Source organism: Blautia sp. Marseille-P2398, assembly GCF_964240315.1.
In the GTDB taxonomy this organism is placed as follows: Bacteria; Bacillota; Clostridia; order Lachnospirales; family Lachnospiraceae; genus Blautia_A; species Blautia_A wexlerae.
Genome location: NZ_CAXSTD010000002.1, coordinates 1 through 57,671, shown reverse-complemented (window position 1 = coordinate 57,671; position 57,671 = coordinate 1). Strand labels below are relative to the sequence as shown.

The 57,671-nt window shown below is 38.5% G+C and carries 55 protein-coding genes (1 of these 55 running past the window's edge); 48 read left to right on the top strand and 7 right to left on the bottom strand.

Annotation, left to right across the window (positions count from 1 at the left end; genetic code table 11):
* From ACESZG_RS02915 to ACESZG_RS02750, 34 genes are all read left to right on the top strand, one after another.
* Window positions 1–181, top strand: the 3' portion of a protein-coding gene (locus ACESZG_RS02915; protein ID WP_055052912.1) for a hypothetical protein. The gene continues 92 nt to the left of window position 1, outside the view; only the last 181 of its 273 coding nucleotides appear in the window; its start codon lies beyond the left edge, outside the window; it ends in the stop codon at window positions 179–181.
* Window positions 174–395 carry a hypothetical protein gene (locus tag ACESZG_RS02910; protein ID WP_081016990.1) on the top strand — a complete coding sequence of 74 codons (222 nt, stop codon included), beginning with the start codon at window positions 174–176 and terminating at the stop codon, window positions 393–395. The genes ACESZG_RS02915 and ACESZG_RS02910 overlap by 8 nt, the downstream gene beginning before the upstream one ends.
* A 1-nt stretch (window position 396) precedes the next feature.
* Window positions 397–681 (top strand): DUF4160 domain-containing protein, encoded by a 285-nt coding sequence (locus tag ACESZG_RS02905; protein WP_055052910.1) that lies wholly within the window; start codon window positions 397–399, stop codon window positions 679–681.
* Between the two features lie 687 nt (window positions 682–1,368).
* Window positions 1,369–2,520, top strand: a complete 1,152-nt coding sequence (locus ACESZG_RS02900) for a site-specific integrase (RefSeq protein ID WP_055058515.1) — start codon at window positions 1,369–1,371, stop codon at window positions 2,518–2,520.
* A 107-nt stretch (window positions 2,521–2,627) separates the two neighbouring features.
* Window positions 2,628–3,140 carry a hypothetical protein gene (locus ACESZG_RS02895; RefSeq protein WP_173741929.1) on the top strand — a complete coding sequence of 171 codons (513 nt, stop codon included), beginning with the start codon at window positions 2,628–2,630 and terminating at the stop codon, window positions 3,138–3,140.
* 164 nt (window positions 3,141–3,304) lie between these two features.
* A complete protein-coding gene (locus tag ACESZG_RS02890; RefSeq protein ID WP_173680975.1) occupies window positions 3,305–4,759 on the top strand; it encodes a sugar transferase in 1,455 nt (484 codons plus the stop codon).
* 184 nt (window positions 4,760–4,943) lie between these two features.
* The gene (locus tag ACESZG_RS02885) at window positions 4,944–6,074 is read left to right on the top strand and encodes a glycosyltransferase family 4 protein (protein ID WP_373217509.1); all 1,131 of its coding nucleotides are present in this window, start codon (window positions 4,944–4,946) and stop codon (window positions 6,072–6,074) included.
* Between the two features lie 292 nt (window positions 6,075–6,366).
* On the top strand, window positions 6,367–7,566 hold the full coding sequence (locus tag ACESZG_RS02880; RefSeq protein WP_173741932.1) for a glycosyltransferase: 1,200 nt from the start codon (window positions 6,367–6,369) through the stop codon (window positions 7,564–7,566).
* Between the two features lie 9 nt (window positions 7,567–7,575).
* Window positions 7,576–8,835, top strand: coding sequence for a Coenzyme F420 hydrogenase/dehydrogenase, beta subunit C-terminal domain (locus tag ACESZG_RS02875; RefSeq protein ID WP_173741933.1), 1,260 nt, complete (start codon window positions 7,576–7,578; stop codon window positions 8,833–8,835).
* A gap of 5 nt (window positions 8,836–8,840) precedes the next feature.
* Window positions 8,841–9,917, top strand: coding sequence for a polysaccharide pyruvyl transferase family protein (locus tag ACESZG_RS02870; protein WP_173741934.1), 1,077 nt, complete (start codon window positions 8,841–8,843; stop codon window positions 9,915–9,917).
* Between the two features lie 303 nt (window positions 9,918–10,220).
* On the top strand, window positions 10,221–11,399 hold the full coding sequence (locus tag ACESZG_RS02865) for a radical SAM protein (protein ID WP_173741935.1): 1,179 nt from the start codon (window positions 10,221–10,223) through the stop codon (window positions 11,397–11,399).
* Between the two features lie 12 nt (window positions 11,400–11,411).
* Window positions 11,412–12,566 carry a glycosyltransferase family 4 protein gene (locus ACESZG_RS02860; RefSeq protein WP_211133445.1) on the top strand — a complete coding sequence of 385 codons (1,155 nt, stop codon included), beginning with the start codon at window positions 11,412–11,414 and terminating at the stop codon, window positions 12,564–12,566.
* Window positions 12,563–13,708 (top strand): polysaccharide pyruvyl transferase family protein, encoded by a 1,146-nt coding sequence (locus tag ACESZG_RS02855; RefSeq protein ID WP_211133444.1) that lies wholly within the window; start codon window positions 12,563–12,565, stop codon window positions 13,706–13,708. The genes ACESZG_RS02860 and ACESZG_RS02855 overlap by 4 nt, the downstream gene beginning before the upstream one ends.
* A 55-nt stretch (window positions 13,709–13,763) precedes the next feature.
* Window positions 13,764–14,903 (top strand): glycosyltransferase, encoded by a 1,140-nt coding sequence (locus tag ACESZG_RS02850; RefSeq protein ID WP_211133443.1) that lies wholly within the window; start codon window positions 13,764–13,766, stop codon window positions 14,901–14,903.
* Window positions 14,904–14,918: 15 nt separating this feature from the next.
* The gene (locus tag ACESZG_RS02845) at window positions 14,919–16,124 is read left to right on the top strand and encodes a Coenzyme F420 hydrogenase/dehydrogenase, beta subunit C-terminal domain (protein WP_368210970.1); all 1,206 of its coding nucleotides are present in this window, start codon (window positions 14,919–14,921) and stop codon (window positions 16,122–16,124) included.
* Window positions 16,125–16,146: 22 nt separating this feature from the next.
* A complete protein-coding gene (locus ACESZG_RS02840; RefSeq protein ID WP_173741940.1) occupies window positions 16,147–17,337 on the top strand; it encodes a glycosyltransferase in 1,191 nt (396 codons plus the stop codon).
* Between the two features lie 15 nt (window positions 17,338–17,352).
* Window positions 17,353–18,396, top strand: coding sequence for a glycosyltransferase (locus ACESZG_RS02835; protein ID WP_211133441.1), 1,044 nt, complete (start codon window positions 17,353–17,355; stop codon window positions 18,394–18,396).
* A 34-nt stretch (window positions 18,397–18,430) separates the two neighbouring features.
* Window positions 18,431–19,591, top strand: coding sequence for an O-antigen ligase family protein (locus ACESZG_RS02830; RefSeq protein ID WP_368210971.1), 1,161 nt, complete (start codon window positions 18,431–18,433; stop codon window positions 19,589–19,591).
* 17 nt (window positions 19,592–19,608) lie between these two features.
* Window positions 19,609–20,151, top strand: coding sequence for a serine O-acetyltransferase (locus tag ACESZG_RS02825; protein WP_368210972.1), 543 nt, complete (start codon window positions 19,609–19,611; stop codon window positions 20,149–20,151).
* A 31-nt stretch (window positions 20,152–20,182) separates the two neighbouring features.
* The gene (locus tag ACESZG_RS02820) at window positions 20,183–21,730 is read left to right on the top strand and encodes an oligosaccharide flippase family protein (protein WP_173901771.1); all 1,548 of its coding nucleotides are present in this window, start codon (window positions 20,183–20,185) and stop codon (window positions 21,728–21,730) included.
* 428 nt (window positions 21,731–22,158) lie between these two features.
* Window positions 22,159–23,115, top strand: coding sequence for an alpha/beta hydrolase (locus tag ACESZG_RS02815; RefSeq protein ID WP_368210973.1), 957 nt, complete (start codon window positions 22,159–22,161; stop codon window positions 23,113–23,115).
* Between the two features lies 1 nt (window position 23,116).
* The gene (locus tag ACESZG_RS02810; protein WP_368210974.1) at window positions 23,117–24,019 is read left to right on the top strand and encodes a sugar phosphate nucleotidyltransferase; all 903 of its coding nucleotides are present in this window, start codon (window positions 23,117–23,119) and stop codon (window positions 24,017–24,019) included.
* Window positions 24,020–24,025: 6 nt separating this feature from the next.
* Window positions 24,026–24,637: a VanZ family protein gene (locus ACESZG_RS02805; RefSeq protein ID WP_173741947.1), complete on the top strand. Its 612-nt coding sequence runs from the start codon at window positions 24,026–24,028 to the stop codon at window positions 24,635–24,637.
* Window positions 24,638–24,805: 168 nt separating this feature from the next.
* The gene (locus ACESZG_RS02800; RefSeq protein ID WP_118610515.1) at window positions 24,806–25,150 is read left to right on the top strand and encodes a hypothetical protein; all 345 of its coding nucleotides are present in this window, start codon (window positions 24,806–24,808) and stop codon (window positions 25,148–25,150) included.
* A 63-nt stretch (window positions 25,151–25,213) separates the two neighbouring features.
* Complete coding sequence (locus ACESZG_RS02795; protein WP_173741948.1) at window positions 25,214–25,543, top strand: hypothetical protein; 330 nt, start codon at window positions 25,214–25,216, stop codon at window positions 25,541–25,543.
* A gap of 106 nt (window positions 25,544–25,649) precedes the next feature.
* Complete coding sequence (locus ACESZG_RS02790; protein ID WP_173741949.1) at window positions 25,650–26,033, top strand: VOC family protein; 384 nt, start codon at window positions 25,650–25,652, stop codon at window positions 26,031–26,033.
* Window position 26,034: 1 nt separating this feature from the next.
* Complete coding sequence (locus ACESZG_RS02785) at window positions 26,035–26,808, top strand: hypothetical protein (RefSeq protein ID WP_243872340.1); 774 nt, start codon at window positions 26,035–26,037, stop codon at window positions 26,806–26,808.
* A gap of 111 nt (window positions 26,809–26,919) precedes the next feature.
* Window positions 26,920–27,102, top strand: a complete 183-nt coding sequence (locus ACESZG_RS02780; protein WP_173741950.1) for a hypothetical protein — start codon at window positions 26,920–26,922, stop codon at window positions 27,100–27,102.
* Window positions 27,103–27,655: 553 nt separating this feature from the next.
* Window positions 27,656–28,618, top strand: coding sequence for a hypothetical protein (locus tag ACESZG_RS02775; protein WP_368210976.1), 963 nt, complete (start codon window positions 27,656–27,658; stop codon window positions 28,616–28,618).
* Between the two features lie 1,508 nt (window positions 28,619–30,126).
* Window positions 30,127–31,605, top strand: coding sequence for a VPA1262 family N-terminal domain-containing protein (locus tag ACESZG_RS02770; protein ID WP_055058990.1), 1,479 nt, complete (start codon window positions 30,127–30,129; stop codon window positions 31,603–31,605).
* Window positions 31,602–32,711: a hypothetical protein gene (locus ACESZG_RS02765; RefSeq protein WP_055058989.1), complete on the top strand. Its 1,110-nt coding sequence runs from the start codon at window positions 31,602–31,604 to the stop codon at window positions 32,709–32,711. The genes ACESZG_RS02770 and ACESZG_RS02765 overlap by 4 nt, the downstream gene beginning before the upstream one ends.
* Before the next feature lie 37 nt (window positions 32,712–32,748).
* Window positions 32,749–34,002, top strand: coding sequence for an AbiH family protein (locus tag ACESZG_RS02760; RefSeq protein ID WP_368210977.1), 1,254 nt, complete (start codon window positions 32,749–32,751; stop codon window positions 34,000–34,002).
* 288 nt (window positions 34,003–34,290) lie between these two features.
* Window positions 34,291–36,408 (top strand): DEAD/DEAH box helicase, encoded by a 2,118-nt coding sequence (locus ACESZG_RS02755; protein WP_008704369.1) that lies wholly within the window; start codon window positions 34,291–34,293, stop codon window positions 36,406–36,408.
* The gene (locus ACESZG_RS02750; protein ID WP_008704368.1) at window positions 36,405–37,058 is read left to right on the top strand and encodes a DUF2290 domain-containing protein; all 654 of its coding nucleotides are present in this window, start codon (window positions 36,405–36,407) and stop codon (window positions 37,056–37,058) included. The genes ACESZG_RS02755 and ACESZG_RS02750 overlap by 4 nt, the downstream gene beginning before the upstream one ends.
* A gap of 594 nt (window positions 37,059–37,652) precedes the next feature.
* On the opposite strand, the gene ACESZG_RS02745 is transcribed toward ACESZG_RS02750, so the two are convergent.
* Window positions 37,653–37,862, bottom strand: a complete 210-nt coding sequence (locus tag ACESZG_RS02745) for a DUF6219 family protein (RefSeq protein ID WP_008704367.1) — start codon at window positions 37,860–37,862, stop codon at window positions 37,653–37,655.
* Window positions 37,863–38,887: 1,025 nt separating this feature from the next.
* Between ACESZG_RS02745 and panD the strand changes: the two genes are divergently transcribed.
* From panD to ACESZG_RS02730, 3 genes are all read left to right on the top strand, one after another.
* Window positions 38,888–39,280 (top strand): aspartate 1-decarboxylase, encoded by a 393-nt coding sequence (gene panD / locus ACESZG_RS02740; RefSeq protein ID WP_008704365.1) that lies wholly within the window; start codon window positions 38,888–38,890, stop codon window positions 39,278–39,280.
* Window positions 39,281–39,389: 109 nt separating this feature from the next.
* Entirely contained in the window at window positions 39,390–40,229 is an 840-nt protein-coding gene (gene panC / locus ACESZG_RS02735) for a pantoate--beta-alanine ligase (protein ID WP_008704364.1), read from the top strand.
* A gap of 3 nt (window positions 40,230–40,232) precedes the next feature.
* Window positions 40,233–41,216: a bile acid:sodium symporter family protein gene (locus tag ACESZG_RS02730; protein ID WP_008704363.1), complete on the top strand. Its 984-nt coding sequence runs from the start codon at window positions 40,233–40,235 to the stop codon at window positions 41,214–41,216.
* 169 nt (window positions 41,217–41,385) lie between these two features.
* On the opposite strand, the gene ACESZG_RS02725 is transcribed toward ACESZG_RS02730, so the two are convergent.
* The 4 genes from ACESZG_RS02725 to ACESZG_RS02710 form a co-directional block, all read right to left on the bottom strand.
* Window positions 41,386–41,751, bottom strand: coding sequence for a flavodoxin family protein (locus ACESZG_RS02725; protein WP_242859432.1), 366 nt, complete (start codon window positions 41,749–41,751; stop codon window positions 41,386–41,388).
* Between the two features lies 1 nt (window position 41,752).
* On the bottom strand, window positions 41,753–41,956 hold the full coding sequence (locus ACESZG_RS02720; protein ID WP_226839703.1) for a hypothetical protein: 204 nt from the start codon (window positions 41,954–41,956) through the stop codon (window positions 41,753–41,755).
* Window positions 41,957–42,042: 86 nt separating this feature from the next.
* Window positions 42,043–42,816: a NifB/NifX family molybdenum-iron cluster-binding protein gene (locus ACESZG_RS02715; RefSeq protein ID WP_025580427.1), complete on the bottom strand. Its 774-nt coding sequence runs from the start codon at window positions 42,814–42,816 to the stop codon at window positions 42,043–42,045.
* Window positions 42,817–43,122: 306 nt separating this feature from the next.
* Entirely contained in the window at window positions 43,123–44,691 is a 1,569-nt protein-coding gene (locus ACESZG_RS02710) for a CdaR family transcriptional regulator (protein WP_022381269.1), read from the bottom strand.
* A 184-nt stretch (window positions 44,692–44,875) separates the two neighbouring features.
* Here ACESZG_RS02710 and ACESZG_RS02705 point away from each other — a divergent pair, with 184 nt between their 5' ends.
* From ACESZG_RS02705 to ACESZG_RS02690, 4 genes are all read left to right on the top strand, one after another.
* Complete coding sequence (locus tag ACESZG_RS02705) at window positions 44,876–47,686, top strand: acetoacetate decarboxylase family protein (protein ID WP_022381268.1); 2,811 nt, start codon at window positions 44,876–44,878, stop codon at window positions 47,684–47,686.
* A 13-nt stretch (window positions 47,687–47,699) separates the two neighbouring features.
* The gene (locus ACESZG_RS02700; RefSeq protein WP_055058919.1) at window positions 47,700–48,455 is read left to right on the top strand and encodes an SDR family NAD(P)-dependent oxidoreductase; all 756 of its coding nucleotides are present in this window, start codon (window positions 47,700–47,702) and stop codon (window positions 48,453–48,455) included.
* Window positions 48,456–48,611: 156 nt separating this feature from the next.
* Window positions 48,612–49,025, top strand: a complete 414-nt coding sequence (locus ACESZG_RS02695) for an SOS response-associated peptidase family protein (RefSeq protein ID WP_081018931.1) — start codon at window positions 48,612–48,614, stop codon at window positions 49,023–49,025.
* Window positions 49,026–49,156: 131 nt separating this feature from the next.
* Complete coding sequence (locus ACESZG_RS02690) at window positions 49,157–49,636, top strand: hypothetical protein (RefSeq protein ID WP_055058916.1); 480 nt, start codon at window positions 49,157–49,159, stop codon at window positions 49,634–49,636.
* 412 nt (window positions 49,637–50,048) lie between these two features.
* Here ACESZG_RS02690 and ACESZG_RS02685 read toward each other — a convergent pair whose 3' ends face one another.
* Window positions 50,049–50,231, bottom strand: a complete 183-nt coding sequence (locus ACESZG_RS02685; RefSeq protein ID WP_226839704.1) for a transposase domain-containing protein — start codon at window positions 50,229–50,231, stop codon at window positions 50,049–50,051.
* Window positions 50,232–50,446: 215 nt separating this feature from the next.
* On the opposite strand from ACESZG_RS02685, the gene ACESZG_RS02680 reads away from it, so the two are divergent.
* Entirely contained in the window at window positions 50,447–51,349 is a 903-nt protein-coding gene (locus ACESZG_RS02680) for a macro domain-containing protein (protein ID WP_070100675.1), read from the top strand.
* A 224-nt stretch (window positions 51,350–51,573) separates the two neighbouring features.
* On the opposite strand, the gene ACESZG_RS02675 is transcribed toward ACESZG_RS02680, so the two are convergent.
* A complete protein-coding gene (locus tag ACESZG_RS02675; protein ID WP_055201402.1) occupies window positions 51,574–52,854 on the bottom strand; it encodes an IS4 family transposase in 1,281 nt (426 codons plus the stop codon).
* A 703-nt stretch (window positions 52,855–53,557) separates the two neighbouring features.
* On the opposite strand from ACESZG_RS02675, the gene ltrA reads away from it, so the two are divergent.
* From ltrA to ACESZG_RS02645, 6 genes are all read left to right on the top strand, one after another.
* The gene (ltrA, locus tag ACESZG_RS02670; RefSeq protein WP_373217497.1) at window positions 53,558–54,856 is read left to right on the top strand and encodes a group II intron reverse transcriptase/maturase; all 1,299 of its coding nucleotides are present in this window, start codon (window positions 53,558–53,560) and stop codon (window positions 54,854–54,856) included.
* Between the two features lie 142 nt (window positions 54,857–54,998).
* The gene (locus tag ACESZG_RS02665; protein ID WP_334298503.1) at window positions 54,999–55,172 is read left to right on the top strand and encodes a VanZ family protein; all 174 of its coding nucleotides are present in this window, start codon (window positions 54,999–55,001) and stop codon (window positions 55,170–55,172) included.
* Between the two features lie 31 nt (window positions 55,173–55,203).
* The gene (locus ACESZG_RS02660; protein ID WP_373217495.1) at window positions 55,204–55,710 is read left to right on the top strand and encodes an Rpn family recombination-promoting nuclease/putative transposase; all 507 of its coding nucleotides are present in this window, start codon (window positions 55,204–55,206) and stop codon (window positions 55,708–55,710) included.
* Window positions 55,710–55,880, top strand: coding sequence for a hypothetical protein (locus ACESZG_RS02655; protein ID WP_243262360.1), 171 nt, complete (start codon window positions 55,710–55,712; stop codon window positions 55,878–55,880). Before ACESZG_RS02660 ends, ACESZG_RS02655 begins: the two co-directional genes overlap by 1 nt.
* A 390-nt stretch (window positions 55,881–56,270) precedes the next feature.
* Complete coding sequence (locus tag ACESZG_RS02650) at window positions 56,271–57,014, top strand: hypothetical protein (RefSeq protein WP_368211405.1); 744 nt, start codon at window positions 56,271–56,273, stop codon at window positions 57,012–57,014.
* A gap of 34 nt (window positions 57,015–57,048) precedes the next feature.
* Window positions 57,049–57,603 (top strand): hypothetical protein, encoded by a 555-nt coding sequence (locus tag ACESZG_RS02645; protein WP_368211406.1) that lies wholly within the window; start codon window positions 57,049–57,051, stop codon window positions 57,601–57,603.
* The last annotated feature ends 68 nt before the right edge of the window (window positions 57,604–57,671 follow it).

Genomic DNA, 57,671 nt, shown 5'->3' with positions numbered 1-57,671 from the left:
GGAGCATTACACGGAAGTGAAAGAGTGGGATAACGGCTACTTGGTAGTGATGGCGAAGTATAAGCAGAATGCTGAACCGGAAGAAGAATACATTGATCTTGTACCGATTCTTCAAAATCTTTATTTTGATGCTGATAAATTTCTAGAACCAATAAAAGGAGTGAAGGTTGCAAATGGCTGATATTAAACAGGTCGCGGATGCGGCGGACATGATTGTGAACGGCTATGCGTTCACACGATGCACAGAGGGCTATCGCGTGTTGAATCTGAATCGCCCAGATCGTGCGGCAGTGTTTTCAAAAGATGGTAAGGTACTTGAAACAAGCATGGATGACATTGAAGTGCGTATTGCTGGAGATTATCTGGAGAAGAACCGTAAGTTTATGGAGGATTAAGATGCCGAAGTATTATGAATATAAAATTGCAGGATACTATTTGTACTTCACATCTTACTGTGTGATTGAGTGTATGCACGTTCATGCGAGTGACCGTAAATTAACCGAGGCAGGTTCGGCAAAGTTTTTTGTAAAAGACAACGGCGATACTGTGCTGCAGAATCGTGGTATTCTCAATGATAGAGAAATCAGAAAGATACAGGAGTTTATCAAACAGAACTATCAGGAAATGTACTTGAAGTGGTCAGAGTATAGCCATGAAGGCTACTATGGAAAAAACAATTAAGTATCGCAACATTGGCATCTTTTATATCTCCTTTCCTTATCATACTTATATTGCAATACGTATTTATACGTATGTCAATTGCTTCGTATGTTTCTCGTATTGTATATTGTGGTCTGATGGGAAGGCAATATGTGGTGTGCTTTGTTTACGACGGGCTATCTGACACAGACAGGAAAGAAAAGCCAGTATGTCAGGAGAAGGATAGTATTAACCCTGCCGGTTTCAAACTGACAGGGTATTTTTTTGTCCATTTTCAGAACAAAAACCTTGAAAAAGAATAAAAAATCTGTTAAAATAAGAACAATAAGTTCTGTAAATTAAAAATACGAATAAATCAATACAAACAGGGAATAATAATCATAGACGTATTCCTTTATTTTTTACATCGGAAAAGCCCAAAACGTTCTTCCTGAAATCGTAGATTATCACACTCTGCGAACTAATTATTTCGGATTCAATAATTTTCGACTACGGATAATTTTACATAATGTGACACATCTTGTCAATATTAATAAAGAAATTTGCTAAATTCTATGCTGTTTTACCAAAGCATACTTATATTATCATTCGTTTTTATGAAAGTTTTAATGAGGTTCATCCTTTAATTCGCCATATGGAGCTAAATGGCTTAGCTTATTCACCGTAAACAAAACCGTCACACGGAAATTGAAAGGAGAACCAGAAATTATGCCACGAAAAGGTGAAAACATTTACAAACGAAAAGATGGACGCTGGGAAGGAAGATATATTAAAGCACGATCACAGACCGGGAAAGCTGTTTATGGATATGTATATGCTCCCACCTATAAGGAAGCAAAAAGAAAGCGCAGTCAGGCTGTTCTTAATATAGAAGCGAACCCGACTGTTCCCCGCAAAGCTCCCGAAAATACAATACCACCATGCTTTATCAGAAAACTGGCAGATGACTGGATGAATTCCATACAGTCTCAGATCAAGAAGTCCTCTTACGTCAAATACTACAACATACTTCATTCTTATATTCTTCCGGAATTTGATAATGTTCCATTAAGTGAACTCACTTCATCCCGGATCCAAAAATTCTGTGATGACCTTCTTACACATGGCAGCTCATCCGGAGAGGGACTCTCACCAAAGACGGTTCTAGACATTCTGTCTCTGATGAGAAGTCTGCTCAGATATGCCCAGATTCATGGACATCAGCCACCAAGTACCGGAAAGGAGATCATCATCCGCCAGACTGCACCGGATACAGTCGTAATCCCACGTTCCTCACAGGAAGTTCTCTGTCGATATCTCTATGCTAATATGTCAGAACGCAATCTTGGGATTTTGTTGTGTCTTTTTACAGGAATGCGTGTAGGCGAGATCTGCGCACTGAAATGGGAGGATTTTTCATTTCAGGAAAAATCTGTTCATGTCCACAACACAATGCAGCGGCTGCAGATTCCGGATTCTACTGCACAGAAAACCCGTATCATGGTCACATCACCCAAAAGCAAATGTTCTATCCGTACAATTCCAATTCCAGACAGTCTGATCCAGCTCATTCAGAAGGAATTTCCCAACAGACAGGGATATGTCCTTGCCGCTGTAAATGAAAAATACATCGAACCCCGCACCATGCAGAAATATTTCCATTATGTACAGAAACAGTGTGGTCTGGTTCCTGTGAATTTCCATGCACTGAGACACACATTTGCCACACGCTGTATTGAACTCGGCTTTGATGTCAAGAGCCTGAGCGAGATTCTTGGACACGCCACTGTAAACATCACCCTGAACCGATACGTACATCCCTCCATGGAACTCAAACAACAAAATATGCAAAAGCTTTCCAGCCTTTTAGCAGTCATATAATCTGGTCAAAAACCCCGAAGCTCCTGTAATAACATGAGTTTCGGGGTTTTTGACTCCCAGAGTGTGATACTCTGCGGCTTCAGTTGGAAAATGAGGTGACCTCCGCCATGTTATTCGTGTACGAATGTACGGGAAATATTATCACAGACTTTAAGAAATTTTACGACACCCAATTGTCAGAACAGGATAAGAAAAAAATTTTCATCCCCACCTATGACTGCATGAAGAGATACCAGGGTTCCTGGCATGTAGAGCAGAAACCACTGTTTACAGACTGCTTCTTCATAGAATGCAGGAACAAAGAGGAACTGAAAACCACACTGAGCAGACAGCACTGCTCAGACTCTCTGGCAGAAGCTGTCATGTCCGGCATAACACCCTTACGTCCGGAACAGGAAGAATTCCTGAAAGCACTGATGCAGCCGGATACAAAGACAATCTCAATGTCAACAGGCTACATCAAAGACGGCACAACCCATGTGACACAGGGACCCCTTCAGGGAAGAGAGAAATTTATCCGCAGAATTGACAGACATAAACGCCTTGCGTGGCTGGTACTCCCGGCGGGAGATGGACAGCAGGAACTGCGCACAGGTCTGGAAATTATTTCAAAAGGGTGATGCACAAATATGAAGATGAGAAAGAGAAATATGACAAATATAAATAAAGAATAAAAAAGCCGGAACATAAAAGACTGCGGCTTATTTGGTTTGTCCGAAGATATCAGACCAGATTGAAGATGCTTTAAAAAAAGAAAAAAGAAGGAGAAGATGAGGAAGAGCGTATGTATAGGAAAAAGTCAAGAGGATGGTATAAACACAAGGATTTCATACTTATAGATTTAATATGCTTATTCTTGTCCTTACTAATTGCACATCTGATTCGAAATGGTTCTGTTCAGAGTCTGTTCAGAGCGGGAATTTACCGCAATATGATAAGCTTCGTAATATTGGCGGATTTATTTCTAATCATTATTTTTGAATCTTACAAAGGAGTTCTGAGAAGGGGGCATTATCAGGAATTACATTCTGTTATCCGGCAGATGATTCTGCTGGAACTGGCAAGTGGTCTGTATCTGTTCACTGTCAGTGATGGACATAGTTTCTCAAGAACTGTTCTGTATCTAATGGGAGTATTTTATGTATTCCTTTCCTATGGCACAAGAATAGCATGGAAGAAACATCTGATCCATAAAATGGCAGAAGGTGGAGAGCATTCGTTATACATTGTAACGAACTATGATCAGGCAGCAAAAGTAATCCAGAATGTAAAAGAACACAATTACAATCGATATAACATCAATGGTCTGATAATCGTTGATAAAAATGCAGTCGGCAGGAAGATTTCAGGAATTCCTGTAGTAGCAGAACTGGAGAATGCAGCATCCTATATCTGCCAGCAATGGGTAGACGAAGTCTTTGTAAATATAGATGAATCTTACTCATATCCGGATGAACTGATACAGGAATTGCTGGAGATGGGAATGGTAGTTCATGTAAATCTGGCAAAAGTGAAAAGTACTTCGGGACAGAAACAGTTTGTAGAAACAGTAGGCGGATATACGGTTCTGACAACCACTATGAACTATGCTACAGACAGACAGGCATTTGCCAAAAGAGCACTGGATATTCTGGGAGGACTTGTAGGATGTTTCCTTACAGGAATTATTTTTATTTTTGTAGCACCGGCTATTTACATCAGTTCGCCAGGTCCGATCTTCTTTTCACAGACACGAATTGGTCAGAATGGAAAACCATTTAAGATGTATAAATTTCGAAGCATGTACATGGATGCCGAAGAACGCAAAGCAGAACTTATGGCACAGAATAAAATGAGCGACGGGCGTATGTTCAAGCTTGACTTTGACCCACGTGTGATTGGAAACAAAATCCTTCCGGACGGAAGCAGAAAAACAGGAATAGGAGAATTTATCAGAAAAACATCCCTCGATGAATTCCCACAGTTCTGGAATGTATTAAATGGAACCATGAGCCTGGTAGGTACCAGACCGATATTACAGGACGAATTACTGAAATATGAACTGCATCACAGAGCCAGAATCGCCATCAAACCAGGAATTACCGGTATGTGGCAGGTAAGCGGTCGAAGTGATATCACAGATTTTGAAGAAGTCGTGCGACTGGATACAGAATATATCAGCAACTGGAATTTTGGATTGGATATAAAGATTTTGTTTAAGACAGTGATGACGGTTCTGAAGAGGGAAGGGTCGGTGTAGGAGGATTCAACGGATGTTTTATGAAGTAGAAAACATGACTGCTGGGTTAGTTGGATACGACATCATAAGAAAACACTTGGCCGTGTAAGCGGCAAGAGGAATTAGAAAGAAAAACTATCTGTGAAGAGCAGATGTGTACATAGATATAAAGGAGCAGAGGGGACAATATTGGTTGGAGAATATTATGAAAGATAGATTTGCAGTGTCCATGTTCGGACAAAAACGACTGTCCCGAGAGGGTGGGATAGAGATTGTTGTAAAAGAACTGTGCACCAGAATGGCACGAGATGGATGTCAGGTTACCTGTTACAACAGATCTGGTCATCACGTGAGTGGTGCAGAGTATGACAATAAAATTGAATATGATGGAATCCGACAGAAATTTGTTCCAACCATTGAAAGAAAAGGTCTTGCAGCGGTGAGTTCCTCTTTCTTTGCGGCTTTGTACAGTGCTTTTGGAAAATATGATGTGGTTCATATCCATGCAGAAGGTCCGGCTTTTTTCTCATGGCTACCTAAGATGTTTGGAAAGAGGGTTGTGGTTACCATTCATGGTATAGACTGGCAACGGGAAAAATGGAAGTCAGGATTTGGCTCTAAATTCATCCGGCAGGGTGAAAAGAATGCTGTAAAGTATGCAGATGAAATCATTGTTCTGAGTAAAGGTGTTCAGGATTATTTCAGAGATACCTATGGCAGGGAGACACATTTCATTCCGAATGGTGTGAACAGACCAAAAACCAGAGAAGCTGGTTTAATAACAGAAAAATTTGGACTGACGAAAGATTCCTACATATTATTTCTTGGTCGACTGGTACCGGAAAAAGGTATCCGGTATTTGGTTGAAGCGTTCAAGGATGTCAAAACAGATAAAAAATTGGTTATTGCTGGTGGCTCTAGTGATACGGATTCTTTTATGATGGAACTGAAAGAGCTGGCAAAGGATGATAATAGAATCATTTTTACCGGATTTGTTCAGGGGCAGATGCTTGATGAATTATATAGCAATGCGTATATCTACACATTACCTTCTGATCTGGAGGGAATGCCGTTGAGCCTGCTAGAAGCTATGAGTTATGGCAATTGCTGTTTGGTTTCTGATATTCCAGAGTGCGCTGAGGTTGTGGAAGATAAGGCATTGATTTTCAAAAAATCGGATGTGGATGAACTTAGAGAAAAGTTACAACATGCCTGTGATTATCCAGAAAAAGTTAAGGAGATGAAAGCGCAGGCAGCTGACTTTATCTGCAAAAAATACAACTGGGATGCTGTTATAAATGAAACGATGAAACTGTATAGGAAAAATGATAAATGAGAGTATTGATAATAAATAATCTCCTCTAACCGAACGCAGGTAGTGAGATGTACATAGTGAAAACGTTGTGAAAATAGCGTATTTACGGAACTTTTTGAGAGATGAGTAGAGCTGCGAGAGCAGTTTTAATCTCGCTACCTCAGTTCAGTAACAGCAGATGATTTTATCATAAGAACTTTCAGTATCACTACCTGCGTTTGTATGGAGCACTCTGGTTTATGAACAACACATTGGAAGTGTTTCATCTGAACAGAGGCAGTGAAATAGAACATAGAATAAGGAGAAATACAACGTGAGGACGCTGATTTTGAATAAATTTCTGCACCGAAACGGCGGAAGTGAGACGTATATATTCAAATTGGGTGAGGCACTGGAGCAGCATGGACACGAGGTTCAGTACTTCGGTATGGAACACGAAGGCCGCTGCGTGGGCAACCGTGTCAATGCTTATACATCTGATATGGACTTCCACGGCGGCAGCAAACTGAGCAAGCTGACTTACCCGATCAAGACCATCTACAGCAAAGAAGCAAGAGTGCAGCTGCGGAAAGTTCTGGACGACTTCAAGCCGGATGTCTGTCACCTGAACAACTTTAACTACCAGCTGACACCTTCCATCATTCTGGAAATCGTGAAGTGGCGCAAGGAGACCGGAAGAGATTGTAAGATCATCTTCACGGCACATGACTACCAGCTGGTCTGCCCGAACCACATGCTGAACAATCCGAATACTCACCAGAACTGTGAGAAGTGCCTCGGCGGCCATTTCGTGAACTGCATGAAAGACAAGTGCATTCACGGTTCCACGGCGAAATCTGCCATCGGTATGATGGAGGCTGAGTTCTGGAAGTGGAAGGGCACCTACAAGTACATTGACACCATGATCTGCTGCTCGGAGTTCATGAAGAGCAAGATGGACAGCAATCCTCTGTTTGCAACAAAGACCGTGGCAATGCACAACTTTATCGATAAGGTGGAGTGGAAAGAGACTCCGAAGAAGGATTACGTCCTCTACTTCGGCCGCTTCTCGGAGGAAAAGGGCATCGGCACACTTATTAAGGTCTGTAAGGAACTGCCGGATGTGCAATTCATCTTTGCCGGTACTGGCCCGCTGGAAGAGACAGTAAATGGTATTAAGAACATCAAGAACGTTGGCTTCCAGAAAGGTGAGGCACTGGAGAAGCTGATCCGAGAGGCACGGTTCTCCATTTATCCTTCTGAGTGGTACGAGAACTGCCCGTTCTCCGTGATGGAATCCCAGATGTATGGCACACCGGTGCTGGGAGCTGAGATAGGTGGTATCCCGGAGTTGATTCAGGTTGGCAAGACCGGCGAACTGTTTGAGAGCGGTAATGCCAAAGATCTGAAGAAGAAGATCGAGAAGCTCTGGGGTGATAAGAAGCTGTGTGCGGAGTACAGTGCGAACTGCAAGGACATTAGCTTCGATACCATTGATGAGTATTACGAGAAAATTATGAAGGTTTATAGGTAGGAGAAAAAAGTGAAAGGCACTATTTGTTGTGAGGAAAAGTGTACGGCGTGTATGGCCTGTGCAAATGCATGTCCTAAAAACGCTATTGGTATTGGCGTAAATAAATATGGATATGAAAAAGTAGTCATTAACGATGACAAATGTGTCGATTGTGGCTTATGTACCAAAGTGTGTGCTAGGAGAATGCAAATAGAACGGCACAGTCCAATCAAATGCTATGCAGGGCAATCAAGGGATGCTGAAAAACTGAAACGTTCAGCTTCAGGAGCAGCATTTCAAATGTTGGCAGAAATTGTTCTTGAAACAGGTGGAGTTTGCTATGGCTGTGCCGGAGAAATGATAAATGGCGAGTATAGAGCAAATCATATTCGGGTGACAAACGTAGATGAACTTCAATCTATCCTGAATTCAAAATATATTCTTAGCCATATAGGAACAACATATCAGCAAATCAAAAAAGATTTAGAAAATGGCAAACTGGTTCTCTTTGGTGGGACTCCCTGCCAAGCATTAGGACTGAAGTCTTTTTTGAACCACGAATATGAAAATCTGATTATTGCAGATGTAATATGCCACGGAGTAACATCAAAAACAATATTCAATGACTATTTAAGAGAAATTGAAAAAGAACAGAATATTATAATAACAGATTATATATTCCGAGATAAAAAAGCTGGCTGGGGAAGCAATTTCTGTTATTCCTACTATGAAAATGGCGATAAGAATAAAATCAAAATCAAGCGTTTTCCAAAAGAAGGAGGCTCACATGAAATACACTATTTGAGAGGAGATATTTCGCGTGAGAATTGCTTCAGCTGTGAAATGTCAAATACTAACAGAGTGAGCGATTTTACATTTGGCGATTACTGGGCTATAGAAATAGAACATCCGGAATTTATAGTAAGAAATGCCCCCGCACTTTCAATCCGAAAAGGCATTAACTGCATGATGGTTAATACTGAGAAGGGAATGCAGTATTTGTCTAAATTGCAGGAAAAGATGGTTATGTATGAAGTAGATCTGGCTTCTATAACACGACATAACTCGAATCTTTTAAAGCCATCAAAACGTGGTAAAGCGCGTGATGCTGTATTAGAAAACTACTATATGGAGGGATACAAAAAAATAGAAGAAAACTATAACGATACAGTTGGAAAGAAAAGAACGGTCTATGCGGCGAAGAATATGATTAAGACGCATATTCCAGATAAGCTGAGAGTTCAGATTTATCGAATGAAATTTTTAAGAAAACTGTTATCGGGAGAGTGATTAAAATGAAAATATCAATTAATTCCACATATAGTTATATTCGGACAAATATCAATTACGGATCAACCCTACAGTGTTATGCATTACAGAAGTATTTGAAAAAAAGGGGACATGATCCAGAACATTTAAGGGACTATCGTGCCAATCCGGTTTTGATTCTGAAAAGGCTGAAAAACATTAAATGGTTTAAGCCTTTCTGTGCCAAGGCAGTTGCACAGTTTGAAATGGGACGATTTATTAAGGACAATATTGCTGTATCCACGAAGGGTTATATTTCGGAAAAGGCAATGTATAAAAATTGTCCGAAGGCAGACTGCTTTATTGCGGGGAGTGATCAAATCTGGAGAAATCCAACGGGAAGTAGATTCTTGAATTATGCTCCAGATGAGGCAATCAAACTTTCATACGCTGCAAGCTTTGGCAGAACCTCTTTACCAAAAGAAATAGCTGAAAAAATCAAGCCGTGGCTGAACAGATTCGATGGTATTAGTGTGCGAGAAAAGACCGCAGTTAATATGGTCGAGTCAATCGTGGATAAAGAAGTAGTTCAAGTTCTTGATCCAACGCTTTTGCTTGATATGGATGAATATCCATATGCAAACATTGAAGAAAAAAATTATTGCTATTGTTATTTCTTGAATCTTGGAGATAAAAAGAATGTTTCATTTGATGAAATAAAGAGATATGCAGCGGATGAAAATATGAAGTTAATAGTAACTTCTCCGTCTAATTACACATTGTTTTTGAATGAAAATCCGATTTTTCCAACTGTTGAGAAATGGCTTGGCCTTTATAAAAATGCTAACTGTATCTTTACAAATACATATCATGGAATGCTGTTTTGCATCATTTTTAAAAAGCAATTTTTGTTCTTTGTGCAGAAGGGATCGGGTGCTGCTGAAAATGATCGATTCTATTCATTGATGTCGATGTTGCACTTGGAAGATCGGATGGTCACATCAGGGGATGCCGCGTGTATTTCTGAAAAGATGAAGAGACCCATTGACTACGAAAAAGTATATAGTGTAATTCGATCGGAACGGTTACGGACGGATGCTTTTTTTGAAAAATATGGAATGTAGTATAAAAAACTGTGAGAATCAAAGACACATATGAGTGAATCGTTGAAATGAGAACATGTGATATTACTGGTAATGCTTGGATACATGTCGTTTAAAACGAAAAAGATGAATGAGGAGGATTTGTGTTTGAACGGTTGATACCATCTTTCACAAACCTCGTTTTCCTTTTTATGCGGAGTATACATATTTACAGTTGTTATGGTTATCTACACTGTCTGATTTTATTACTAACATGTGCTGAGAGGTCCTTAAATAAAATCTGAACATTCATAAAAGAGAGAGTAAATAATAGGAGAGTTAATTATGTCTGAAGAAAAGAAGTTAAATGGTACGGTCATCGTCACTTATCGTTGCAATGCTCGTTGCTCTATGTGCAACCGTTATAAGGCACCTTCTAAACCGGAAGAGGAAATCAGCATCGAGACCATTAAGAAGCTACCGAAGATGTACTTCACAAACATCACCGGCGGCGAGCCGTTCATCCGTACTGACCTGAAAGATATCGTGCGTGAACTGTACAAGAAGTCTGACCGTATCGTTATTTCCACGAACGGTTTCTTCACAGATCGTATCGTTGATTTGTGTAAGGAGTTCCCGCAGATCGGTATTCGTATCTCTATCGAGGGTCTGGAGCAGACCAATAATGAGATTCGTGGCCTGCAGAACGGCTACCAGCGTGGTTACGGCACACTGAAGAAGCTGCGTGAAATGGGCATGAAGGATGTCGGTTTTGGTATGACCGTTCAGGACAAGAATGCTCCTGACCTGGTTCCTCTGTACAAGATTTCCGATGAGATGGGCATGGAGTTTGCTACGGCTTCTCTGCATAACAGCTTCTACTTTGTTGAAGCAAAGAACATCATCCACGACCGTCCGATGGTCGCAAAGAACTTTGAAAATCTGGTCAACGAACTGCTCCGCAGCAATAGCCCGAAGAAGTGGTTCCGTGCATACTTTAATCACGGCCTGATCAACTACATCTACGGCCAGAAGCGTCTGTTGCCTTGCGATATGAGTTTCGATACCTTCTTCATCGATCCGTATGGCGATGTTATGCCTTGCAATGGCACCAAGGACAAAGAGGTCATGGGCAACCTGAACAACCAGACTTGGGACGAGCTGTGGAACAGCCCGGAAGCAGAGAAGGTTCGTGCAAAGGTTCGCTGCTGCGACCGTGATTGCTGGATGATTGGTAGTGTAAGTCCTGCTATGCACAAGTACATTTGGAAGCCTGCTACCTGGGTTCTGGTTCATAAGTTCAAAGCTCTGTTCACCAAACATCCGTACAGCATGTATGAACTGAAGATTTGCCGTGACTATCGTGATGGCAAAGTCACCAAAGAGGAACTCGATAAGTGCAGCACCTGCGACATGAACTGTGTGATCAATAACGGTCTGAGTGAAGCAAGTAAAGAGCAGCTGAAACATAAGACCGGCGAGGAAATTGTGGATGCCGATATCGCACAGCAGATGGAAAAGTAAAAGGAGAGAGAGATGAAACGAGCACTAATAGTAGCGGCAACAGGTGGATTTCTAAACGGATTTTTGATTCCGGATATGAAGCTGTTGCAAGAAATGGGATATGAAGTACATTGTGCAGCAAACGGAAATTCAGTTTCTACTTTTGTACCTAAAGAGCGATTTGCATCTATTGGAGTTACGTTTCATCAGATCGATTTTTCATCAACATCTCCAGTAAGCAAAGAAAGTCTTACAGCATATAAACAGTATAAAGAATTACTGAATAGATATCATTTTGATTTTGTTCATGTCCACACGCCTATTCCGGGAGCAATTGTTAGAATTGCTACAAGACGCAAGAGAAAAGAAGGATGTGTAGTAGTTTATACTACGCATGGATTAACTTTTCCGAAGGGGTCTTCATTAAAGACAAAAATCGTCTATGGCGGTGTAGAGTGGTTTTGTTCATGGATGACGGATGGGATTATAACAATTAATAAAGAAGATTATACTCAAATGAAAAAGATGGCATGTAAAAATGTCTATCATATCAATGGCGTTGGAGTAGATACGTCAAGATACCATGAATGTCAAATAGACAGAGATAGGTATCGAGAGTCACTGGGGCTTTCAGAAAGTGATATTGCAATTCTGGAAGTTGGGGAATTGTCTACTCGAAAAAACCATAAAGTTATCATTGAAGCCTTGTCAAAAATTAATGACAAACACTATGTATTTTTGATTTGTGGGAAGGCTATGAGTAATTCGGGAACATATGATTTTCTGAAAAAATATGCAGAAGAAAAAAATGTGAGAGTAATCTTCTTGGGATTCAGAAAAGATATTCCAGAAATAAATAGATGTGCAGACATCGCAGTTCTTCCGTCATTGCGTGAAGGCCTTGGATTAGCTGGAATTGAGGCTTTGGCATCTGGAGTGCCTGTGGTTGGGAGCAACGTACAGGGAATTAAAGACTACGTTATAGATGGCCAAACTGGATACCTGTGCTCTCCTAGGGATGCGGATGCCTTTGCAGATAAAATCCAGTTACTTAGTGATAAAGAAGCAAGGTTTTCGATGCGGAAGGCATGCGTAGAAAAAGCAGAAGAATTTAGACTGGATATTTCTCATCAGCAGATGAAAAACATCTATAAGAATTTGCTGCGTGAACAGGAGAGAGTTAAATGATAGGTGTGTGTATTAAGTACTTTCATGAGAATTATGGTGGAATGCTACAAGCATTCGCAACAGTTAAAATGCTTGAATCTCGTGGAATTGATTATGAATTAATAAGATATAAGAAGAAACTTACAATAACGGAAAAGATAAGATCTGTTCCACGGTTATTGAATGGAGTACTTCTGAATGATAAATATGAAGCTTTTTTGAAAAAGCAGGGAATGAAAAAACATCCGGAATTTGCAAAGAATGATGCAGTTCGGATGAAGGCTTTTGAACAATTTAAGAATAAAGCTTTTACAAAATTATCTCCGGAGTTTTGTGGATATAAAGGTCTGTGTGAAGGGGCAAAACGATATGATGCAGTTGTAACCGGAAGTGATCAGCTTTGGTCACCAGCGGGATTGCCTACAAATTTTTATAATTTGATGTTTGTTCCTAATCATATTAGGAAAATCTCGTATGCTTCAAGTTTTGGTGTTGGTCAAATTCCATGGTATCAGAAAAAAAGAACAGCAGATTTTCTAAAACGGTTAGACTATATCAGCATGAGAGAAAACCGTGGAAGCGAAATAGTAAAAGAACTAACAGGATTGGATGCCCCGGTGATTTTGGACCCTGTTTTTAACTTTGATAAAGAGCAGTGGGAAAAGCTGATTCCAATAAAAAAGGAAATGGATGAGCCATATATTTTTGCGTATTTTTTGGGTGCGAATCCAGAATACAGAAAACAGGTTCGGAAATTAGCGGAATCAACAGGCCTTAAAATAGTGGCTTTGCGTCATATGGATCAGTATGTTGAGGATGATGAGAGCTTTGGTGATTATGCGCCATACGATGTTGCACCGGATCGCTTTCTGAATTTGTTACGTGGTGCAGAGTACGTCTGTACGGATTCCTTTCACGGAACGTGTTTCTCTATCATCAATGAAAAGAGATTTATGATTTTTAATCGTTATGCAAACACAAGTGCAACATCGAAAAACTCCAGAATAGATTCTCTCTGTCAAAATCTTGGTGTTAGTGATAGAAGATTTTCAGGAGATATTTCAACTATTCAGAAAAATATTGATTACGAAAAAGTTTATTGTAAATTGGCGAAATTGAAACAAAAAACAGATCAGTATATTAATGCAGCATTCATGGGCTGAGTATAATTGAATAAATGCTGCCATAAAACAGAGGAAAATTGCGGGAGGATAAATCGTGAACCAAGCAAAACATATTTTAGTTACAGCTCCTTTGGGGGTTGGTGGCATTACATCAATGATGATCAACATTCAAAAAAATATAGATAGAGAGAAAATTAATTTTGATTATCTTGTTTTACATGATCGACATGAGGATTTGGAAGATGTCGTTATCAAAATGGGGTCTCAAAAATTAATTGCATCTGCGGATGAGATAAGCAATAAATGGCATAGAGGTTTTGTTCGATGGTATAGATTATACCGGGTTTTTAAAGACAATGACATAAAGGTATTACATTTAAATGGTGGTCCCGCTTCGGATATGACAACGGTCTTTATTGCAAAATTGGCGGGAGTAAAGCATGTTACATTTCATAGTCATAATGCAGGAAACGCTGTATATCGAAATAAAATCTCAGTGGCGATGTCAAAAATATTCAAACTATTTATGCCCGTTTTTGTTGATGAATTTTGGGCGTGTTCATCGTTGGCAGCACAGTTTTCATTCCCGAAGAGTATTGTAAAAAATCAGAAGTATAAGTTTATTCCTAATGGTATAGCACTGGAAAAATTTTCTTATAATGTATCTCTCAGGAAAGAAATGAGAAAGAAATTAGGTGTGGAAGACAAATTTGTAATTGGACATGCCGGGAGATTTAATATACAGAAGAATCATGAGTATTTAATAGAAATGTTTTCTGCACTTCATAGTAAATGCCCGGATACAGTTCTATTGCTCTTTGGAGATGGCGAATTGTATAAGAAAATTCAGGACAAAGTTAAAAAAATGAATCTAGAAGACAGTGTCCGGTTTATGGGAACAACGGATGAAATGCCTAAAATGTATCAAGCAATCGACGTTTTTGTAATGCCATCATTCTGTGAAGGGCTGCCAGTGGCTGGTGTCGAAGCACAAGCTTCAGGATTGCCTGTAATTCTTGCTGATACAATTACAAAGGAAGTTGGTGTCACAAACTGTGTAAAATACCTTCCTCTTTCAGATGATAAGGCAGAATGGGTTCGGGAAATCCTGAATTTCCGCGGATTTAAAAGATATTCTCGCTGTGAAGAATTAAAGCGGGCAGGATTTGACGAAAAAGATGTTGCAAGATACTTTCAAAACTACTATTTAAAGGTATTGGAAAATTTGAAATAAGGGAGATGAGGACAGGTGATTACAATTAAAGATAAAAAAGATTGTTGTGGTTGTACGGCTTGCTATAACGCATGTCCTAAAAAAGCAATTGCAATGCAAGCAGATCAAGAAGGCTTTCTATATCCTGTGATTGATCAGAAAAAATGTGTGGATTGCGGAATATGTGATGCAACTTGTCCTATTATTAATAAAGTAGAAAAGAATCCTGAACAGACGAAAGGATTTATTCTGAGAATCAAAAACAATAATGTTCTTTTTGAAAGTACATCCGGGGGTGGGTTCACAGCTCTGGCAGAATATGTGCTGCATAATGGCGGCGTAGTTTATGGAACAGGCTACGATGAAATGATGAATGTCATTTGTAAAAGAGCAACAACGACTGCTCAGCTTCAGGAAATGAGAGGGTCAAAGTTTGTTCAATCTACGCTTGGAAATACGTTTGAAAGAATAAAAAAAGAATTGCTAGATGGAGCGTATGTGATGTTCACAGGATCTCCATGTCAAATTGCCGGACTTTTGCATTACTTAAAGAAAAAACCTGAGAACCTACTATGTGTAGATTTTGTCTGTCGTGGTGTTCCTTCACCAGGATTGTGGAGAAACTATGTGAATTTTATGGAAGAAAAATTCAACAGCAAAATGGTAGGAGCACGGTTCAAACATAAAACGTATGGATATCATACGACAACGATGAAAATTGATTTTGATAATGGAAAGACCTACTATGGCTCAGGGCGAGTGGATCCTTACATGAAGTCCTTTGTCAGTGAATTGGCTTCGAGACCATCGTGTGCGTATTGTGCATTTAAAGAATTGGAACGTCCGAGCGATATCACAATTTTTGATTGTTATGAATACGCAAAATTGACCGGAAGGGAAGACGATGATAAGGGATACTCTTCAATTTTTGTGCATTCTGAAAAAGGTAAGAAAGTTATGGAAGGGATTGCATCAAAAGTTGAATGTTTTTCTATAGATGCAGAAGAACTGGTTCAATATAATGGAATCATGGTTAGAAACAGTGCAAAAGCAAATGAAAAGCGGGATGAGTTTTATAGCTTAGCAGCAGAAATGCCAATTAATAAAGCACTTAATCAGGTTGCACCAATTACGATTAAAGATTATGCAATTGAGAAAGCAAAGAAATTTTTGTATTCGACAGGTACAATAAAATATATCAGGAAACTTAAGAAAAAGCACACGATAGCGGTAACAAAATGACATAAGTAGATAGGAGAAAAAAATGAAAGATGTATTGATTGTTTGTTATGGAATGGGATGTGGAGGTGCGGAAAAGAGCCTTATCTCTTTTTTGAATCGATTACCAAAAGATAGATGGAATGTCGATTTAATTGTCGCAAATCCTAACGGAATGTACATGAAGCAGATTCCAAGCACAGTCCATTTTTTAAACAATCAGTACGAACTGGAAAACTTTGCCACGCCCATGAGCTTGCGTAGAAAGAAAGTGTGTAATGGCCGAGACTTGATAAATCAAGCAAGTTGGCAAATAAAATCAAGATTTTTATGCAAAAATCTAAGTTGGAACGAGAAAAGATGGGAATTATGGGGAAAGCATCTGCCAAAGCTCAAAAAAAGATATGACTTGGCAATTTCTTACATGAATGGCCCGACAAACTATTATGTGATTGATAAGGTTACGGCTAAAAAGAAGATTCTTTGGATTCATAATGAATTTGAAAAGTTGGATGTAAACTATGATTATGAGAGAAATTATTATGAAAAAGCGGATCGAGTTGTAACCATTTCTCAGGATTGCGTTGATAGTTTTGCCAGAGTTTATCCGGATCTTAGAAAAAAGGCTCTTGTGCTTGAAAATATTTCTTCACCAGAAACAATTCGGAATGCTGCAAAGTTGGTCCCAGAGGATGACTTTTTCCAGTATGAGGGACTAAAGATTGTATCTATTGGAAGACTAGCTCCACAAAAAGGATATGAAATTGCAATTGATGCAGCCGCAAAAATAAAGAAGCAGGGAATAGAGTTTGTTTGGTATATACTGGGGGAAGGAGAACTAAGAGCGGAATTAGAAAGACTAATCAAGACAAATGAACTTGTAAAAGAGGTAAAACTTGTCGGTATAAAGGAAAATCCCTATCCATATATTGCTGGTTGCGATATTTTCGCACAGACATCCCGATACGAAGGAAAATCAATTGCATTAGATGAAGCAAAAATACTCAATAAGCCTATTTTAGTAACAAATTATGCAACGGTTGGGGCTTCAATCAATAATGGAGAAAACGGACTAATTGTATCGATGAACGGAGAAAGTGTTGCAGAGGGCCTAATGCAACTTAGTGAAAATCAGCAATTAAGAAATCAGCTTGTTGAGAATTTGAAAAAAGAAAAAACAGGAAATGAAGAAGAAATTAATAAATATATTCAGCTGATTGAAGAAAATTTAAATTAAAGGGGGAAAGATATAATGACACCATTTTTCTCAGTTATTTTGCCTTCTTATAATGTTGAAAAATATCTCGATAGATGTGTTAAATCCTTTCTGGCACAAAGTTTCACAGATTACGAAATAATTATTGTGGATGATGGTTCTACAGATCGTACTGGTGAAATAGCGGATTTTTATGTTGGAAAATACGATTTTATAAAGTGTATTCATAAAGCGAATGGTGGATTATCCAGTGCAAGAAACGCAGGAATAGCAGAAGCAAAAGGTCAGTTTATTCATATGTGTGATGCTGATGACTGGGTTACCCCTACGTTTCTTGAAGTAATAGCGACGAAAGCAATTGGCGATATTGGGAGAGCGTCTCAAGTACCAGATATTGTTAAGTTTAACTATTATCGTCATGTGGATGGAAAAACAACATTATGTAAGAATATTCTTCAGGAGGGTTCCTACGATTCCGTGGAGGATATTGATTTATTAATGAAAGAGGCACTTAAATCGGTAAATTCATATGTGCTTTCAGCTTGGTCACATATTTATAGAAGAGATTTTCTAATAGAGAATAATTTAACTTTTGTTTCTGAACGTAAAGTGGGAAGTGAAGACTTTTTATTTAATCTGGAAGCACTTTCTTTTGCAAAGAAAGTGTATGCTGTAAATGACGCTTGCTATTATTATGATTTGCGATTTGGAAGTCTTACCCAAAAGTATCGTGAATCGCTTCCAAAGCAATATGTGAGCTTATATAGATCATTTATGATATTTATTGAGAACAGTCATGTAAGGAATAAACACATAGATGAGTTTCAAAATATGTTTTTATGGCAGTTGATTTTTGGTACATGCTTTCCTAATGAATACAGGAAGACAGAAAATCACTCGGTAGCAGATGGAAGAGTAAGGGTAAAAGAAATTTGTGGTATGAACGAAGTTCAAACCATTGCAAGAAAGCAGTTGAAAACTGCTAAGAAACCCAAAAGGATTTTATATTTATTAGCATTTATTTTCAAGCAGGAATGGATTTTTTTCCGGATATTTGTTGGAAAGAAAAAGAACAGTTAAACACATAATAGTAGGTGGAGTAAGGAGGATGTGCATGGTTGTAAGAAAAAAACAACTTATCACATTTATAATGACGGTGTTGATGTTTCATCTGTCATTCATAGCATTCAAAGAGGAATATTTTGTTGGATTTTTGAAAATCCAACGTTACGCTGCGATTGCGTTAATTGGTCTTGTTTTCATTAATATAAATGCGTTTATAAAAAAAGAAAACTGTTTGATAAATATCATTTTAATTCTTTTGAGCGTTAGCGTGGGATATTCGTCATGGATGAATAGGGATTTGTCGGGATACGGTTTGATTAATATTATATTTGCTGTTGTTAAAACTGTTGCACCATTTATTGCTTTGGAATATGCCTGTGAGGTAAGAGAGGAAAAAACTGCTATACGAGTTTTGCTTGCTTGTACGCTGATTTATTGTTTTATTGCAGATGTACATGGCTTTTCTACTGGGGTTATTGGACAGGATAAAGGCAATTTGCTGTTAGGAAACAAATTCAACTTATCATATTTACATATATTTTCAGTTGCATTATATGCTAATATGCGTGAAGAGAAAGCAAAGAAAGTAAATACAACATTAATCGTTTTATGGGGGATAGCATTTTTTATTGCAATAACATCGACATGCACGACTGCTGCGGTTGCATGTGTTTTGTTTGCAGTGCTCTATTTATTTCAGGAAAAGTTTGAAAAAATAATTTTGAATCCCATTGTAGCGATTGTATTGATTCTGTTTTGCGATTCACTTTTGTTTATTAATTCAGCTATTCTAACGTGGGGACCCATAAATAGTTTTATTGTTGATTTTTTGCATGAAGATACAACACTTACTGGTAGAATGACGATATATCAAAATGTTCTAAAACTTTTGATGATGAATCCGTGGTTTGGTTTCGGAGCAGAGAATAACCATATTATGTCGTATACGGTTGCTAGGGGAGGCAATACTCAGAATGGTCTGGCTGATATTATTGTTTCATATGGAATTGTAGGATCCTTTCTAATTTTAACGATAATGTGCATTGCAATGATAAAGCAAAAGGACAGATATAGCAAATCATATATGGCGCTGTTGTATACATTTATTGTCATTTCTATGGTAGAAATAACACTTGGTAGTTATTTCTTGATTGTTTTAGCATTGTTAATGTTTATAGGGAAAAGTACAAATTATGCAGAGGATGATTAAATTAGGAGGTGACAAACTTGTATATTATCAAAAGTAGAAAAGAAATGAAAGACGCAATCGACATGGATCGCAAGTATTACGATACCCAAAATGATTTGTTTATGAAAAGAACCAATGATCATTTGGTTCAAATAAAAAAGTATATGTATTGCTTACGCCATGAACAATATTATATCTCAAAAAATAATAAGCTTGGTAGACTTTTGAGACTATATTGGGCAAGAAGAAAAAATACGATTGGAAACAGAATTGGTTTTTATATTGGAGCAACTGTTTTTGAACCAGGGATTACGATTTATCATCACGGAACAATTATCATAAATGGTAATGCTGCAATAGGTCAAGGATGCTGTCTGCATGGTAATAATTGTATTGGAAATGATGGAAAAAGTGGAGGAGCGCCAGTTATTGGTAAAAATGTTGATATTGGATTTGGTGCAGTAATAATCGGAGATATTCAAATTGCTGATAACTGTAAAATTGGTGCGGGTGCAGTTGTTGTGCATAGTTGTTTGGAAGAAGGAGCTACACTTGTAGGAGTTCCAGCAAGAAGAGTATAGAGTGGGAAGATAAGGAGCAAAGCATTTAGATATGGCGAACAGTAGAACTAGAAACGCAACAAGAAATATGATGTTTGGTACGCTTCTAAAAATTTATCAAATGATAGTTCCGTTTTTAATGAGAACTGTAATGATCTATTTCATGGGCGTTCAGTATGTTGGTTTAAATAGCTTGTTTACATCAATTCTTCAAGTGCTAAATTTGGCAGAATTGGGTGTTGGAAGTGCAATGGTGTACAGCATGTACAAGCCAATAGCAGAGGAAGATACTGCTACGATATGTGCATTGATGAGACTTTATAAAATATATTATAGAATTATAGGATGTGTCATTGCAGTAGCGGGTTTATTAGCGACGCCTCTTATCCCTTTTTTTGTAAAAGGAAGTATTCCAGAAAATCTTGACTTACATATATTATATTTATTAAATTTGGCGGCAACTGTTTTCTCGTATTGGTTGTTTGCATATAAAAACAGTTTGCTGATGGCGCATCAGAGAACCGATGTGACTAGTAAAATTTCATTGGCAATTAATACGGTTCAGTTCCTGACACAATTCCTTATGATATATGTGTTTAGAAATTATTATCTGTATTTAATTGTTGCAATTGTTAGCCAAATCACAAATAACATCATAACTTCTATAATTGTATCTAAAATGTATCCTGATTATTATCCAAAAGGAAAATTAGATGCAAATACAGTGGGCTCGATTAATGGACGTATAAAAGATTTGTTTATCGCAAAGTTCGGAGGGGTTGTTTTAAATTCGGCTGATACAATAGTTATTTCAGCGTTTTTAGGATTGACTCTTTTAGCAGTTTATCAGAATTATTATTTTGTAATGTCTTCCGTATGCGGAATAATGGAAATACTTTTAACTTCTATTACAGCAGGATTGGGAAACAGTTACATAACTGAAAGCAAGGAAAAAAATTATACAGATTTAAAGAAAATTACATTTATGTTTTTTTGGTTAACAGGAATGTGCACAAGCTGCTTTTTGGGAATATTTCAACCTTTTATGAGACTTTGGGTTGGTGAAAAGTTTTTAATGGGGTTTTCAGTTGTAGTGTGTTTATGTGTCTATTTTTATTTATATGAAACGACAAGACTGCTTAATGTTTTTAAGAATGCCGGAGGAATTTGGCATGAGGATAGATTTCGACCGTTAATTTCCGCTATAGTAAATTTGGCTTTGAACTTAATTTCTGTTAATTATATTGGAATATATGGAATTGTACTTTCTACAATTGTTGCCTTGGCAGTTATAGAAATTCCTTGGTTATTACAAAACATATTTACAGTTATGTATGATACCTCATTATTCAAGGATTATTTTAAAATGTTTGTATCGTGGATTATAGCCACAGTGTTTTCAGGTATAATCATCGCTGTACTGACCTACAAGGTGACTTTTTCTGGATGGGGTGCATTTGCCTTTTTCGTTGTAGTAAGTGTGTTAATTCCGAATATTGTTTTTCTACTTTTAATGCATAAAACGGAGGAATTCAAATTAAGTATTAGTATGGTTAATAGGATTACTCATAACAAATTGCCGATTATCAAGAACTTATAACTTGTAAAAGTAGAGGAAATGTCAAGTTAATTGATCACTATTGGATTATGCTTTATTTATGAGATTGGATAAAAGACAAACAAATATTAAGGTCAGATGAATGGCTTCAGATCAGTATGCTGGATAATATGGTTTTAGGGTACTCAAGAACAAAAGATTTGGATGAGAAAACGGTACAATCTGGAGTTGTTGTGCCGCAAAAACGTTATTTATCAAGCTTTGCAAACCCACCACGACAACAGAATAAATATATACTGTTAGATAAATCTTTACGTAAAAAAGATTTTGGACAGTTCAAACTGCTGTGTGATAGATGGAGGTATTTATAAATTGTAAATTTGCCAGAAATACCAACTTGAGTTACGAAAATAACTATTTGAACACGAAAAATGAAGCAATAATGTTATGTAAAAAGAATGAAATCAAAAGTGAAGAGAAAAAAAGTATACTTCATAACAGTTGTTATTGGATTTGCTATATGCATGGTCGGAGTTATATTTGGAAGCCGATTGGTATTTCAGCGAACCTGCGAAAGAAGAACTACTCCATGGTCAGATTTAGGTACTGCAGACGATGATGAATATAGAATTCTCATAGATGCATATAAAATAAAAAATCAATCAAATGAAACTGTTATGATACAAGCATTTGATAATACAAAACTGATAGGTCATTATTATGAAAGAGAAAAAGGTGCGCCTTTAATTGTGTTTTTTCATGGATTGTGGGGGCACAGTTATTTGGATGGCGTGCCAATATATAGAATTACACAAAAACACAATTGGAATCTTCTACTATGTGACTTACGCGCACAGGGAGATAGTGAAGGGGAATTCTCAACATTAGGAGTGCTAGAAAAATATGATTGTCTTGATTGGGTAGAATGGGCACAAAATCGCTTTGGAGATAAAAATCCTATTTTTCTTATGGGAGTTTCAATGGGAGCATCAATTGTGATGATGAGCAGTGATTTGGAGTTGCCTGATTCAGTATATGGAATTATTGATGACTGTGGTTTTACATCTACATTGGACGTGATAAAGCAGAATAATAACAAGCAAATATCAAAATACATACCCAAAAATCTATTTCCTACTATGCTTAATGTAGGAACAAAGATTTGGGGGAGTTTTGATTTATCAGACGCAGATGCGTGTAAGGCTTTAGCACATACCGATATTCCTCTTTTAATCATTCACGGTGACGAAGATATGCAGGCACCTTTATCTATGGCTTATAAACTATACGATAGTTGTAATGGTGAAAAGCAGTTATATATAGTTCATGGGGCAGATCATTCAGAAAATTATAGAAAAGACCCGGGAGGATATGAGAAAATTGTAACAAAGTTTATTGAAGAACGCATTGAAAGAAAGGATGACTAAAATGAAAACAACATTACTTATCATGGCTGCTGGTATCGGTAGCCGCTTCGGAACGGGAATTAAACAATTGGAGCCGGTGGATGATGCTGGACATATCATTATGGACTACTCAATCCATGATGCGATTGAGGCTGGCTTCAATCATGTGGTCTTTATAATCCGTAAGGATATCGAGAAGGAATTCAAAGAGGTCATCGGTGATCGCATTGCCTCCATTTGCTCTTCTCATAATGTAACTGTTGACTATGCTTTTCAGGATATTAACGATATCCCGGGAACTCTGCCAGAAGGCCGGACAAAGCCGTGGGGAACCGGTCAGGCTGTGCTTGCTGCTAAAAATGTGATTGATACCCCGTTCATTGTGATCAATGCAGACGATTACTACGGCAAGGAAGGTTTTAAGGCTGTTCATGAGTATCTGGTGAATGGCGGCAAGTCTTGCATGGCTGGCTTTGTGCTGAAGAACACACTGTCTGATAACGGTGGTGTGACCCGTGGTATCTGCAAGATGGATGAGGATAACAACTTGACTGAAGTTGTGGAGACCAAGAACATTATAAAGACTGCAAATGGAGCAGAGGCAGATGGTGTGGCTGTCGATGTAAATTCTCTGGTATCCATGAACATGTGGGGATTAACTCCTGATTTTCTGGATGTGCTGGAGGAGGGCTTCAAGGAGTTCTTCGAGAAAGAAGTCCTGTGCAATCCGCTGAAAGCAGAGTATCTGATTCCTATCTTCATTGGTGAACTGCTGGAGCAGGGAAAGATGTCTGTCAAAGTATTGAAAACAAACGATACCTGGTACGGCATGACCTATCACGAGGATGTAGCAGCAGTAAAGGATAGCTTTAAAAAGATGCTGGAGAACGGTGTGTACAAGGCTGACTTGTTCAGTGATCTGTAAACAGCGATGAAAGAAACGATTGATTTACTCGGAAAGATCCTCACAAACATCCTGACTGCTCTCTATGAGCCATTTGGATTTTCACTCCTGCTTTCCTTCCTAGCCATGTTTTTCTATCTTTATGCTTATGAACCTACCGAAGCCGGCAAAGGTTGGAAAAATGCCATAGTGACATGGTATCAGAAGTTTAAAGAGAGCGTGTTCTTCAGAAAACTATTCTTCTTGGCTTTTTTGACCTCACTTATTCTGTTCCGAACCCTGTTAAACCGTCAGCTGTGGATGAATCCTTTATCCAATGTCATGGGTGGCTGGGGCATCTGGGAGACTGTGAATGGCGAACAGAAGCTAACAACGGAGTGCATCGAGAACGTAATCATGATGGTACCGTTTTCAGCGGTAGTGATGTGGACATTCGAAGAAAAGATAGGAAACGGCTGGAAGAAGATCCTATGGCAAAGCTGGAAGATAGCATTTTGCTTTTCGATAAGCATTGAAATGCTACAATTATTGCTTCGCTTGGGTACATTTCAGCTATCAGACATCTTCTATAACACAGTCGGCGGAGTGCTCGGTGGATTGATGTATTGTGTGGTGATGAAGGCAAGAAAACGTCTATAAAACTGGATGAAATTGTGATATACTGGGAGCGGTAGCTCCCTACGCTGCTCGGATAATCACACACCTCTCCGTGGTGAGCAGCAGGCAACGATCTTACAATCGGCGAAGATGTGAGAAAAGATAGTTGAAAATGAATCATACTACCCAAAAGAATAGGGGGTGTGTATTATGGGAATCTTGTCACTCTTTCAAAGAAAACAGAAAAATACACAAGTAGTTCTAAAAAGTAATACTTCTTTGGAAAGGGCAGCAGACAGTATTCTTAGCCAAAGAGGAAAGCAAATAGTAGATGGACTAAACAAACCCACAGCAAGTACCGGAACTCCGATGGATAAATTACATGGTGGAGCAAAAAGGATGGCTCAAATGTCAAACATAGGTGGTGGCTCAAAAGCAACTGGTGGAGGTGGCGTTGATGAAGGAATGAAAGCAATGCTACAATACACACAGGCCAACACTGTGAAAAAGATGGTGTCGCAGAGCGAGAAGAAAAAGATTTCAGGTAAGAAGTAATATTGCCCTCACCCAAACACAGTGTTATACTTAAACCACTAAAAAGGAAAGAGGTTATCACCTATGCCCAGAACAAAAGGCAGCAAAAACCGTCCCAAAACTACCCATACCGACTACGCATCTCAGATCACGGAGAAGCAGGAATCTATCACTTCCCTGACTGCTGAGATTTCATCCATCACCGCAAACATTGACACTTTGAAGGCTGATCTGAAAGAGAAGAAGACTGCTCTGAAGAAGGCCGAAAAAGAAGTGGTATCCTTGGAAGCGAAGAAGGCAAAAGCAGATGCTAAGGCCGCTGAAGAAGCGAAGAAGACCGAAGTAGAGGCTGTGCTGAAGAAGCTGCTGGCCAGCGGCATGAGTGCGGATGAAATCCTCGAAAAACTGAAATAAGATCGGCCGTGTGGACAAACTGAACTCCAGGGGAAGTTCACACGGTTTTTTTGAAGGTCGTTATATAGTTTATAACGGAAATAAAAGAAATGGAGTGTGACATAAAATGAATTTATCAAAAATACATCATATTGCAATCATCGTATCTGACTATGAAGCAGCTAAGGATTTCTATGTGAACAAGCTGGGATTCTCTGTCATCAGAGAAAACTATCGCCCAGAGCGTAAGGACTGGAAGCTGGATCTTCGTGTCAATGAACACACGGAGCTGGAGATTTTCGCTGAGGGAAATCCTCCGAAGCGTGTGAACCGCCCGGAGGCCTGTGGGCTGCGTCACCTTGCGTTCTGCGTTGAGAGCGTGGAGCAGACAGTGAATGAACTGGCGGAGGTAGGCATTGAATGCGAGCCAATCCGCGTGGATGATTACACCGGCAAGAAGATGACTTTCTTCCACGACCCGGATGGACTGCCGCTGGAGCTGCATGAGTAAAATGAAGAAAACCAGAAAGCCCGGTGGTGGTCGGAAGAAGCTGAAGCCGGAGTATGATGCCGGGAAGAATCTGAAAGAGCAGATGGATGCTGCTGTGGCACTTTATGGGGAGGAATGCTCCCTCCAATCCATCGCAGATGCGCTGAACCTTAACCCTATCAAAGTAAGAAAGCTGCTCATCACGGCCGATGTGTATGAATCTGAAGTGGCGGAGAAGGTGCAAGCTACCTTTCAAGAATACCGTGAAACACAAGACTACAAAACCTCTATACTCTCAACTGCAAACACTCTGAAACTTTCCAAAGCCTCCGTCACCTCGTACCTGCCATATCGGAAAGGTGTGTACTTCCCAAGCACAGCAGAAAAAGGGAAGATCAGTGTCGGAGCAGAGCGGCAGCGGAGATATAGAGCAATGAAGCGGTGGAGGGATGAGCCAACAGAAGAGAGCTTCTGGGGAGCGGTTCTGGCCTATGCTGGTGTGAAATTCAAAACCTACTCTGGCTTACCATTCTCTTACGAAATTAAAAAAGGTAGGAATGGCGAGTACACAAAAGAGCTGTGGATCGACCGCCGGGAGAAGAGTAAAAGTCTAGCGTGGAGTTCAGTGCTGCTGGCGCTGAAGAATATTAAAGGAGAAGTGGTAGACCGCCCGAAAGCTCTGGGCGATATCCGGGGAGTGACTTACATCTACGGAATGTTCTATCAGTTCGGATTGATCGATGTGCCGGATGAAGTGAAGGAGAAGATGGGGCATCCGAAAGACCGCAAAAAATAGGTTGCTATGTGCAAAAATCTACGGTAAGATGTGCCGTAACTGAGGATGTGAATCTCAGTTGGGAAGGATGGTAGCATTATAGAAAAATTGAAGGAAATGCTGGAGGAGTATTTGAAGAAAACAGAGCCGGAGTATTATCCGCCAGTGGAGAATCTGCTGAATCTGATCTACGAGCATTACACGGAGAACAACCCAGTAGAGAAAAACACAGTTGCCGGGAAAGCAGCAAAGGCCAAGGAAAAGGAACTGGAAGAGTTGAAAATGTCTGGGTCTGACACCATGAAGTATAAATAAAAAGAATGAAGCAGCGCTAAAAGATCTATAAAAGAACAATAAAATCGGATATGGAGTGGTAAGAGAGAAGAAAAAAGCCAGAGAAAGAGTGAGCAGAAAATTATAGTGTAAGTAGTTTATTGACAAAAGAGATAAGAGGTCATATGATAATGGTGCATGCGTTGGTAGATTTTTAGACGAGCACAAAAAAAGGGTAAAAATGGTAATTTACAGAAAATTCAGTTAATTACTTGTAAAAATAGCTCTAGGAAAGCAGTAAAATCAAGGGTTCCGAGAAGCTACCGTAGAAACGAAAGTAAGCCCGAAATTCCGAAAAGAAAAAGAGAGCATCAGATATATCCAAGAGAAGAATTTCCGGATATGCTGATGCTTGACTTGTTTTTAGCTCATTTAAAGACAATGAGGAGCTGTCAGAAGAATATGGGGCTATCGTATAGATGTTTTGAGTTAAGAAGGGATACGTGGAATGAATAAGTAGAATTCTGTAGTTGCTATGTTCCCTCAAAAGATATATACTTAAATTACAAATAAAAGCTGGTCAAGGGAGAGACTTATGGATGTGAAAGACAGTATTTCTGTAACACTAAAGACAATAGATGGAAAAGAAACGAAAGATCAGTCAGCAAAGAATATTTTTTCATATAAACCAATTATGAGTAATATTCTAAAATATACTGTAGAAGAATATAGAGACTGCTCCCTGAAAGAAATTATGAATTGTATAGAAGGTGATACGATTCAGACAGGAACCGCGTTGGTAGAAGAGGATATGGCAAAAACCATACGTGGAAAGGATACAGAATTTCATACGACAGATGAAGCACCAGCAGCATTTGATATTCTGTTCCGTTCTTTAAATCCAAAAGCAGAAGGAAAGCTTCTGGTAAATCTTCATATTGATTTTGAGATACAGCAAAATTACACACCGGGTTATCCGGTTGTAAAAAGAAGTATATATTATGGCTGCCGTAAATTGTCTGCACAATTAGATAAGATAGGGGAAAATGGAAAAGGATATGGTCATTTAGAAAAAGTGTACAGTATCTGGATCTGCCTCGATAATATTCCCAGGAAACTGGAAAATACCATATCATATTATAAGATGCAGAATTACAAAAATGAGGGAATCAAAGACAAAGAGTTCCGAATTGATTCCAGGGAATCAGATCTTTTGGAGATTATAATAGTACGGCTCGGTGGAGAAGGACAGGAAGAAAAGGGACTTTTGGATCTCTTATATGGATTATTTTCCGGAAACCAGAAAAAAGTATTATCATATATTCCAGATTCGGATAATCAAGTTCGTCAGAAGGAGGTGTCTGATATGTTAAGTATGATTTCTTATGCAGAGGAAAATGGAATAAAAAAGGGCGAAAAAAAAGGTGAAAAAAAGGGTGAAAATCGATTAGGAGCACTTATAAATATTCTATTAAAGAATAAACGTTATTCAGATGCTGAGAAAGCATCTGAGGACGAGGTGTATCGTGAACAACTATATAAAGAATATAAATTATAGAAATGGGTGGTTATTTTGAAAACTCCGGGGACTTAAATTTTCGACGACTGGTGATGCTCGAAAGGGTGCTCGTTTCAATCGGAATTGGAGTCCGCATCCTATGAAGTCCAGGTTTTAGTTTTTGCCATTCTAAAGATAGTCTCAGCATATTGTGCTTTTGTCAAGGAAATTGAGGTCAGACCGTGCGTCCAGCAAAGGGCATGCAATCCGACAGGTGGAAATCCTGCCAAATAAGCTGTTAACCAACACACAGCATTTGAAGCGAGTCTTGGGTGTGTTGCAGTAATGTAACGTGCTAAGCGTAGACAGCAAGGTAGTAGGGATAGCTATTGAGCACCGAAATCCCAAGTATTTCCAGAGTGCCGACTCTGTGGTCTGAGGGGAAGGCAATATGTGGGTTTATCGATACGGTGAGATTTCACACAGCTCTGCGGTATCGGAAGGAACTATTCATGCTATACAAGGATTGTACGTCAACTGGAGAGAGCCTATACTTTCTCTATTTTAGAGAAAAGAAATGGAGTATGCTTACTCAACCAAAAGAAGAGAAGCAAAGGAGGTATAGGCAGTCGGATGGCTTCATAGTACTGATGAATGTGGGTAATGCCACGGGAGGGAAGGGAGCCCCATATGGCAATAACCAGGAAAGTAACTTGCGCAATACTTAGAGATTGGAGAAGCAAGAAAACAACTTTTTTGAGAAGAAAAGTGTTGAATACACAGAAATTTGACAAAAGATCAGCCATATGAAGAGCCGGATGCGGGAAAGCCGCATGTCCGGATTCTGCGAGGGGCGTACGACCGCAAGGGGTGCGTCTACTCGACCTATGAAGTACAACTAAAAAAGGATAAAGCATCACTAAAAGATCTATAAAAGAATTATAAAATCGGATAGAGTGGAAAGAGAGAAGAAAAAAGCCACCAGTGAAGGCGGCAGGAGTTTACTTGTAAAGTTGTTCTATAAGATAGTCAATGTTTGTTGAATATAAAGGTTTATTGTCCTTTCTAAAAAAGAAGAATCTACATTTCAGTAGACTCTTCTTACACGTAAGCGATATTCTACGCTTTGAAGCACCCCGTCGCTTACGGAAGTTAAACATACACGTTCATCATATCCTAGCCATGATGACCGGCAAGTTTTTGACTCATTTATAGTATACTCAAAAATCATTCAAAATGCAAAATTAAAAAAATTATAGCATTTGAGTCACTAGAGCTATAAAGCACTTTAAAAGGTTTGCCTTTCGGCTTTTTATGTAAAGATTCTCTTATCCTTATAAGAATCAATATATAATATAATAAGATTTAGGTAATTAAACAATATCGCATACATAATACAGAAAATGTACTATTTAATCGGAGAAAATATGTATAGAGAAAGAGTGAACGAAAAACTACCGACAGAATATTTGTTGCATGAATTTGATGAATTGATTTCCTGTAAGAGCCTTGGTAGTTATAATTGTTGTGAAATGGTTTCGATATATCTATGCCAAAGAGAAAAGGAAATGCCGGATAATGTATATACAATTTTTGTATTTGAAACAAGACCGAACGTAGAAAAGAGCTCGGAGAGACTTTTAAAAAAGCTTAAAAGTATTACTGATACATATTCATTAGGAATACAGAGAAAGGTGCTGGATGTATCAGAAGTTCGAAGTATTTTTGAATTGTTATGCAACAGTAGAGATAAGAAGGAAGTAGACATCGGAGATGGAAGGTTAGAAACAGGATATCTGGAAGGGGTATCGAAAGTTTTTATTCAGCAGGACAGTACAAAAGAGATGCTTTTAAACAAAGTATTAAAAAATAATTTTATTAATGGAAGTTATATTTTGGAATTTTTTGACTGTGATAAAAAGATTGTAAATGTGTTGAACACAGTGCAGTTCAGAAAGATGACAGATACAATATTCGATGCAATTCCAATTGATTTGTTTTCTGTATCAGATCGTATTGGGAATTTTGTGTTTCAATTTCCGTCAACGAATGTAAGGGTTTCTTATAAAAAAGATGATATGGAGAGACAGTTAACGTATGATGTGTCATTTGATAAAGAATGTGAGTCAGATGATCAATTTCTGGTATTGTCAGAAGGCGTTTTTGATGATTCGATTATTTCATTTGGTACCAGGACATTTAAACAGGAAGGATGTAATACTACATTTGAAGTTGGTGATGCTTCCCGATTTTGCAGGACAACGATAATTGATGTAAAACGGCAATTGATTTTGTCGCGTCAGGAAACAAGCTTTATAAGAAGAATGACGTATGTGCTGCAGATGGGTGCACAGTATGGAGAACAGCGTATCATTTATGATGAAACAGGACAGGTTGTTGACATTATTGAACCCATATCAGCGGAGAATGTTAATATTATAGAACAACCTGTTATTCGGACGCGAGATAGTCATATACATAAGCGTCAGTATAGCAGACGAGTTGATGAGTTATATGCCAGAGCTGAGTTTAGACGGTATGGAAGAGATTCAGAACCGCAGAAAGCTTTGAAAGATGTGATTGCATTGATGAATCGTGCACAAACAGGGAAGGTGTATCTGTGGGATCCTTATCTGACAGTTGAGGATATTTTACATACTTGGTATTTTACGAAAAGTATGAATGTAACGTTATATGCAATTACATCTGGTGAAATTGCCGAAAAAAGTAAAATGAGTGTATGTGATTGGATAGAACAGCAGCAGGAAATTATGGAGAAAAGGAGTAATCATTATGGTATACATGTAGAGCTTAGATGCCAGTGGGCTGATTATGGTTACAGTTTTCATGATCGTTTTCTCATGGTGCTTAATTTAGATCAGGATACCTCTTCTGTCTGGTCACTGGGTACATCTGTGAATAGCCTTGGAAATAAACATCATATTATTCAAAGTGTGGAACATCCACAGATGATGATAGACGCATTTGAAGAATTATGGAATGAGTTGGATGCTCCGGAATGCCTGGTATGGAAGAAAGGAGTATGATGGAGAAGACAATAAAAAAAGATATTTGGGAAATGATCAGTTCGGTGAGTTATAGTACTCATATTGCTGGTAACGCAGGAAGGGCTGATCAGAAATTTTTTGAACATTTGCAGGAAGGTATTGCTGATAATGATTTGGATAAGATATATGAATTCATTGATGCGTATGAGAGGGGAAAAAGTATAAAACCTGATGAATTAGTCTGCAGATTGTTTCAAAAAGCATATAGGGAGGACTCTGCACGTTTATGCCAGCTTTTGGCAGAGAAAAATAACATTGTAGATTATTGGATATTTCTTTCAACTTGCTGTGAAACAGATATGCTTGTGGATTTTGCAAAGATGGATGTAGCATATCCTTGTTTCTATTATGAATGTGCCAGGATTTTGTTGAAACGGACATCGGGTATAGATGAAAAATGCAAAGAGGCAATAATTGCAGCGGTCAAGAGAATTGCTGACAGGGATTTGGCGTTGTGGGAGCGCTGGGTACAAAGAAAGGAACATAATACAAATTGGCAGCAGCTTCTTTTTAGCGTTCTTTCTAAAGTCAGCAGAGAAGCGCTGAAGCGTTTTGCACAGACAATCAATCTGGATATGATGCTGCAGAATCATAAAGAGGATATTGTGGCTTGGGAATTTGAAAGGTTATCGGATACATCAAAAAAATATATCTTAGAAAATATAAGTAAAGATATTTTGGAGAATTGGAATTTATTGTTCGAGAAAAAGAAGAAAAAACATGAGAATTTAAGAGAAATATGGTTTTCTGGTTACTTTAGTTTAATTTTGAATTCTCTTCAATATGATTTGAAAAATAAGGAGGAGTGGAAACTTAGTTTTTTAAATTACGAAAAAATATTAGAAAAAGATATGTATGCATGGTATGAGAAAACGACACATATGTGTTGCGCTTTTTTCTATGATATAACGCAGATATTTTATATTGTACTGGCAGGGCAGGAAAAGCAGATTATAGAGGCGGATGAAAGCGTGACTCAAAGTATCAGGAAGATACAGTTATTTATACGGCGGCATGAGGATTACTGGAAGGATCATGTTAAACAAAAAATAGAACTGGAACATAGACTAGAGGCGATGTTGTAGATTTAAGTGGAAATTCATAACCAGTAAAGGACAAAGGATGAATATTTTAATAGTAGGAAATGGATTTGATTTGGCACATGGTTTGCCCACGAAATATGCGGATTTTCTGAAGTTTATAGATTTTTTTTACAAGCATAAGGCACAAGAAAGTTCAGGATTAGAATTGATTGCGGGAGAGGATATCAATTGCTATAAGTATTTTACAGACTTATTTAACAGTAAACAAGATTCTGAATTTGATCAGTATTTATATGATCAATCAAGAAAAACAATTCATGAGTTAAGTGATTTGTGCAAGGATAATGCATGGATTAAATATTTTTCAGAGGTGTATAAAAGCAGAGAGCAAAAAGGAAAAGACGGGTGGATTGACTTTGAAAGTGAAATTTCCCTGATTATACAGACATTCAACAGTGTAAGCAGGGATATACAAGAGACCATACAAAAGGGAGGCGTAGGAACGGTGCTTTCACAAAGGCAATTAAACGTTCTTGCACTATTTTTGGAAAAGATGGATAGTTCATCAGGAATGGCGACCCATGTCTGGAAAAAAGAAGAAATTGACTTTTGGAAACAGAAACTTCTGGAAAATCTGAATAAACTTACACGTGCACTTGAAATTTATCTCTCAGATTATATTAGCAATTTTATGCTGGGAAATGGACTGCCAGATATAAAAAACTTGCCATATTTGGACAAAATTTTATCGTTCAACTATACATGTACATATCAGAGGATATACGGAGAACATCCGTTTTTGGAGTTTGATTATGTGCATGGAAAAGCTGATTTAAGGAATGATATCCAATCTACAAATATGGTGCTTGGAATTGATGAATATCTGGAAGGAGATGCGAGAGATAAAGACCTCGAATTTATAGAATTTAAGAAATTTTTTCAAAGAATACATAAGGAAACAGGGGGCTTATATGAAGGCTGGCTTGAGGAAATTCAGTCTGAGAAAAAAATATATGAAATATCAGCAATCGTTAAAGAGAATGGAATAGTTAAAAAGCATCACAGAGTAGTTAAGTACCATAAAGTTTTTATATTTGGACATTCATTAGACATTACGGATAAGGATATATTAAGAAAATTTATTTTAAACGAAAATGTTAAGATAATAATTTTTTACACCGATAAAGAGGATTATAAAAAGAAGATTATCAATCTGATAAAAATTATAGGGCAGGATGAATTGGTAAAGAGAACGGGTGGGAAAAATAAAACAATAGTGTTTCAAAAGATAAATACGTGCACATTGGAATCTGATTCCATGAGGGAAAAATAAAAAAGAATAAAGCAGGGGAAGATTTGTGAATCCAGACAATAGTGCATTTCAGTTTGCTCTGAATTCCAGAATATATGTGGATAAGACAGATCTTATTAGTATGCACGATGGAGAAAGAGATGAAGAAATGTCTTGTCAATGATTGACAATCGGTAGTATATCTGCTATATATGAGACATATATCTGAGAAAAATCGTTAACCGTTCGGTTATTTAATTTCCCTGTGTGACAATATGATAGAAATGATATACAGAAAAACATGACATATTAAAAGTAAAGGGTGATAAGATGCTTACAATTGTAAATGGAGTTACATCTAAACAGGTGCTTGCAAATGAAATTATAAATCTTTTGGAAACAATGGGATTAGACGGATATTTTTATTTGGGCTACCCTGTTTTAGGGGGAATTGATGGAAAAATTAAAGTTGATGCATTGTTAGTGAGCGAACAGACGGGTATTGTACTTTTTGATCTGGAAACATTAGCAGAAGAAAATATGGAAGATAAAATTCAGTTATTGGATGAACTATATAATAATATGGAAGCCAAGCTGAAAAGATATGGATATCTGTCAAAAAGACGAGTTTTACAAGTGCCGATTAATGTACTGTCTTATGCACCCCTTTATAAAACGAAGAGTGATGAAATTTGTACATCAATAGAAGAAGTAAAGGAATATTTAGAAAGTCTGGAATGGAAACAGGGCGAAGAATATTATAAGAAATTATTGGAAGCGATTCAGATGATTTCACAACTGAAAAAAAGAGGTGGCAGAAAAAATCTTCAGAAGGCTTCGTCAAGGGGATCAAAATTAAAAGCAATTGAAGACCAGATTTCCTGCCTGGACAAGTATCAAAGTAAGGCAGTCATTGAAACGGTAGAAGGTGTTCAACGAATCCGGGGTCTGGCAGGATCGGGAAAAACAATTGTTCTGGCATTAAAGGTAGCATATCTGTATACTATGTATGAAAATAAGATGATAGCAGTTACATTTAACAGCCGGGCATTAAAGGGTCAATTTATTCAACTGATCACAAACTTTATTGTTGAAAATACAAATGAGGAACCTGATTGGAGCAGAATTAAAATAATTCATGCATGGGGAAGTAAAAATTCAGAAGGTCTGTATTTCAATTTTTGTAAGGCAAATAATCTAGTTTGTTATGATTATATGGATGCGTGCCAGAAATATGGAAGAAATTCATCTGCTTTTGACAGAGTATGTGAAGAAGCCGTAGAATCAGTAACGAATCCCCAGCCATTGTATGATGTGATTTTAGTAGACGAAGCACAGGATTTTTCAAAATATTTTCTTCAGATGTGTTATATGTCACTCCCACATGAAAGCCGTATGCTTGTATATGCATATGATGAACTCCAAAGCCTGGATAACAAAAACGTTGAATCTCCGGAAGACATTTTTGGATACAGTAATGGACGGCCGAATGTAGTGCTTGATAACAGTAATGGTAAGGCGGAGGATATTGTCTTATCAAAATGTTATCGTAATTCAAGACCAGTTCTTATTACAGCACACAGCCTGGGATTTGGAATTTACAGAAAAAAAGAGGCACGGGAGGAAACATCGTTAGTTCAATTATTTGAAGATAAACAGTTATGGGAAGATATTGGATATACAGTGAAAGAAGGTGTGATCAGAGATGGAGAATTTGTAACGCTATATAGAACAGAAGAAACAAGTCCTGCATTTTTAGAGGATCATTCGTCAATTGACGATCTTATACAATTTAGAAGATTTGAAAATAATGTACAGGAAGCGGATTGGATAGTTGAAGATATCGAAAAAAATCTGCATGATGAAGAATTAAGATATCAGGACATTATGATCATTCACCCTGATCCCAAAATTACGAAGAGTTACGTGTCACATATCCGTGTTAAATTAATGGAAAAGGGAATTAAATCGCATATTGTTGGGGTACAGACAACACCAGATGATTTTTTTCAGGAGGATTCTATTGCAATCTCTCAGATTTACAGAGCAAAAGGAAATGAAGCAGCAATTGTTTATCTGATAAATGCGGATCTTTGCGCAAGAGGCATCAACTTATCAAGAAAACGAAATATTATATTTACTGCTATGACAAGATCGAAGGCATGGGTACGGGTTAGCGGAATCGGAGATGATATGGATCTGTTAATACAGGAGTTTAACAGCGTTAAGGAAAGGAATTTTCAATTAGAGTTCACGTACCCGGACAAATCACAACGAAAGAATATGAGAATTATTCATAGAGACATGACTCAAAATGAATTAAGAGATATCAGAAAAAGCAATTCTAATCTGGCGGATATTACCAGTAAACTTGCAAATGGAGAAATTCGAAAAGAAGATTTAGATGAAGATACTGTGAATCGCTTAAAGGATGTGCTGTATAATTGAAAGAACAAGAAAAAGTATTTCGAGAGTTAAAGAAAGTTACAAGGGAATTGATCAGATGTGGACTGGCAGAAGAATATAACTATCCTGTAATTCAACAAATGGATATTGTATGGGAAAAATATCAAAATATTTCGTTATATTTAAGGAATATGGATTACAGTACAATTTATGATGAAATAGAAAAAAATCATAATTATAATGTTAAATTGCCAGATGGCGGTATCATACAGTTGATGTATCGCTTTAATAGAACGGGAAAAGAATTGATTTCGCACAGATTGGGGTATTATCCATCACCGTCGTATGAACTTTATCAGAATGATCCGGAATTATACGATGTTGACTATATTTACGGAGATATTTTAAATAAATCTGTATTGCCTGTGATTATTCGAGCTGATTACAATCGAGATCCGGAGGAGAGCGAACTGCATCATCCATATTCACATATTACTTTAGGGGGATATAAAAATTGTAGAATTCCTGTAGATCGTCCAATATCACCGATGAAATTTGTGAAATTTATTATGGAACATTTTTATTATGTTCCGAGTTCACAGTTGGAATTCAATTTTGAAATTGAGGGTATAGTAGCTTTCGAAGAACATATTGCAGAAAAAGACATAAATAAGAGCAGAATAATAGTATGAAAATGGAGAATGAAATATGGAAATTGTTAGAGAATCTATATTCATACAAACAGCTATAAAATTATAGTGTAAATTATAGTAGAAAAGTAATTGACATATTCATGGTGGCAAGTTAATATAATATTAACAACAGGCAACAGGAGTGTCTGTCAAGCGTTGAAGTAAGGTGTTGTGCCAGGAGGCAGTGCCTTACCAGCTTTATAAGGGTTTAGCATTTACCACAATCTGGCTAGGGAGCAAAAGCTCTCAAAAGAAAATGCTGGGAGGCTCTGCCAAGTGCAGGGCCTTTCTTAATTTTATTATGAAAATAAAGGGAGTTGCGGAAAATATAGATGAGAACAGTTGTTGATTGTGTATCATCATTTATTCCTCTCTTATCAACAATCAACAGAGTATGAAATTGTTCTGGGAAGAAAAAATGTTGCGGTTAAACTTATAATAACGTTTGATAAGAAGGACTGTTTTCATTTGATGGGATTACAGGATTACATATATTATACGACAGATTGAAAAAAGATGTAAAATAGCAAGATTGCCTGATGGAAAATATTTATTCCATCAGGCAATCCTATGTAAACATTTCTTTAGTTTTGATTATTCTGCAGATTCTTTAGAAACAGAATTTTTCTTTTTTCTGGATTTACCAGAAATCATTTTATGACCGGAGTAGATAGCCATAATCATGCAGAGAAGAGAGCTGCAAGCAAAATATTTGTGAGCAGTTTTCATGTTTTTATAGCCGGTATAAAAGGTTCCAATCATGGCTGCCAATGCACCAAGTGACCAATATTTATGTGCTTTCATTTGAATATACCTCCTGCGTTTTTTTATATAATACCTCTTTTTAGAAAGCATGAAAACAGGAAATTTATAAATTCTGTTCTTTCTCAATCTGCTGTTCCTGTTCGTAGCTCTTCCCAAGGATCATATCAATATTGGCAGACACGGTACGAAACTCCCGTTCATAATTCCGGCGGTTAGAAAAATCTTCCCGTTGCATATTTCGCAATTCAATAAGTCGGTCTTTTTCAGCATAGAGGGATTTCGTGGAAGGCAGCTTATTTCCGACAGATTTTTCTTTCAGTGTTCGGAGAGCTGTATCATAAAGAGAAACTTTTTATTTTTATGGTAATAGCTGTTTAGTTTCTGACATTCAGATTACAAACCTGTTTGCGGCAGAGTTATTGATGCCGTATGAAGTCTTTCGGAAAAATTTCTTTGCACATATGAACGAATTGGAAATAACTCCCGGGAAGGTACGGTTGGATGAGGCTATCCGTCTGATTGTTTGTCAGATGAGTGATTTTTTGGTTCCTTATGTGATTAGCATAAATTAAGTCTGCGAAGCAAACGATACTCCTTGGGCTTTGCACAAGGAGATTCATATTTATTGTATTTCGCAGTGTATTACTGGACGCGGAGTGAACAGTAACCAGTAAATAAACAATTTATTGACAAATAACTGACCAGATGTAATAATACCACTCAGAGATAGTATTTGGACTCAAAACTATACTCTGGCTGAAATCACTGGAATCTTATATAAAAGCAGCCAGCCGGAATCCGGAAACGGGAACGGAGGGATGTATGTAATTTTAAAAGATACGAGCCGGTATTTATGATACAAAAAATCAGATTTCCAATAATCTATGGAATAGTAAAACATATTTTATGTATCAGAAACAGGACTCAATATACAGGGAATCAATCAGAAGCGTTTCAGGGTCAAAGTGTATCCTGATGCGCTTTTTTTGCAGATCATAAAGGTATATTTCCTTTTTATGGTGCTGCTTGACTCTGATTTTTCCCGCAGGAAAGGACTATATAAGATGACAATAGAAATGTTAAAAGGAAAAATCCACAGAGCAACTGTTATCCAGGCTGAACTGGATTATGTGGGAAGCATTACTGTGGATGAAGAACTGCTGGAAGCTGCCGGAATACTGGAATATGAGAAAGTTCAGATTGTAGATGTGAACAATGGCAGTCGATTCGAGACATACACAATCTGCGGAAAACGCGGAAGCGGTATGATCTGTCTGAACGGAGCAGCAGCAAGATGTGTAAGCACAGGTGACAAGATTATCATCATGGCTTACGCAGGATATGAGCCTGAAGAGGCACGCACTCATAAGCCTGCAGTTGTATTTGTAGATGAAGAGAATAAGATCAGCAGAGTGACCAATTATGAGAAACATGGTCTGCTGAAAGACATGGCCTGAAAACGTTGATATCAGATTAGAGGCTATCATAAGATGAAAGTGAATTCAGAAAAGAGGCTATCTCAAAATCTATGATACCGGTCCATTGACCGAGAAAGAGGAGATAACAATGCAGGTAACAAAAACAGTAGAAGAAACAAGAAAACAGATCAAAGCATGGAAAAAAGAAGGTAAAACTATAGGTCTTGTTCCAACAATGGGATTTCTTCATGAGGGACATGCAAGTCTGATCAAAAAATGCAGAGAACAGAACGACATTGTAGTTGTGTCTGACTTTGTCAATCCAACACAGTTTGGTCCGACAGAGGATCTTGAGGCATATCCAAGAGATTTCGAACGCGACAGCAAACTCTGTGAAAGTCTTGGCACAGACCTGATCTTCTGCCCTGAACCTTCTGAAATGTATCATGATCCCCATGCATTTGTAAGTATCGATACATTATCTGAGACACTTTGTGGAAAAACACGTCCTATCCATTTCAAAGGTGTGTGCACAGTTGTAACCAAGCTGTTCCATATTGTAGCCCCGGACAGAGCATATTTCGGACAGAAGGATGCTCAGCAGCTGGCCATCATCCGCAAAATGGTCCAGGATCTGAATTTTGATATAGAAATCGTAGGCTGCCCGATTGTCCGTGAAGAGGACGGACTGGCAAAATCCTCCAGAAATACATATTTAAGCGATGAAGAGAGAAAGGCTGCTCTCTGTCTGTCCAGATCCGTAAAACTCGGACAGGAAATCATTCACGCAGGCATTTCCGCAGAAGAACTTCTCGGCAAAATGCGTGCAGTGATCGAGGCAGAGCCTCTGGCAAAAATCGATTACGTTTCCATGGTAGATGCACTTACCATGCAGCCTGTGGAAAAAGCTGATCATAATGTTCTCGTAGCAATGGCTGTCTATATTGGCAAAACAAGACTGATCGATAACTTCAGCTACGAGGTATAATATATGGAAAATATTTTAAAGAAAATAGGAAAAATCAGCAGTTTTGCATCCAGATATATTGGAATCATCATCATTGCCTTTTCATGCCTTGCCTTTTTCTGGAGGGATGGATTTGCATGGATGACAAATTATACATCTGTTTTTCTGGGCGTGATCATGTTTGGTATGGGACTGACCATACGTCTGGAAGACTTCCGGGCAATTTTTTCCAGACCAAAGGAAGTGATCATTGGCGCAGTTGCACAGTATACGATCATGCCAGTCGTAGCCTGGGTATTGTGTAAAGTTATGAATCTTCCCGCAGATCTGGCTCTGGGTGTGATTCTTGTGGGATGCTGTCCTGGTGGAACAGCCAGCAATGTGATCACCTATATTGCAGGCGGTGATGTTGCACTTTCAGTAGGAATGACCATCGTTTCCACTCTGGCTGCTCCTGTTATGACTCCATTTCTTGTGTACATTCTGGCAGGTGCCTGGGTGGAAGTATCCTTCTGGGCAATGGTACTTTCTGTTGTAAAAGTAATTCTGGTTCCTGTACTTCTTGGAATCCTTCTCCGTACACTTGCAGGAGATCATGTAGATAAAGTTTCAGATGTTATGCCATTGATCTCTGTTGTAGCCATTGTTATGATCATTGGCGGAATCGTGGCAATTAATGCAGAGAAAATCTTAAGCTGCGGAGTTCTGGTCCTTGGCGTTGTTGCGATCCACAATTTCTGTGGTATGATGCTTGGGCTCCTTGCAGCAAAAATTTTCCATGTAGAATATACACGGGCAACAGCTATAGCTATTGAAGTGGGCATGCAAAACAGCGGACTGGCAGTTTCTCTGGCAGCAGCTAACTTTGTAGCCAATCCACTGGCAACTCTTCCAGGTGCTATTTTCAGTGTATGGCATAATATTGCAGGCTCCATCTTTGCAGGAATCCGCCGTTCCGGCGTAGAAAACAGGACACGCACAGGTGAAAATGGTGTGTCAGCAGCATAAATAACAAGGGAACGTAGAAAACAAAAAATCCCCGGAATCCTTGGCTTAACAGTGATAAGAAACTAATTTGCTTATCTACTGCCAGCTAACGGATTCCGGGGCAAAAATAACTACTTGAATTTTTTTGCTTTTATGACATCTATAATTATCCCTTTGTTTTTTATAAGCTTTATTCGCCAACTCTCAATTTCTCAGCATTTTGAACGGAATATCCCATATCATAGGCTTTTTTGAAAACACTTTGATTTCTGACTAATCCGGCATCCATCACGTTTGCTGCATATATCTTTCCTGCAATCTTGTATTCTTCCAGATGTTCTACAAAACCATCCAGATCACCAAGCGGTCTTTCAATGATGTCCTCGCCCAGACCAGCCGATATAATATAGTAAACTTCTTTTTTACCAAGATGCTGCCAGATAGGATAAGTGCGGTCAATAAAGGTCTTCATCTGGGCACTGATTCCATAAAAATAAACCGGAGTAGCCAGTACAAGTACATCTGCTTTCCGAAACATTCCGAGTATTTCAGCCATGTCATCTTTTAATACACAGGTACCGCCATTTCTCATACAGCCGTCGCAGGCTCTGTACCATGTTCACCTGATGTCCTTTTGCTTCTGCACCTTTTTTGAACTGCTCACAGCTAAACAGTTCTCTGACTGTATTTTCATATACCACACATTTCTCTGCCTTCTTAATCTTTTTGGCATATTTTTTACTGTTAGTAAAGAATGTCATGGTTCGACCCTATGAAGTACGGCCCTATAAAGTATAGATATTTATCTACAATCTCCCAGTAGCCGCTCTTAGGCGAACCATTCTTCTTAATGACAGCTATGGCTTACGCATCCATGCTCGCCACATGTATGTCCTTCCCCGTGGTTGTGCTCGTGATGAGAACACTTCACATTTGGATTATACGCAAGTGTTTCATTGATAAAGGCTTCTACCGCTTCATCTGCATCTCCGGAAACTCCTCCGAAAAGCTTAATACCGGCTGCCGCTAAAGCTGTCTGTGCGCCCCCTCCGATTCCGCCACAGATCAAAACATCTGCATTCAATGCATTAAGAACTCCTGCCAATGCGCCATGTCCGCTTCCGTTGGTATCTACTACCTCTGAATGTACCACTTTCCCTTCTTCTACATCATAAATCTTAAATGTTTCTGTGTGTCCAAAGTGCTGGAAAATCTGTCCGTTTTCATATGTTACTGCTATTCTCATAATACCTTCTCCTTTTTCCACTGCATATTTTTGATAAAGCTCCTGCTTGTAACATCCTCCAAGGTTGCAGTCGCTACTTTGACCATCGCAGATTCTGAAATCCCCGCCCTCAATTCTAAGCGGATGTCCATCAATAAGTGCATCTGCTATTTTCTTCCTGGCAATCTCGTAAATTCGTTGAACTGTTGTTCTTGCGATCTGCATAGATACTGCACACTGCTCCTGACTGTAACCTTTCTTGTCCAAAAGACGAATTGTTTCATACTCATCTACCGTCAGAATAATGGGGGCTTTTTTCTCCGTATCATCTGCCGGAAGAAATTCTAAAACATTGGGAAAATGGCAGACTTTTCTGCATTTTATTGGTCTTGGCATAAACTGCTCCTTTCTTGTTATAATATAATAGTTCTATAAAGGGCATATGTCAATAACATTTTTGACATATGCCTTTTTAACCAAATCAAGTAAGTCCCCTGCTTCAATTGCGAAGAGCAAACGGGCATCGGAGAGACTTCTGGAAAGCAGTACGAAATATCTTGAAGAGAAGCTGAAACTCACAGTCAACAGAGAGAAGCTTAATGAGATACTGACTGGTTATCTCCATTACTATGGCATCACTGACAATTCAGAGAGAATTACAGCATTTCGTTATAATGTTATGAAAAGCTACAATTTTAAATATCAGGGGAGATCGAGGTCTCTTATCTTCAAATATTCCACAAGCTTAAAAGACATTCTCAACAGAAACTCTGTCATGGGATCGTTTAAATCGGCTTTACCTATTTCAATGATTTTTTCCATTCGATAAGCCAGCGAATTCCTGTGAATACACAAAATGTTAGCTGTTTCCTTATTGTTATGGAAACACTGTAGATATACCTCAAGTGTATGGTAAAGTTCATTTCCCGTTCTCTGGTCATATTTATTCAGTCTGTAAAGGGCAGGGTGGATATAATCTGCAAGTTTTTCTGGTTCTTTGATCTTGTTCATCATTTCGTAGAACTCAATTTCAGAATACCGATGAATTTGATGCTCCATCGGATACCTTTGATCCCATGATATTTCCTTCTTAAGGTTATCAGGGATTCTGTGATTCCATTCAAGAACTGTCCGCGCCTGCTGATAAGCTCTGTAAAATTCATCCATTTTTGAAAAAACCAGGGAGATTCCTACATCCAGATGATACTCTGCCATCGTTTTAAGCATTATTTTTTGAGTATCTACAAATATAACAGAACTCTGATCTGGTACAAGCAGGACTAGTGCATTGTCGTGGACAGTCATATATGCTTCCGGAAAGATATGTCGGATCACAGGATAAAGCTGCTGCTTTAATTTATTTTCCTTCAAAAATGTCTTCGGTTGGATACAAAGTGCATACATTGCATCAGATACTCGAAGATGAGAAATGGAATCTGCCAATATATCAGCCGGAGTTCCAATCAGCAAGGCTTCAAGAAGCTGCTGGTCCGCACTGGTGTACTGAAACAGTTCAGGATGATAATGTCCAACTACGGAGCTGATTGCCCGGCTTACATCACTCATAGCTGCTAAGTGTTCTGCGGTAAAAGGGATATTGTTTTCTATCATCAGAACAAAACCAACCTGAACACCGTTTAAAAACACTTTCGAACTACATTTACGATATGGTGATTCCGGGCAAGATACTTCAACAGCCTCAATGCTGGCTGAAGCCCCCTGGACAGCTTCCAATGACATTACATTTTTAATGAAATCGTATGTACAATATCCACGTTCAATATTCTTTTTCCATAATTTATCCGTAACCGGAATTGATGTAGAATATGACAGGATACGGAATTTCTTGTCGCAAAATACCAAAGAATATCCTAATTTGATGGATGCAGAGTTAATCACTTCATCCAGGCTATGGGAAGAGTGGCCTTTTCGAACCAGTTCTTCATATAAACTAACCTGTTCATGTGTCTGAAGAAACTGTTTTGCTGCATTAAAAACCGCAAAAAGCTCTTTTGCCTGTACTGTTGCACGATCCGTGCAGGAATAAGGAAAAAGATAGTTTTCTCCACGAACAAGGATACATTGAGAAGGCTGCATATCAGGAGACAAGACATCTGGATAACCAAAATAGACAATATCTGTGGCGTATCCTGTTTGAGTGCCATCCAGCAGCTCTACATCTCGTATTTCATGAAGATCAGTAGAACAATTTAGTATTATGTTAAAAGTTTTTTCATTTTTTAAATAATCAATAAGATCGGAAAACAGCATCTTCATACTCCTCTTTACAATTATTTGTGAAAAATGCACAGTGTTTTGCAGATTATTATTAATTATAGTGCATTGTGCATAAATACACAATGTCTTTTTTATATTTATGCCGTTGTTTTTTTAACAATGAAAATGTTATTTTTAAGCCATAATAATCAAGAGACACAAGTAAAGGAGGGTGTACATGTATCAGGAAATATTTAAACAGGGAAAAATTGGAAATATTACACTTAAAAACCGGCTTGTAATGTCACCGATGGGTACAAGCCTGGCGGAGATGGATGGGTCTCCATCGGAAGACATGATTGCATTCTATGAGGCACGTGCAATTGGTGGCGCAGCGCTTATTATTCCGGAGATTGCAAGGGTAAACGATCTGCATGGTGCAGGGATGATGCGTCAGCTGTCTGTTTCAAAAGACAGACATATCGAAGGTCTTGCAAAGCTTGCAGAAACAGTACATAAATATGGGACAAAGATATTCATCCAGCTGCATCACCCTGGACGTGAAACAGTAACTGCTCTTACAGGCGGTCCGGTAGTATCTGCTTCAGCAATACCGTGCAAATATCTTCAGCAGGAAACAAGGGCTCTTTCAACAGAAGAAGTAAAAGCTTTGATCCAACAGTTTATCTCAGGTGCTGTACGGGTAAAAAAAGCGGGTTGCGATGGAGTAGAGCTTCATGCGGCTCATGGGTATCTATTACAACAGTTTCTTTCCCCTTACACAAATAAACGCGAAGATGAGTATGGTGGTTCCTTTGAAAACAGACTTCGTATGATCACTGAGATCATAAATGGAATCCGTGTACAGTGTGGACCGGACTTTCCGATCGGTGTCCGTTTAAGCGTGGAAGAATTTCTGGATAAGACAGGAGTAACAGAGGATTATATCCATATCCAGGATGGAGTTAAGATTGCAATGGCGCTTGAGAAATGCGGGATTGATTTTATTGATGTGTCTGTTGGTTTATACGAGACAGGAAGTGTATGTGTAGAGCCGATCTCCTTCCCCCAGGGTTGGAGAAAAGATCTGATCAAGGCCGTAAAAGATCACGTTTCTATTCCAGTGATAGGAGTTTCCTGCATACGTGAACCACAGGTAGCTGAGAGTTTTCTGGAAGGAGGTATTGTTGATTTTGTCTCCATGGGAAGAAGCTGGCTCGCAGACGAACAGTGGGGACTCAAGGTACTTGAAGGAAGAGAGAATGAAATTTGTAAATGTATCAACTGTCTGCGTTGCTTTGAGAGCCTGAATGCATGGATGGGCGCGGGTATTCCTGCGGAATGTGCAGTTAATCCACGTGCATGCCGCGAACGTCTTTATGGAAATGCAGAATATGACACTCAGGAACATAAGGTAGTAGTTGTGGGTGGCGGACCATGTGGTATGATCGCTGCTAAAACACTTGCTGAACGCGGCATGAAGGTAACATTGGTTGACCGCCAGAGTGAGCTTGGAGGTACGATAAACCTTGCAAAGAAGCCTCCTTTCAAAGAACGTATGGGCTGGATTGCTGATTATTATAATGTTGAATTTGAGAAACTTGGAGTTGAATTAAAACTTGATATGGAAGCGACTGCGGATAAAATTGCAGAAATGAATCCGGACGCGGTACTTGTAGCAACAGGTTCTAAATCTGTCATTCCAGGATCTATTCCCGGAATAACCGGAGAAAATGTATATACAATCGAAGATATTCTTTCCGGAAAAGCCGGACTGAAGAATAAAAAAGTAATGATCATCGGAGCAGGTGTTACGGGACTTGAAACAGCAGAATATCTCTGTCACGAAGGAAATACCGTTGTACTTGCGGATATGCTTGACAAAGTTGCTCCTAATGCAAATCATACAAATGTTGCAGATGTATGTGGAAGATTGAAAGAATACAATGCCCAGTTCATGATGGCATATGCTCTTAAAGAGATCAAAAAAGATGGAGTTGTACTTGAAAGACTGAACGATAAGATAAATGTGGAAGTTGCTGCAGATGCTGTTGTTCTTTCCCTTGGTTTCCGTCCGGACAACCATCTTGTTGAAGAATTAAAAGAAAAAGGAATCCATGCTCAGGCTATCGGAAATGCTGTGAAAGACGGTACGATTGCTCCTGCATCCAGAAGTGGTTTTGAAGCAGCAAGGAAATTGTTTAAGACATCTGTCAAAACTCCAAGCTTTATCACTGCTCCGGAGGAAATGCCTAATTTCGGTAAGATATCTCTTATGAAAAATCAGGAGGGAATATATCTTGCATACCTCACCGATCCTGCGGCGATTGCAAAGGTTCTGCCTGCACCGTTAAAACCATTTTCCGTGCCTGTAGTTACGGTATCTGTGTGCCATGTTAAGGAGCCTACCTTTGCTGATGATTATTATGAAGCAATCCTTGGTGTTTACTGTACATATGGAACACAGCTTGGATTATATCCAATAGGACTTGTACTTGGGGGAACCGGTGCAGAAATGGCAGTTCAGTGTGGACGTGACAATGGATCAATTCCAAAGAAACTGGGATCTGAATTTGTAATCCGTCGAAACAATGATCATGTGACCGCTCAAGTCTGCCGTCGTGGTACTGAACTTGTAAATATTGATCTCAAGATTGGTGAATATAATAACGCAATGACCGGAATGCTGTATCAGTTCCCAGAAGCCGGTAAAAAGACATATGGCGGTGGTTTCTACTTCCACCTTGACCGCGAACCGGATAAAGAAGGAAAATCACATTTCCAGAATGGTGCTCTGCTTCAGAATCTCTGTGAATACAATTACCATTCATGGGAGCCTGGTTTTGCAGCGATTAAATTACAATCGTCCATTGATGATCCATGGGGAGAACTTCCAATCAGAACAGTCATTGGAGGTGCGTATTCCTCAAATGATCTGATGGTTCATAAACTGAATTTATGTGAAGAGATTGACGCAGATGTTCTGGCACCGTATCTGCTTACCGCACGGTATGACAGAACAGCATTCATGGAAACAGGAAGAAGATAAGGAGGGCATTGCCATGAAGTTTGAAAACAAAGTAGCAATCATTACCGGTTCAACAAGAGGAATCGGAAGAGCAACCGCAGAACTCTTTGCAAAAGAAGGAGCAAAAGTCATAGTTGTTGGAACAAAGGAAGAACTGGGAGAAAGCTGTGTGAATGAAATCAAGGCAGCCGGAGGAGAAGCAATTTTCTGTAAAACAGACGTGACATCTGATGAAAGTCTTGATAACCTGGTTAAAACAGCTCTGGACGCCTACGGAAAAATAGACATTCTCGTTAATAATGCAGGAGTAGGCGGAACAACTGCCAATATGGATCAGATCACAATGGATGAATGGAACACTGTTCTTGCAACAAATCTCACAGCACCATTTGTTCTTTGCAAGAAACTAATCCCTATTATGGAAAAACAAGGAGCTGGAACCATCGTCAATGTAGCTTCCATGGCAGCAACCGCAGCTGGCCGCGGAGGGCTTGCTTACACTTCTGCTAAACATGGCCTTCTTGGACTCACCCGTCAGATGTCATTGGATCATGGACGTACAGGAGTGCGTATAAATGCTGTTCTTCCAGGACCGATTGCAACAGATATGATTGCACGTGTGCTTGCAATTCCACAGCATCCGGTAACAATGAAGATTGGAATGAGTCCGGCAAAACGTCCTGGAGAACCTATCGAAGTAGCACAGGCCATTGCATTCCTTGCATCAGACGAAGCTAGTTTCATCCATGGAGCAGCTTTGGCTGTAGATGGCGGATATACGATATTTTAAAAATAATTGATATGCATTAGAAAAAGGAGTCATTTGGACTCCTTTTTTCAGTACGTAGGATCTGACTGCAGAGATAAATCAAAATATAGTACCCTAAGGAAAATCATCCAAGTCTAACGTACTGTCAGTACATGAATTCTTAAATAGGAGAGAACTATGTGCAGCAGATATTACATTGATCCCGGTATGACGGAAGATATTTCCAGAGTGGTACAGAACATAGATGGGAGGATCTGGCTGGCACAAGGAGATACCCGTCCGACCGATGTCGCACCAGTCATTGGACAGTCAGAACACGGACTGGAACTGGGTATATGCAGATGGGGATATCCCCTGTCAAAAAGCAAGGGTCTGGTCATCAATGCAAGGGTAGAAACTGTTTTGGATAAACCTTCTTTTCAAAACGGGATCTTATATCACCGGCTGTTGATTCCGGCAGGCGGTTTCTACGAATGGAATTCCCTGAAAGAAAAGAGTATCTTTACCAGACTGGATTCCTCTGTGCTGTACATGGCAGGGTTCTGTGACTGGTTTGATAATAGCAAAATGCCTGTACTTCTGCAGGCTTAGTCTTAATTTCTGTGATTTCATATTCGCCCTGGTCAAGGTTTTTAAAACTTCCAAATCCGTATTTCGTCCTTGTTTCCATATAAATCCAGTAGTACAATATGTTTATAAACATAAAGGAGGATTTGATTACCATGAAGAGAAAAAGGTTTTCCAGATTACTATTCTTAATGCTGACTATCATGATTACTGTTACGTTTTACCAGCCAGCCCAAGCAGCTTCCGGTAAATACACCGGGACCTACACAAAAACATGGTCTGTTTCAAGCAATATGACGGTCACCATCAAGCCGAGCTATTCCGTCATTGTAAATAAGGTTACCAGTACCAAAGTCAGGCTTCAGCTTGAAAAACTGGGAGTCAATGGTTCGCCTATCTATGCGACTGCTCCCATTACAGCAAAGCGTAAAGGAAACACAGTTTCTTTTAAGTGGAAAGATACATGGGGCAATTCCGGCACTGGAACATTAAAATTGTACAAAGGATACGTCAAATTAAAAGTAAAGCAGACATATACCGCCAGGTGGAATCGGAGTACTCTGGATACAAGCGGAAAATATATGAAAATCTACCGCCAGAGTGGTAATACAAAAATGGATAATATAGATTTATAACAACAGGGCAGAAACAGTTTTAATGCTGTTTCTGCTCATTTGTTTGGTTAATAAATTTTTGTCATTTTGGAAGTGTCCATAAAATTTATTTTCCGAATTTCTCCAATGTCTCCAGTACTCACATCCGGACAAAACGTGTAATCTTTTGTCTGGTTCCCAATAGTCACACGGGCATACCAGTGTTCGCTCCAGTTCCCGTCGTAATAAAGATTGCTTATCTTGTCGAAACCACCGATCTCTTTTGCTATGGCACACAGGATTGTTGGGGTTGTAGAGAATGTCTGGGTCTGACTTTGCGAAGTACAACTAAAAGGATAAAGCAGAGTTAAAAGATCTATAAAAGAAGTATAAAATCGGAAATAGAGTGGAAAGAGAGAAAAAAAAAGCCAGAGTTCCTGCTATAATACCTACATCAATGTTTGAGGCACTTTTTTCTGTTCCTTTTTAAAAGGCACTGCTCTGGCAGTTCTTTTGACCAGGGCAGAAGACTGTCGATAACGGATGGATCTTCCAGATGATGATTGTTTGGCGTTTCAGTGAGCAGATATTTCAGATACTCATAGACATCCAGTTCATTCGCTCTGGCGCTTTCCACCAGTGTATATAATACTCCATTTGCAAATGCTCCTTTCGGAGTATCAGCGAACAGCCATGCAAGAATGTCTGAGTCTGACCCTATGAAGTACAACTGAAATAAAAAAAGAGCCGTTCATTGATAAGCAATCCAATATAGACTTTGGAAAATATCTAGTAAAAAGAATCAAATATGTAGTTGTATAAAAGTATCATACACATAGGGGAGGAAAATCTATGGAACGCATACATATTGTTAAAAAAAGTGTAACAAAGTTAGATGTCGATTGTGTGGTTAATGCTGCCAATGAAGGATTGTGGGCAGGCGGTGGAGTATGCGGAGCTATTTTCAAAGAAGCCGGATATAATGAATTGACAGATGCTTGCACGAAGATAGGTCATTGCGATACAGGAAATGCTGTGATCACACCAGGGTTTCAGTTGAAAGCCAAATATATTATTCACGCTGTTGGACCACAGTGGCATGGTGGCAGTCATAATAAAGAACATTTGCTTCGAAAATGCTATCAAACGGCATTGCTTTTAGCACGGGATAATGGATGTAAATCTATAGGATTTCCTCTAATTTCCTCTGGTATATATGGTTATCCAAAGAAAGAAGCGTGGCAAGTGGCACTAAGGGCAGTTGCAGATTCTCTTGATTCTTTTGTGGATATGGAAGTCTATTTTGCTGTATTAGATGATACGATGCTTGCTATGGGACAGGAAATATATCATGCTATGTTCGATTATACAGGTGATTCATTGTTGGTATCTATTGATAAAGAAAAGCTGTGGCAGTGTATAGAGCTGTTGTGTAAAATACGGAAAATTGAATGGAAAACACCGCCATCAAAAAATGGATTGAATTATTTTCCCTTTCCAATCTATCCAGAGGGGATTTGGCAGGTGTTTAACCTTATGAAGCCGGATAGAGATTATGGAAAACATATGGAACAACAGCCGAGAAACATAGTACCAAGTGAGATGTCTGTAGAGCAGATTAATACAAGACTCACCTTGATTCAAAGGAGTGAACGTTTCGGTGATGGTAATGTTGCAGCAGAAATAGAAAATGGTAATTTGTTAAAAATGTTACTTCGCTTAGATGATCTTTTGAATAAAAGCGTAAAGAACTAGAATTTGCTTGAAAGAAGGTGAGGCAACACATTTGTAGCATTGGGGTCTGACACCAATGTGGTCAACCTAGCGTCAACTTAGGGGCATATTAGCGAATATCCTCTAATGCAAACTACAAAATTAATCGGTTTATGACAGAAAACAGTTGCTGTTTTGCTGGAAACCAGAAGATTCATAAAAATTGCCGCACTTAAATAAGCCTATTGATGAATGCTGGCTCTATTTTAAAAAGAAGCTTTTTTATTTCGGAAATGTGGACGTCCCTTGGATTTCAATTTCTTCCTTGGAAACGACCTGCCGGGCAGGAGCTGTGATCTGCAGCGTACAGCATCTGTATATAACTGTTCAATAATTGAAAGCTCAAACAGTCCGCAGAGTATTTTGGGAACAATACTTTTGATCCGTCCAATGATAAATGCACGATTGGCCTGATAACGGAACTTATTTGTGCTTTTGGCAGAAATCTGTATTTCCTCATCTGCTTCATTTTTTATAAGGGAGGCCAGATTCGATAAAAGCATATTTATATAAAATTCCTGCTGTATAGACACTGCAGTAGCACCGGAAAACTCTTCCATGGCAAAGCGGCTTTTTAATTCTTTGTACTTAAGTTCTACAGGCCATCTGTAGAAGTAAAGTTCCTGGAACATATCTTTTGTAACAGCAGGATCAAACAGGTTTGTTGCAAGATATTCTTTTGTGCCATCATCAAGCGGAATCTCAAGGACACGTATAGGTACATCGGAAGTACCTTCTTTTGAAGTTCCCTGAAGAATGGAAATCATATCACCATTGCATTTTTTAGATAAATTGATTCCCTCTTTCAGTCTCATAACACAGAGATGCCCATGCTCTACACAGTAGCGGAACATATCTTCTGAATAATAACCTCTGTCAAAAATAATAATACTGTTGTTATATAGTCCCATATCTTCAAGAACTTTAAGATGTTCTAATGCAGCTGCTCGTTCAGAGGAAAGAAATTTATGGATAGATGCATGAAGGATATAATCATCCAGAACATCATAAATTATTGAAGCCAGTCCCATGGTATAACGTCGGTTTGGATCAGGATAGCTGGACATTTCGCCAAAGAAATCAAAAGTTGATTTTGAATTCGGAAGTTCGATCCTGGAACCATCTACTGCAAAAAGATGATAACCCTGCCACAGCTTTCTTGAAGGGATCTGGCTGTAAAACAGATCAACAGAAAGGTAATAAAGTTCCTTGAACAGTGAAGGATTAATGAACTGTCTGGCTTTGGAAAGTGCCTGTTTTGAAACATCCGGAAAAGAAAGCGTGCCCAGTTCTTCTCTGATCTGTGAAAGATTCTGGAACATGGAAGCTTTTGAAGAGAAGAACAGATAAATAATAACTTGCAAAAGTGAAAGTTTTCTTCGCCGTACAAAATGTTTTTCCACCCGATGGGGTTCCAGTTTAACTTGATCTGTGATATAATCTTTAATGGATTGGACGATATTTTTACAAATATTAGTTCGACTCATATGGCATACCTCCTACGTATTGGAATAGATAAATATTTCGCTGGTAACGTAATATTGCTTAATCTATAAACCACATATTTAGGAGGATATGTCAAGATATTTATATAAAAAAATCCAGAATATAAGCCCAGAATCGTTGAATTTTCAGCATTCTGGGCTTAAGTTGACCACATTGGGGTCAGACTGTGCGTCCAGCAAAGGGTATATAGTCCGGTGGGTGGAAGCCCCATCAAATAAGCTGTTAACCACAGCATTTGAAGCGAGTCTTGAGTCTGTTACGGTAACGTGCAGGCTAAGCGTAGACAGCAAGATAGCAGGGATAGCTATGGAGCACCGAAATCCCAAAGTATCAGAGGGTCGACACCGTGGTCTGGGTGGAAGACAATATATGCACTTATCGTTATGGTGAGATTTTGCATGCCTCTGCGGTGTTGTTGAAACTATTCATGTCAGACAGGGACTATATGTCAACTGGAGAGGACCTGCATTTTCTTTTCAGAGTGTGTAAATGAAAAGTATGTCCGCCAACCAAAAGAAGAAAGACAAACGAAGTGCAGGTAGTCGGAGGCCCGAACAGTACCGGTGAAGGTATGAACAAAATAAATACTGGAGGGAAGTCGAGAGAGAACTGTGCCTCGCAGTTCTGGCCTGCGAAACTATATCAAAGAGGAAACATTAGCTATACACAGAGATAGGGGAACTAATGGAAACGAAATTGGCGAGAATATCACAATTATCAAAAGGAAACCCAGACATGGTCTTTACATCACTGGGGCATCTTATCAATAAGGAGATGCTTGAGAACTGTCATGTCCAGATGGATGGAACGAAAGCCGTAGGAATAGATGGAGTTACCAAAGAAGAATACGGAAGAAATCTGGAAGAAAATCTAGAAGCCCTTATAGAAAGTTTGAAGAAGAAATCCTATAAGCCTAAACCAGCAAGACTGGTAGAAATACCAAAGGACAATGGGAAGATGCGGCCACTTAGTATCTACTGTTATGAAGACAAGCTGGTACAGGAAGCACTGCGCAGGATACTGGAAGCAGTATTCGAGCCAATGTTTTATGATGAGATGATGGGATTCAGACCCAACAGGGGCTGCCATAAAGCAATCCGCAAACTAAACATAATGCTGGAAAGGAAACCGACGAATTATGTTCTGGATGCGGATATAAAAGGATTCTTCCAGCATCTTGACCATGAATGGATTGCGCGTTTTATAGAATCAAGGATCAAAGACCCGAATATTATCCGCCTTGTCAGACGAATGCTGAAAGCAGGAATTATGAATAACTATGAATTTGAAGCAACAGAGGAAGGAAGTGGACAAGGTTCCGTCTGCTCTCCGATAATTTCCTGTATCTATATGCACTATGTGCTGATATGGTGGTTCAAAGAGGTGGTAACACCGATGTTAAAGGGATATGCAGGTCTGGTGGTCTATGCTGATGATTTTGTGGTGACATTCCAATACAAATCAGATGCAGTATGGTTCTATGAACACTTAAAACATAGAATGGGACACTTTGGATTAAGCCTTGAAGAAGAAAAGAGCAGGCTGATAGAGTTCGGACGATACGCAAAGGAAAGATGCAGTAAAAGTGGAACGAAGCCAGGTACCTTTACTTTCCTGGGTTTTACACACTACTGTTCCAAAAGCAAGAATGGTAGATTCAGAGTGAAGAGGAAAACCAGTAAGAAGAAGTTTGCGAAGAAATGTAGAGAAATAAATCAACTGATGGGACACATGAAAACATGGAAACTGAAAGAGATTACTGCTAAACTCAATCAGATACTGACTGGTTATTACCATTACTATGGAATCACAGACAATACAGAAAGAATAACAGCATTTCGATACCACGTAATGAAAAGTTTATTCTACTGTCTAAATCGGAGGAGTCAAAAGAAAAGCTACAACTGGGTAGAATTTCTGAATATGATAGATAACAGCTATCCATTGGTAAGACCCCGAATATATGTCAGTGTATATAATTGATAAATGTGAACGATTCGTTTCGCAAAGAGCCGGATGCGGGAAAGCCGCAAGTCCGGATTCTGTGAGGGGCGTACGACCGCAAGGGGTGCGTCTACTCGACCCATGAAGATTCGAAGAAAAGACAGGAAACGGTTGGAAGAAGATACTGTGGTATAGCGGGAAGATAGCGTTCATCTTTTCGGTAAGCATTGAGATGCTGCAATTATTGTTTAGATTAGGTACGTTTCAGCTATCGGATATCTTCTACAATACAGTAGGTGGAGTGCTCGGCGGTTTGGTGTACTATGTGACGATGAAGGCAAGAAAGCATCTGTAAAATTGAAGATCGGAAATGTGCGGAGTTTTTATTGCAGGTTATATTGAATCGTAATGACCTTAAAGTGATAAGTGTTACCAGTCAGTATGCAATAAAAAACTTACAGGGGCGATCGGTCAGATTGGATATTCTGGCAGTAGATCAGCAGAACCGGGTGTATAATATCGAAATTCAAAGGAATAATAAAGGTGCGGGTGTAAAAAGAGCCAGATATAATAGTAGCCTGATTGATGCGAATGTGACAGAGCCGGGTGATCAGTATCAGGAATTAAATGAAACTTATGTGATCTTTATTACAGAAAATGATGTGCTGGGAGAGAATCTCCCGATATATCATTTTGACCGCATTATCAGGGAAACCGGAAAGATGTTTAATGATGAATCGCATATTATATACGTGAACTCACAGATAAAGGATGAAACAGCACTGGGAAAACTTATGCATGATTTTCCTGTACAAATGCGAAAGATATGTATTATGAAGTTCTGGCTAACCGTGTGCATTATTTTAAAGAAGATGAGAAAGGGGTGGCGGTAATGTGTAAAGCGATGGAAGATATGAGAAATGAAGCGGCAAGAATGAAAGCAGTCCATATAGCCCGTTTAATGCTGGATGGTGGCAAACTCAGTTATGAAGATATTGCAGCATACACAGAGCTAACCATAGAGGAAGTCGAAAAGATAGCTTCAGAGAAGAAAAGTGCATAATTGTAAGGCAGTTTAATACCGATACAGCTTAGAAAATAGAAACCGCAGGAATTTTCACCTGCGGTTTTTCTCTGCCCTACTATTTACAAAAATACCGCCATAGGAATATTGTAAACGGTAATCATCCGTATCTGTTTTTTGTTTTTTATTCTGCTACAATCTCCTTAAAACCTTAACTTCCTGAAAAAGTAACACTCAAAAAATAGCAGATTGCAAAAAACTTGAAAAATAGGGATTTTTTGGCAGAAAATCTTGAAAAAACGGGAAAGCAGGAGCAAAATATTGAGTAAAAAGTAACTAAACGAGCTTGTTAATCGAGCAAAAGAAATAGACGATTCAAAAGAAAGAGAAAATACTTTAAAATATGACGCTTTGCTTTATTGGTGGGAATTGGAAGATGAGGAAATAGAGAAAACAGTTGCTGCTATATATAAAGAATTACAAGAACAAAAATATGATCCGAGATATTTTAAAGATATAATTATTTGTTTCATACAGATAGAAGAAAATGGATTTGACTGTGTCGATTATAAAAAGACAGTTGAATTTATGGAAAATAAGCTGAAGGTAGTTCCAGAAAAATTTGAACGAAGCTGCTTTGAAATATTAAGTAATGATGGTGAGTTAATTACTAAATATAATGAAATTGCAGGGCCCTTGTTTGCGATATTGGATAATCGAAAAATAGAAAAAAAGAAAAGTGATAATAGATTTTTGTGCGACCATCAATGTTGGAATGAAGAATTTGAAAACAAATGTAAGGATAATAGAGATGTTTATATTTTGGATAATGCCTTCTTCAGTTATATAGATCTAGAGTCGTTTATAGCGGAATTAAAACTAGCAAAGGTTGCAGAAATCTATAATTTAATAGAAGGCATAGATAGTATTTATAGCTTTAAAAACCTGAATGAATTTTTTAAGATGGATATATCTAATTTACTTCAGATTATAGAAGAATTGAAGATAGAGGAATTAAGTATGCATAAAAAAACCAGAGAGATTGTGCTGAAAAAATTAAGAAGTAAATTAATAGAATATTTGAAATTAATCGTATGGCCAGATTCAGTAATAGAAAATGGCGAAATGATTAGTATAACGGCATTAGGTGTAGACACTATGGAGGCTGAATAAAAAGAAAACATAAAAGCAGTGTTCTCTGAATGAAATGGAGAGTATTATAGAACTGGTTTATTATTGGATTAATAAAAAGAAATGTATTCATGAACAGGGTTTTTGCTTTTCACCGGAATATAATATTTCAATGCTGAAATTGGAAGATGAAAGTTATGAATTAAGAATATCAAGGAAAAAAGGAAATAATGTGTTTTCTTCAGATGTTATATCAAATATAACAGTACTTGTTGGAGATAATGGAGCAGGAAAGACAACTCTTTTAAAAGAGGTATGGATGTTGAATTGCTATCCGTTTAAGAATGAGGATAGTGAAGAATATCAACAATTTAATAAAAACAAAAACGAGAAAAATAAAAATTTGATTATTCTTAAAAAGGAAGATGGTCAGTTATATTTATATACTAATATTTACCAGAAAAACATTCAAATTCAGGGAGAAATTATAAAAAGTATTTTTTATTTAAGTGATTATCCAGATATTTCGAGTGAATTTATAAGAACTAGCGCAGAATATTATGGATTTACCAAGATTTACATTTCGAATAGTTGTTTTGATGATATCAATGGAATGGGAACAAATCGTTAAGGAAAGAATCGAAGGTGGTGCAAACGAAAAAGCAGTATGGAGACTTTTCATTAACTGCCCTTTCGTTT

Coding starts and splice junctions, on each gene's coding strand:
- ACESZG_RS02910 (WP_081016990.1), top strand. CDS start 174: ATGGCTGATATTAAACAGGTCGCGGATGCGGCGGACATGATTGTGAAC.
- ACESZG_RS02905 (WP_055052910.1), top strand. CDS start 397: ATGCCGAAGTATTATGAATATAAAATTGCAGGATACTATTTGTACTTC.
- ACESZG_RS02900 (WP_055058515.1), top strand. CDS start 1,369: ATGCCACGAAAAGGTGAAAACATTTACAAACGAAAAGATGGACGCTGG.
- ACESZG_RS02895 (WP_173741929.1), top strand. CDS start 2,628: ATGTTATTCGTGTACGAATGTACGGGAAATATTATCACAGACTTTAAG.
- ACESZG_RS02890 (WP_173680975.1), top strand. CDS start 3,305: ATGTATAGGAAAAAGTCAAGAGGATGGTATAAACACAAGGATTTCATA.
- ACESZG_RS02885 (WP_373217509.1), top strand. CDS start 4,944: ATGAAAGATAGATTTGCAGTGTCCATGTTCGGACAAAAACGACTGTCC.
- ACESZG_RS02870 (WP_173741934.1), top strand. CDS start 8,841: ATGAAAATATCAATTAATTCCACATATAGTTATATTCGGACAAATATC.
- ACESZG_RS02865 (WP_173741935.1), top strand. CDS start 10,221: ATGTCTGAAGAAAAGAAGTTAAATGGTACGGTCATCGTCACTTATCGT.
- ACESZG_RS02860 (WP_211133445.1), top strand. CDS start 11,412: ATGAAACGAGCACTAATAGTAGCGGCAACAGGTGGATTTCTAAACGGA.
- ACESZG_RS02855 (WP_211133444.1), top strand. CDS start 12,563: ATGATAGGTGTGTGTATTAAGTACTTTCATGAGAATTATGGTGGAATG.
- ACESZG_RS02840 (WP_173741940.1), top strand. CDS start 16,147: ATGAAAGATGTATTGATTGTTTGTTATGGAATGGGATGTGGAGGTGCG.
- ACESZG_RS02835 (WP_211133441.1), top strand. CDS start 17,353: ATGACACCATTTTTCTCAGTTATTTTGCCTTCTTATAATGTTGAAAAA.
- ACESZG_RS02830 (WP_368210971.1), top strand. CDS start 18,431: ATGGTTGTAAGAAAAAAACAACTTATCACATTTATAATGACGGTGTTG.
- ACESZG_RS02820 (WP_173901771.1), top strand. CDS start 20,183: ATGGCGAACAGTAGAACTAGAAACGCAACAAGAAATATGATGTTTGGT.
- ACESZG_RS02810 (WP_368210974.1), top strand. CDS start 23,117: ATGAAAACAACATTACTTATCATGGCTGCTGGTATCGGTAGCCGCTTC.
- ACESZG_RS02805 (WP_173741947.1), top strand. CDS start 24,026: ATGAAAGAAACGATTGATTTACTCGGAAAGATCCTCACAAACATCCTG.
- ACESZG_RS02800 (WP_118610515.1), top strand. CDS start 24,806: ATGGGAATCTTGTCACTCTTTCAAAGAAAACAGAAAAATACACAAGTA.
- ACESZG_RS02795 (WP_173741948.1), top strand. CDS start 25,214: ATGCCCAGAACAAAAGGCAGCAAAAACCGTCCCAAAACTACCCATACC.
- ACESZG_RS02790 (WP_173741949.1), top strand. CDS start 25,650: ATGAATTTATCAAAAATACATCATATTGCAATCATCGTATCTGACTAT.
- ACESZG_RS02785 (WP_243872340.1), top strand. CDS start 26,035: ATGAAGAAAACCAGAAAGCCCGGTGGTGGTCGGAAGAAGCTGAAGCCG.
- ACESZG_RS02775 (WP_368210976.1), top strand. CDS start 27,656: ATGGATGTGAAAGACAGTATTTCTGTAACACTAAAGACAATAGATGGA.
- ACESZG_RS02770 (WP_055058990.1), top strand. CDS start 30,127: ATGCCGGATAATGTATATACAATTTTTGTATTTGAAACAAGACCGAAC.
- ACESZG_RS02765 (WP_055058989.1), top strand. CDS start 31,602: ATGATGGAGAAGACAATAAAAAAAGATATTTGGGAAATGATCAGTTCG.
- ACESZG_RS02760 (WP_368210977.1), top strand. CDS start 32,749: ATGAATATTTTAATAGTAGGAAATGGATTTGATTTGGCACATGGTTTG.
- ACESZG_RS02755 (WP_008704369.1), top strand. CDS start 34,291: ATGCTTACAATTGTAAATGGAGTTACATCTAAACAGGTGCTTGCAAAT.
- ACESZG_RS02745 (WP_008704367.1), bottom strand. CDS start 37,862: ATGAAAGCACATAAATATTGGTCACTTGGTGCATTGGCAGCCATGATT.
- panD (WP_008704365.1), top strand. CDS start 38,888: ATGACAATAGAAATGTTAAAAGGAAAAATCCACAGAGCAACTGTTATC.
- panC (WP_008704364.1), top strand. CDS start 39,390: ATGCAGGTAACAAAAACAGTAGAAGAAACAAGAAAACAGATCAAAGCA.
- ACESZG_RS02730 (WP_008704363.1), top strand. CDS start 40,233: ATGGAAAATATTTTAAAGAAAATAGGAAAAATCAGCAGTTTTGCATCC.
- ACESZG_RS02725 (WP_242859432.1), bottom strand. CDS start 41,751: ATGGCTGAAATACTCGGAATGTTTCGGAAAGCAGATGTACTTGTACTG.
- ACESZG_RS02720 (WP_226839703.1), bottom strand. CDS start 41,956: ATGACATTCTTTACTAACAGTAAAAAATATGCCAAAAAGATTAAGAAG.
- ACESZG_RS02715 (WP_025580427.1), bottom strand. CDS start 42,816: ATGCCAAGACCAATAAAATGCAGAAAAGTCTGCCATTTTCCCAATGTT.
- ACESZG_RS02710 (WP_022381269.1), bottom strand. CDS start 44,691: ATGCTGTTTTCCGATCTTATTGATTATTTAAAAAATGAAAAAACTTTT.
- ACESZG_RS02705 (WP_022381268.1), top strand. CDS start 44,876: ATGTATCAGGAAATATTTAAACAGGGAAAAATTGGAAATATTACACTT.
- ACESZG_RS02700 (WP_055058919.1), top strand. CDS start 47,700: ATGAAGTTTGAAAACAAAGTAGCAATCATTACCGGTTCAACAAGAGGA.
- ACESZG_RS02695 (WP_081018931.1), top strand. CDS start 48,612: ATGTGCAGCAGATATTACATTGATCCCGGTATGACGGAAGATATTTCC.
- ACESZG_RS02690 (WP_055058916.1), top strand. CDS start 49,157: ATGAAGAGAAAAAGGTTTTCCAGATTACTATTCTTAATGCTGACTATC.
- ACESZG_RS02680 (WP_070100675.1), top strand. CDS start 50,447: ATGGAACGCATACATATTGTTAAAAAAAGTGTAACAAAGTTAGATGTC.
- ACESZG_RS02675 (WP_055201402.1), bottom strand. CDS start 52,854: ATGAGTCGAACTAATATTTGTAAAAATATCGTCCAATCCATTAAAGAT.
- ltrA (WP_373217497.1), top strand. CDS start 53,558: ATGGAAACGAAATTGGCGAGAATATCACAATTATCAAAAGGAAACCCA.
- ACESZG_RS02655 (WP_243262360.1), top strand. CDS start 55,710: ATGTGTAAAGCGATGGAAGATATGAGAAATGAAGCGGCAAGAATGAAA.
- ACESZG_RS02645 (WP_368211406.1), top strand. CDS start 57,049: ATGGAGAGTATTATAGAACTGGTTTATTATTGGATTAATAAAAAGAAA.